This is a genomic window from uncultured Chitinophaga sp. (genome assembly GCF_902168175.1).
Lineage (GTDB): Bacteria > Bacteroidota > Bacteroidia > Chitinophagales > Chitinophagaceae > Chitinophaga.
Genome location: NZ_CABHOU010000103.1, coordinates 57,672 through 115,342, shown reverse-complemented (window position 1 = coordinate 115,342; position 57,671 = coordinate 57,672). Strand labels below are relative to the sequence as shown.

The 57,671-nt window shown below is 48.6% G+C and carries 49 protein-coding genes (2 of these 49 cut by a window edge); 26 read left to right on the top strand and 23 right to left on the bottom strand.

The window, feature by feature from the left end; translation table 11 throughout:
* The 5 genes from QZT80_RS25205 to QZT80_RS25185 all read left to right on the top strand — a co-directional run.
* A protein-coding gene (locus QZT80_RS25205) for a hypothetical protein (protein WP_295128933.1) crosses the window boundary here: on the top strand, positions 1 to 3,297 show its 3' portion. The gene continues 12 nt to the left of window position 1, outside the view; the window shows 3,297 of its 3,309 coding nt (coding positions 13-3,309); its start codon lies off the left edge, out of view; its stop codon occupies positions 3,295 to 3,297.
* Positions 3,298 to 3,551: 254 nt separating this feature from the next.
* Positions 3,552 to 4,502: an SPFH domain-containing protein gene (locus tag QZT80_RS25200; RefSeq protein WP_295128932.1), complete on the top strand. Its 951-nt coding sequence runs from the start codon at positions 3,552 to 3,554 to the stop codon at positions 4,500 to 4,502.
* A gap of 3 nt (positions 4,503 to 4,505) precedes the next feature.
* On the top strand, positions 4,506 to 4,748 hold the full coding sequence (locus QZT80_RS25195) for a hypothetical protein (protein ID WP_295128930.1): 243 nt from the start codon (positions 4,506 to 4,508) through the stop codon (positions 4,746 to 4,748).
* A gap of 2 nt (positions 4,749 to 4,750) precedes the next feature.
* Positions 4,751 to 5,692, top strand: a complete 942-nt coding sequence (locus QZT80_RS25190; RefSeq protein ID WP_295128929.1) for a hypothetical protein — start codon at positions 4,751 to 4,753, stop codon at positions 5,690 to 5,692.
* A gap of 16 nt (positions 5,693 to 5,708) precedes the next feature.
* Positions 5,709 to 6,281, top strand: coding sequence for a DUF6620 family protein (locus tag QZT80_RS25185; protein ID WP_295128928.1), 573 nt, complete (start codon positions 5,709 to 5,711; stop codon positions 6,279 to 6,281).
* Here the strand turns inward: QZT80_RS25185 and QZT80_RS25180 are convergent, their stop codons facing one another.
* Both QZT80_RS25180 and QZT80_RS25175 read right to left on the bottom strand, forming a co-directional pair.
* Positions 6,282 to 6,416 carry a hypothetical protein gene (locus QZT80_RS25180; RefSeq protein WP_295128926.1) on the bottom strand — a complete coding sequence of 45 codons (135 nt, stop codon included), beginning with the start codon at positions 6,414 to 6,416 and terminating at the stop codon, positions 6,282 to 6,284.
* Positions 6,417 to 6,542: 126 nt separating this feature from the next.
* Positions 6,543 to 7,049: a hypothetical protein gene (locus tag QZT80_RS25175; protein ID WP_295128925.1), complete on the bottom strand. Its 507-nt coding sequence runs from the start codon at positions 7,047 to 7,049 to the stop codon at positions 6,543 to 6,545.
* Between the two features lie 264 nt (positions 7,050 to 7,313).
* Between QZT80_RS25175 and QZT80_RS25170 the strand changes: the two genes are divergently transcribed.
* The 4 genes from QZT80_RS25170 (at position 7,314) to QZT80_RS25155 (ending at position 10,169) form a co-directional block, all read left to right on the top strand.
* Positions 7,314 to 7,712 (top strand): hypothetical protein, encoded by a 399-nt coding sequence (locus tag QZT80_RS25170; RefSeq protein WP_295128924.1) that lies wholly within the window; start codon positions 7,314 to 7,316, stop codon positions 7,710 to 7,712.
* An 86-nt stretch (positions 7,713 to 7,798) separates the two neighbouring features.
* Complete coding sequence (locus QZT80_RS25165; protein ID WP_295128923.1) at positions 7,799 to 8,833, top strand: Atu2307/SP_0267 family LLM class monooxygenase; 1,035 nt, start codon at positions 7,799 to 7,801, stop codon at positions 8,831 to 8,833.
* Between the two features lie 18 nt (positions 8,834 to 8,851).
* Positions 8,852 to 9,250: a hypothetical protein gene (locus QZT80_RS25160; protein WP_295128922.1), complete on the top strand. Its 399-nt coding sequence runs from the start codon at positions 8,852 to 8,854 to the stop codon at positions 9,248 to 9,250.
* Between the two features lie 34 nt (positions 9,251 to 9,284).
* Positions 9,285 to 10,169: a hypothetical protein gene (locus tag QZT80_RS25155; protein WP_295128920.1), complete on the top strand. Its 885-nt coding sequence runs from the start codon at positions 9,285 to 9,287 to the stop codon at positions 10,167 to 10,169.
* Between the two features lie 91 nt (positions 10,170 to 10,260).
* Here the strand turns inward: QZT80_RS25155 and QZT80_RS25150 are convergent, their stop codons facing one another.
* Both QZT80_RS25150 and QZT80_RS25145 read right to left on the bottom strand, forming a co-directional pair.
* Positions 10,261 to 10,695, bottom strand: coding sequence for a hypothetical protein (locus QZT80_RS25150; RefSeq protein ID WP_295128919.1), 435 nt, complete (start codon positions 10,693 to 10,695; stop codon positions 10,261 to 10,263).
* Positions 10,696 to 10,835: 140 nt separating this feature from the next.
* Positions 10,836 to 11,234 (bottom strand): hypothetical protein, encoded by a 399-nt coding sequence (locus QZT80_RS25145; RefSeq protein ID WP_295128918.1) that lies wholly within the window; start codon positions 11,232 to 11,234, stop codon positions 10,836 to 10,838.
* Between the two features lie 176 nt (positions 11,235 to 11,410).
* On the opposite strand from QZT80_RS25145, the gene QZT80_RS25140 reads away from it, so the two are divergent.
* Complete coding sequence (locus QZT80_RS25140) at positions 11,411 to 12,940, top strand: SulP family inorganic anion transporter (protein ID WP_295128917.1); 1,530 nt, start codon at positions 11,411 to 11,413, stop codon at positions 12,938 to 12,940.
* A gap of 36 nt (positions 12,941 to 12,976) precedes the next feature.
* Complete coding sequence (locus QZT80_RS25135) at positions 12,977 to 13,420, top strand: GNAT family N-acetyltransferase (RefSeq protein ID WP_295128916.1); 444 nt, start codon at positions 12,977 to 12,979, stop codon at positions 13,418 to 13,420.
* A gap of 124 nt (positions 13,421 to 13,544) precedes the next feature.
* Here the strand turns inward: QZT80_RS25135 and QZT80_RS25130 are convergent, their stop codons facing one another.
* From QZT80_RS25130 to QZT80_RS25105, 6 genes are all read right to left on the bottom strand, one after another.
* The gene (locus QZT80_RS25130; protein ID WP_295128914.1) at positions 13,545 to 15,941 is read right to left on the bottom strand and encodes an outer membrane beta-barrel protein; all 2,397 of its coding nucleotides are present in this window, start codon (positions 15,939 to 15,941) and stop codon (positions 13,545 to 13,547) included.
* A 6-nt stretch (positions 15,942 to 15,947) separates the two neighbouring features.
* Positions 15,948 to 18,755 carry a pitrilysin family protein gene (locus QZT80_RS25125; protein WP_295128913.1) on the bottom strand — a complete coding sequence of 936 codons (2,808 nt, stop codon included), beginning with the start codon at positions 18,753 to 18,755 and terminating at the stop codon, positions 15,948 to 15,950.
* Positions 18,756 to 18,787: 32 nt separating this feature from the next.
* Entirely contained in the window at positions 18,788 to 20,416 is a 1,629-nt protein-coding gene (locus QZT80_RS25120) for a SusD/RagB family nutrient-binding outer membrane lipoprotein (RefSeq protein WP_295128912.1), read from the bottom strand.
* 18 nt (positions 20,417 to 20,434) lie between these two features.
* On the bottom strand, positions 20,435 to 23,890 hold the full coding sequence (locus QZT80_RS25115) for a SusC/RagA family TonB-linked outer membrane protein (protein ID WP_295128911.1): 3,456 nt from the start codon (positions 23,888 to 23,890) through the stop codon (positions 20,435 to 20,437).
* Positions 23,891 to 24,105: 215 nt separating this feature from the next.
* The gene (locus QZT80_RS25110; RefSeq protein WP_295128909.1) at positions 24,106 to 25,242 is read right to left on the bottom strand and encodes a FecR family protein; all 1,137 of its coding nucleotides are present in this window, start codon (positions 25,240 to 25,242) and stop codon (positions 24,106 to 24,108) included.
* A 79-nt stretch (positions 25,243 to 25,321) separates the two neighbouring features.
* Entirely contained in the window at positions 25,322 to 25,918 is a 597-nt protein-coding gene (locus QZT80_RS25105; protein WP_295128908.1) for an RNA polymerase sigma factor, read from the bottom strand.
* Between the two features lie 214 nt (positions 25,919 to 26,132).
* Here QZT80_RS25105 and trxA point away from each other — a divergent pair, with 214 nt between their 5' ends.
* A complete protein-coding gene (trxA, locus tag QZT80_RS25100) occupies positions 26,133 to 26,429 on the top strand; it encodes a thioredoxin (protein ID WP_295128907.1) in 297 nt (98 codons plus the stop codon).
* 701 nt (positions 26,430 to 27,130) lie between these two features.
* Positions 27,131 to 27,868 carry a helix-turn-helix transcriptional regulator gene (locus tag QZT80_RS25095; RefSeq protein ID WP_295128906.1) on the top strand — a complete coding sequence of 246 codons (738 nt, stop codon included), beginning with the start codon at positions 27,131 to 27,133 and terminating at the stop codon, positions 27,866 to 27,868.
* Between the two features lie 2 nt (positions 27,869 to 27,870).
* On the opposite strand, the gene QZT80_RS25090 is transcribed toward QZT80_RS25095, so the two are convergent.
* The 7 genes from QZT80_RS25090 to QZT80_RS25060 form a co-directional block, all read right to left on the bottom strand.
* Complete coding sequence (locus QZT80_RS25090; protein WP_295128905.1) at positions 27,871 to 28,938, bottom strand: AAA family ATPase; 1,068 nt, start codon at positions 28,936 to 28,938, stop codon at positions 27,871 to 27,873.
* A gap of 309 nt (positions 28,939 to 29,247) precedes the next feature.
* The gene (locus QZT80_RS25085; protein ID WP_295128903.1) at positions 29,248 to 30,735 is read right to left on the bottom strand and encodes a succinate CoA transferase; all 1,488 of its coding nucleotides are present in this window, start codon (positions 30,733 to 30,735) and stop codon (positions 29,248 to 29,250) included.
* A 132-nt stretch (positions 30,736 to 30,867) separates the two neighbouring features.
* A complete protein-coding gene (locus QZT80_RS25080; protein WP_295128902.1) occupies positions 30,868 to 32,301 on the bottom strand; it encodes a hypothetical protein in 1,434 nt (477 codons plus the stop codon).
* A gap of 96 nt (positions 32,302 to 32,397) precedes the next feature.
* Entirely contained in the window at positions 32,398 to 33,120 is a 723-nt protein-coding gene (locus QZT80_RS25075) for a LytTR family DNA-binding domain-containing protein (RefSeq protein WP_295128901.1), read from the bottom strand.
* Positions 33,117 to 34,154: a sensor histidine kinase gene (locus tag QZT80_RS25070; protein ID WP_295128900.1), complete on the bottom strand. Its 1,038-nt coding sequence runs from the start codon at positions 34,152 to 34,154 to the stop codon at positions 33,117 to 33,119. Before QZT80_RS25070 ends, QZT80_RS25075 begins: the two co-directional genes overlap by 4 nt.
* A gap of 8 nt (positions 34,155 to 34,162) precedes the next feature.
* Positions 34,163 to 34,849: a hypothetical protein gene (locus tag QZT80_RS25065; RefSeq protein ID WP_295128898.1), complete on the bottom strand. Its 687-nt coding sequence runs from the start codon at positions 34,847 to 34,849 to the stop codon at positions 34,163 to 34,165.
* 19 nt (positions 34,850 to 34,868) lie between these two features.
* A complete protein-coding gene (locus tag QZT80_RS25060) occupies positions 34,869 to 35,492 on the bottom strand; it encodes a hypothetical protein (protein ID WP_295128897.1) in 624 nt (207 codons plus the stop codon).
* A gap of 192 nt (positions 35,493 to 35,684) precedes the next feature.
* On the opposite strand from QZT80_RS25060, the gene QZT80_RS25055 reads away from it, so the two are divergent.
* The 6 genes from QZT80_RS25055 (at position 35,685) to QZT80_RS25030 (ending at position 44,090) form a co-directional block, all read left to right on the top strand.
* Complete coding sequence (locus QZT80_RS25055) at positions 35,685 to 38,123, top strand: TonB-dependent receptor (RefSeq protein WP_295128896.1); 2,439 nt, start codon at positions 35,685 to 35,687, stop codon at positions 38,121 to 38,123.
* 805 nt (positions 38,124 to 38,928) lie between these two features.
* Complete coding sequence (gene leuC, locus QZT80_RS25050) at positions 38,929 to 40,338, top strand: 3-isopropylmalate dehydratase large subunit (protein ID WP_295128895.1); 1,410 nt, start codon at positions 38,929 to 38,931, stop codon at positions 40,336 to 40,338.
* A gap of 35 nt (positions 40,339 to 40,373) precedes the next feature.
* Positions 40,374 to 40,970, top strand: coding sequence for a 3-isopropylmalate dehydratase small subunit (leuD, locus tag QZT80_RS25045; protein WP_295128894.1), 597 nt, complete (start codon positions 40,374 to 40,376; stop codon positions 40,968 to 40,970).
* A gap of 12 nt (positions 40,971 to 40,982) precedes the next feature.
* Positions 40,983 to 42,506 (top strand): alpha-isopropylmalate synthase regulatory domain-containing protein, encoded by a 1,524-nt coding sequence (locus tag QZT80_RS25040; protein WP_295128892.1) that lies wholly within the window; start codon positions 40,983 to 40,985, stop codon positions 42,504 to 42,506.
* 20 nt (positions 42,507 to 42,526) lie between these two features.
* Positions 42,527 to 43,600: a 3-isopropylmalate dehydrogenase gene (gene leuB, locus QZT80_RS25035; RefSeq protein WP_295128891.1), complete on the top strand. Its 1,074-nt coding sequence runs from the start codon at positions 42,527 to 42,529 to the stop codon at positions 43,598 to 43,600.
* Positions 43,601 to 43,742: 142 nt separating this feature from the next.
* Positions 43,743 to 44,090: a DUF1801 domain-containing protein gene (locus QZT80_RS25030; protein WP_295128890.1), complete on the top strand. Its 348-nt coding sequence runs from the start codon at positions 43,743 to 43,745 to the stop codon at positions 44,088 to 44,090.
* Between the two features lie 42 nt (positions 44,091 to 44,132).
* Here the strand turns inward: QZT80_RS25030 and QZT80_RS25025 are convergent, their stop codons facing one another.
* Both QZT80_RS25025 and QZT80_RS25020 read right to left on the bottom strand, forming a co-directional pair.
* Entirely contained in the window at positions 44,133 to 44,588 is a 456-nt protein-coding gene (locus tag QZT80_RS25025; RefSeq protein WP_295128888.1) for a VOC family protein, read from the bottom strand.
* 197 nt (positions 44,589 to 44,785) lie between these two features.
* On the bottom strand, positions 44,786 to 45,586 hold the full coding sequence (locus tag QZT80_RS25020; protein WP_295128886.1) for a ThuA domain-containing protein: 801 nt from the start codon (positions 45,584 to 45,586) through the stop codon (positions 44,786 to 44,788).
* 91 nt (positions 45,587 to 45,677) lie between these two features.
* Between QZT80_RS25020 and QZT80_RS25015 the strand changes: the two genes are divergently transcribed.
* Positions 45,678 to 46,622 (top strand): alpha/beta fold hydrolase, encoded by a 945-nt coding sequence (locus QZT80_RS25015; protein WP_295128884.1) that lies wholly within the window; start codon positions 45,678 to 45,680, stop codon positions 46,620 to 46,622.
* 30 nt (positions 46,623 to 46,652) lie between these two features.
* Here QZT80_RS25015 and QZT80_RS25010 read toward each other — a convergent pair whose 3' ends face one another.
* Positions 46,653 to 49,262, bottom strand: a complete 2,610-nt coding sequence (locus QZT80_RS25010) for a glycoside hydrolase family 2 TIM barrel-domain containing protein (protein ID WP_295128881.1) — start codon at positions 49,260 to 49,262, stop codon at positions 46,653 to 46,655.
* A gap of 109 nt (positions 49,263 to 49,371) precedes the next feature.
* On the opposite strand from QZT80_RS25010, the gene QZT80_RS25005 reads away from it, so the two are divergent.
* The gene (locus QZT80_RS25005) at positions 49,372 to 49,584 is read left to right on the top strand and encodes a helix-hairpin-helix domain-containing protein (protein WP_295128879.1); all 213 of its coding nucleotides are present in this window, start codon (positions 49,372 to 49,374) and stop codon (positions 49,582 to 49,584) included.
* On the opposite strand, the gene QZT80_RS25000 is transcribed toward QZT80_RS25005, so the two are convergent.
* Complete coding sequence (locus QZT80_RS25000) at positions 49,579 to 49,803, bottom strand: hypothetical protein (protein WP_295128877.1); 225 nt, start codon at positions 49,801 to 49,803, stop codon at positions 49,579 to 49,581. The two genes, QZT80_RS25005 and QZT80_RS25000, sit on opposite strands and share 6 nt — an antisense overlap.
* Before the next feature lie 133 nt (positions 49,804 to 49,936).
* On the opposite strand from QZT80_RS25000, the gene QZT80_RS24995 reads away from it, so the two are divergent.
* Positions 49,937 to 50,326: a hypothetical protein gene (locus tag QZT80_RS24995; RefSeq protein WP_295128875.1), complete on the top strand. Its 390-nt coding sequence runs from the start codon at positions 49,937 to 49,939 to the stop codon at positions 50,324 to 50,326.
* On the opposite strand, the gene QZT80_RS24990 is transcribed toward QZT80_RS24995, so the two are convergent.
* Both QZT80_RS24990 and QZT80_RS24985 read right to left on the bottom strand, forming a co-directional pair.
* Positions 50,323 to 51,381, bottom strand: coding sequence for a response regulator (locus QZT80_RS24990; protein WP_295128873.1), 1,059 nt, complete (start codon positions 51,379 to 51,381; stop codon positions 50,323 to 50,325). The genes QZT80_RS24995 and QZT80_RS24990 overlap by 4 nt on opposite strands.
* A 34-nt stretch (positions 51,382 to 51,415) precedes the next feature.
* Positions 51,416 to 52,576, bottom strand: coding sequence for a HAMP domain-containing sensor histidine kinase (locus tag QZT80_RS24985; protein WP_295128871.1), 1,161 nt, complete (start codon positions 52,574 to 52,576; stop codon positions 51,416 to 51,418).
* Between the two features lie 606 nt (positions 52,577 to 53,182).
* Here QZT80_RS24985 and QZT80_RS24980 point away from each other — a divergent pair.
* From QZT80_RS24980 to QZT80_RS24965, 4 genes are all read left to right on the top strand, one after another.
* The gene (locus QZT80_RS24980; protein ID WP_295128869.1) at positions 53,183 to 53,668 is read left to right on the top strand and encodes a CAP domain-containing protein; all 486 of its coding nucleotides are present in this window, start codon (positions 53,183 to 53,185) and stop codon (positions 53,666 to 53,668) included.
* Positions 53,669 to 54,636: 968 nt separating this feature from the next.
* Positions 54,637 to 55,185, top strand: coding sequence for a sigma-70 family RNA polymerase sigma factor (locus QZT80_RS24975; RefSeq protein ID WP_295128867.1), 549 nt, complete (start codon positions 54,637 to 54,639; stop codon positions 55,183 to 55,185).
* Between the two features lie 35 nt (positions 55,186 to 55,220).
* Positions 55,221 to 56,342 carry a FecR family protein gene (locus tag QZT80_RS24970; RefSeq protein ID WP_295128866.1) on the top strand — a complete coding sequence of 374 codons (1,122 nt, stop codon included), beginning with the start codon at positions 55,221 to 55,223 and terminating at the stop codon, positions 56,340 to 56,342.
* Positions 56,343 to 56,491: 149 nt separating this feature from the next.
* On the top strand, positions 56,492 to 57,671 hold the beginning of the coding sequence (locus tag QZT80_RS24965) for a TonB-dependent receptor (protein WP_295128864.1). It continues 2,258 nt past the right edge of the window; the window shows 1,180 of its 3,438 coding nt (coding positions 1-1,180); its start codon is at positions 56,492 to 56,494; its stop codon lies off the right edge, out of view.

The window sequence follows — 57,671 nt, the reverse complement described above, 5'->3', positions numbered from 1 at the left end:
CTGCTTTGCGCCTTTACCGCCATTTCCCTTACAGGCATGGCCCAGAAAACTGTTCCGTACCTCGGCAAAATCGACTGGATCAGTGGATATGCAAATGAAGTGTCCGGCGAAAACATCCGTTACTTTTCAGCATTTCCGGATGATGCAACGACAGCCCTTCTTACCCGCACTACCGATGGAAAGAAAGAGATTACCTGGCAAACAGCGCCGGTACCGGTTAAGGTGAAAGGGCCTTATGTTTACTTCAGCTGGGTGGCCGGCCATTCTTCTGCCACCAGCAGTGGCGACCGGCACTTTGACCTCTATGTGAACGATAAAAAACTGCTTACGTTTACAACCATCCCGGGTAATAAAAACCCTGACTGGACATATGCCGCAGCCGACAGCAGCCGTATTGTGTTTACACAATTGAAACGCGATGGCGCTAACGATGCACATGGTCTCGCTTTTTTGCGGCTTCCTGCTTCGGCGGTAATACCCGGTAAACCGGTTACGCTGAAAGTTATTGGCCAGGCGCAACAGAGCAACGACTGGTACATGACCTTCAAGTTTAATTTCCAGGAAAAGATAGAGATGGCCGCGCAGCCTTTCCTGTTAAAAAACGGTCAGCAGCCTGTTACGCTTACTGCGCTGCACTTCGGGCCTGCCCGCACCTATCAAGTATTAGTGAACAACGCCAAACATCAATTTGTGGTGAATGACGGACTCACTTATTTCGATGTGCCGGTTGCCCCCGTTAGCACGCCTGACAGCGTCCGTATCAGCGTACTGGATGGTAAAAAGGTATTGCAGGATAAGTACGTGCAACTTAAGCCGGTAGTTCCGCGCGAGCTGCACCTTATCCACCACTCCCATACAGATATCGGTTACTCGCATCTCCAGCCCGAAGTTTTAAAAATACACCTCCGCAATATCGACGACGCGCTGGATATGATCGTTAAAACAAAAGATTACCCGGATGCCGCAAAGTTCAGGTGGAACATTGAGTCGCTGTGGGCGGTGGAGCAGTACCTGAAACAGGCATCGCCTGAACGCAAAGCTGCTTTTGTAAAGGCGGTGAAAGACGGTAACATCTGCCTGTCCGCATTATATGCCAATATCCTGACGGGGCTTAGTTTACCGGAGGAAATGTTTCACTACACCGATTATGCGCAACAACTTAAAAAGCAATATGGCTTTAGTATTCCCAGCGCTATGATTTCTGACGTACCGGGCTACACCTGGAACACTGTTACAGCACTGGCAAAAGGTGGTGTAAAGTATTTCTCCAGCGGCCCGAACTACCTCGGTGAGAATCACCCCTATTTAGGTGACCGCGTAGGACATTTTGTACGCACCTGGGGCGATAAACCGGTTTACTGGAAAAGTCCTTCGGGCGAAGAAAAGATCCTGTTCTGGACAGGCGGCAAAGGTTACTCATCCTGGCATGGTACCGCCCCCGGTGGCGTGTTCGACCGTGGCACAAAGAAGATCGCTGCCTACCTGGAAGAACTGACTGCTAACCACTACCCCTACACGATGGTGCAGTGGCGCTACAACGTGGTAGCAGATAACGGCCCTATCGATACCGCCATCAGCCGTTTCGTGAAACAATGGAACGAAAAATATGCATCTCCCAAACTAATTTTAAATAGCACCGACAGGCTTTTTGCCGCATTTGAAAAACAATACGGAAAAGACCTGCCCGTGGTGACTGGCGATATTACCCCTTACTGGGAAGACGGCGCCGCTTCTACCGCGCAGGAAGAAGGACAGAACCGCATTAACAGCCTACGCCTGCAACAATTGGAAAACGCGTACACTATACTGGCACCGAAGCGCTATCAATCGCAGCCGTTTTACGAAGCCTGGACTAACATCCTGATGTTCCACGAGCATACCTGGGGCGCGCACAACAGTATTTCGGAACCCGATGTTCCGTTTGTTACAGAGCAATGGCGGATAAAAAAACAGTTTATGCAGGATGGCGACCAGCAAACGAACGCCTTGAAGGCATCGCTGTTTTCGTCACTTACAGATGCGACGACACGCCGCGTGGCCGTAGTGAATACGCATTCCTGGGCCGCATCGGGGCCGGTGGAGATTACGGTGGCAGGCAAATCCGTTACAGACGCGAAGGGAAAGAAATTCCCGCTGCAACAATTGCGTTCCGGTGCTTACGTATTTATCGCGGAAAACATACCGCCATTCGGCACGGCCGTATTTAACGTTACAGATGCGCCCCTGCGTACCACGTCGCCGTTTAAACGCGGACAACAAACGCTTTCGAACGGGTACATCAGTCTGGGCTGGCACCCTGGTAATGGAAGCATCACACAATTGTCTGCCGGCGATGAACATAACTTTGCAGGCAGTTTCAAAGAGCAGGGGCTGAACAGCTACTGGTACGTGCCCGGCCTTGATCCTGCGGAGGCACAGTCGGCGCAGGCATTAACAGCAACGGTGGAAGAAGAAGGCCCTGTCGTAACCATTATATCCCTGAAAGGCGACGCCCCGGGCGCGGTTTCGCTGGAGAAACGTATTATTCTTTATGCCGGTTCCAAAGAGGCGATCATTGAGAACAGGATCGACAAAAAAAGTGTGCGCAGCAAGGAGGCCGTACATTTCGGTTTCCCTATCGGCGTGCCCGATGGCGCCACTACACTCGACGCGGGTTATGGCACCTTACGTTACCTAAAAGACCAGCTCCCCGGCTCTAACATGGACTTCCTGTACGGCCGCCGTTGGCTCGACGTATCGGATGCCTCACACGGCCTGCAATGGCTGTTGCTGGAAACACCGATGGTGGAACCAGACAGTATGATCGACGAGCGGCTCGTAGTGCCGCCCAGTCATAAAGAGTGGCGTAAAACAGGTGCGCCCACCACTACCTGGTTCGCCTACGTCATGAACAATTACTGGCATACTAACTATAAAGCCGATCAGCCGGGCAAAAGCAGTTATCGTTACGGCCTGCGGCCGCACCAGGTAGTTACTGGCGCCGATATGGAAAAGGCTGCTGCGATGTTCACGCAACCTTTCCTCAGCTTCCCGCTGAAAGCAGGTGTTGTATTGCCGGAAAGTCTTTTCAGCATGAGTAATCCTGCCATTATCGCCACCTCCATTACACCGGTAGAGGATGGGAGCATCACTGTACGCCTGTTTAACCCGGAAAAGACGGAGCAGGTGACGAAGTTTGTACCTGGATCGCTGAAGGTGTCGGCGATCAGGCAACTGCCAGATGGTAAGGTACAACCGGCCGATGTGGAGATAAGATTGCCTTCGATGGCGGTTCGGGAGTTGACACTGATACCATAAAAAATCTTCATAAAAATGAGCAGATAACGTGAGTTGTCTGCTCATTCTTGTTTGTAGAAGAAAGGAAAGTGAAGGCTGGCTGATAAAGCGTCTTATCCGTTTCTCTTTCAACTGCTGCATTCTATGCCGTTACCCTCATCCTCAAATATTAATTTTTTCCTAAAAAACATTCCCCAATCTCCGTGTAGCCGTCTGAGGCACGATTTTTCCTATATTTGGCCAGCTAAGAATACGGAACCCATAAAATATCCTGCATGAAGCTACCATTTATCGAGATCATCACCTGGCTCGAACATAACCCGGACTTACTGATGTGGAAGTTCCCCGACCAGGATGCGGAAATTAAGAACGGTGCAAAACTGGTGGTACGCGAGTCGGAACAGGCCCTGTTCCTGAGCGAAGGGAAGTTTGCTGATGTATTTTCAGCGGGCACACACACTTTAGCTACCGAAAACATACCACTGCTGTCCCGCCTCAAAGGTTGGCGTTACGGCTTTGAAAGCCCGTTTAAAGCTGATGTTTATTTCTTCTCCACCAAACAATTCGTGAACCTCAAATGGGGAACACCTGCGCCGGTGCTGATGCGCGACCCGCACTTCGGACAGGTACGCGTGAGAGCCTTCGGCACTTACAATGTGCGGATCAAAAATATAGAACAGTTCTTCAGAGAGTATGCGGGCACTTTCCCGGTACTGTCGGTGCATTCGCTGCAAACCCAGTTGCGTGATTACATTGCGCCTAAGTTCGGGGAAGTATTATCCCTGGCTAACCTGCCGGTAGTGGATGTTGCCGGTAATCTGAGTAAAGTAAACGAACAGATACGTCCACTCATCACCCCCTATTTCGATGCCTTTGGTATTGAAGTAACGGAGTTTGCAGTAAGCAGTGTAACACTGCCGGAAGACGTACTGGCGCATTACGATAAGGTGACCAGCATGAACATGATCAGCGACATGGATAAATATACGCAGTTCAATACCGCTAACGCCATTGGCGACAAGGGCACTGCAATGAATGATGCCGTGCAACAGGGTGCCGCCATGGCTGCCATGATGAAGATGGCAGGGCAACAGCAGGCGCCGGCCACTCCCCCTGCAGATGATATCACCGCCAAACTACAGAAGTTAAAAAGCCTCTTCGAGAACCAGCTGATCGACGAAGCGGAGTACAAAGCGAAGAAGAACGAGTTACTGGAAAAACTTTAATCTATGGATGAAGAAAAGAAACTCTCATTCGTAGAACGGATGAAGCAACGTACCGCCGCGCAGCAGAACTATGGAGGCGCTGCCAGTACATCGGCCGCGCAAACGGGCCAGGCCGCCTGCCCAAAATGCGGCGCCGGCAGAACAAAGGATGATGGTCTTACCCACTGCGCCTACTGCGGCCATACTTTTATTCATACCACACTCACCGACGGAAAGTACATTCGAAAAGAAGACAATTCTCAATAACCATGTTTTTTAAGAGCCATCGCGAACCGGATACAACCCAATTGCAGCAAACGCTTAATGATATAGAAGCTCGCCTCAGCACATTCCTGCAAAAGCTGGATGAGCGGGCTAACGAGCTATTAGAAGGCTTCCTGGCCGAAGCGCCTGGAATTATTGCAGCAGACAATCATTACGGACAGGGCTACTCCCGCTTCCTGGCTGCCACCCGCGGTCAGATCAGCACCCTGCGTAAAAAGGTGCAGGACGTAAGGGAGCAACAGGTTACCCAAACGATGTACCAGTACGACAATGCCTGGCCGGCAGGCAGTAGCGGCAACAAGCTGCTGTACGACTGGCAGAACCGCTGTTATGAGCGTATCAACAACTGGGAAGAAGCACTGTACGCAAAGGAAACCGCCGCCATAGAAAAAGCAGAATGGAAGGACTATGAGCCTTTGTTCAGGCAGCTGATAGATAACTACAATACTGAAAAGGAGAAAGTACATTGCAAACAATGCGGCGCAAAGCTGAACATCGATCACATGTACTATTACAGCACCTACGTAAGCTGTGACTTCTGCCAAACGCAAAACATATTCGACCCGGGCACCAACGCCCGCCTGCTGGAAGATACAGCCCGGAAACTGGCAGAGCAGCGCTGCAAGCCCATCCTGGACGCACACGTTCATCAGCAGCAACGCGAACGGGCCTTATACCACGAGGCACACGAGCTGCACTTAAGTATGGTCCATGAAAAGAGTGCATCGGTCCTTTCGCAGAAAAAGTCCACTATCGACCGGCTGGAAGCTGAGCGCCAGGAAGCCATCCGTAAGGCACCGGAGCTGCTGGAAAAATACTACCGTGATATGTTCGATGAAATGAGCATCCTGCTGCCCGATCTGAAGGAGCATAATGATCGCTTCTTCCAATCCATAAAAACAAGTTATCTCAATAGAAACCATTAACGCAAAAAATCTAATCATGTCAGAAAACAACCCGCTGTTAGCGCCGATCCACGGGATCAGCCTGTACGACTATTCCGCCGCCAATGCCAGGCTGGCTAACAATGTACCCGTAGACGCAGTTTGTAAAGCCCTGGGGATCGAAATTCCTGTTTGGGAAGATGCCAGTAATCAATGGGTACAACGGATGCAGGCAGATCCTGATTTTGTGATCGCCATGCAAATGGGCACCTACTTCTCACAGGCGGATCAACACCCGAAACTCGGCGCCCTGAAGCCCGAAGGTGGCGCCGCCGGCAACGAATATTTTACGCGCATTTCCTCCGACCGGTACTTCTACGAAGAACTCACAGCAGCCCGCGAAGCCGCTTACGAAGCTGGTCTCGATGGCGCGCAGTGGATGCTCGACGAATTCGGCATCGCACTCGGCGACTTCCAGCAGGTAGCTATGCAGTGGATGGAATCTTCACGCGGCGAAGATTATGAGATTACCCGCGATTACCTTGATTATCACCAGGAGAAGAAAGCGGAATATGCAGAGAGATTTGCCGGTGAGCAGGGCGGGAATATTGCGGATGATATTGACTTCTAATTACTTTTTAGCGAAAGCGCCCTGCATGGTTTGTGCAGGGCCATTTTCTCCGCGTACTTCACTGAAGTGAGAATACGTACTAACGGGGTCTGAAATGATGTAGTCAAATATATTCATCCTGATCGCTTCATCCAAATATTACCGCGGTTTTTCATTTGCAACACCAGCTCGTAGGGGCCCACACCACAACTCAGCCCATCACCAAAAAAAAATGACGGAATGCATGCATCCCGTCATTTAATAACAATATTTCCTGCTAACCTAATCTACATACAATCCCAGCGCATCAATTTTCCGCCAAAACTCTGTAGACATATCCCCGCAATAAAAGAACATATAAAAATCTTCCCCAAAGTGAATGTATTCCCGGGGATTAACATCGCACCGCAACTCGCACCAGAGATTCTCTCTCAGCGACATGCGTACCATTTTTATGATATCATCGCCCTTTATAAGGTCTCCTTCGGCTACGGAATAATAAAGCAGCAGCGAATCGCTGTCCACATCATCGCCCGAAAGCCTTAACAGCTGGTTAACAATAAGACCATTACAGCTGAGCGTTTGGCAGAATGCAAGCACCGCATCAACGTAATTTTGCTCTACCCGCAGATACTCTTCCCTGGTGAGTACGGTACCATTAAATTCGCTGCCAATGTCCAAATAAGAATGCCATTCCTGGTTGCGTTTTAAAAGATTTTCTTTCTCGTGGAGCTGAGGCGGGTACTTCGTAATACGCTTTGCGATTGTACCCTGATGTTTCATTGCCATTTTTTAAATTTTTCGGGTTCTTACTACTGTTTAATGTTTTGCCGGTTTGTTTCTTCCGGATGGGTAATTGTGAAAAACTAATGCTGGTGCTTTAGACGGTTAATTTGGGTTTATTGATGAAGATAAGGAAGGTTGATTAATTAGCAAATCTGATTGGCTTGTATCACGACTTAAATGCCCCCTTCTCCAAATCATCCCCCCTCCTGACGCAACTCATTTCTCCAATTCCCCCATTCTCCTAATTTGCCGCAAAACCAGAGCGCCATGACCATCTACATCAGTGAAGAGGATAAAATATGTAACATCCAACAGGCTTTTAACGACCAATTCCCTTACCTCAAGCTGGAATTCTACGAGCAACCACATGCCTGGGGCGCGCCCTGCCCGCCTTCCTGCAGTTTGTCGCCCGAAACACCGATCGAACAAATAAGGATGGTGCATACATTTGGATGGATCGATATTGGCAGCCTTCGTACGGCTGCTGAAGTGGACTATGATTTCCGCAAGATACTGGGACTAAGCATACAGATATATCAGCGCAAAACGGAGGAATGGCTCGAAACCACCATGACAGACGACTGTACGCTGGCGCAACTGAATGCGGAATGCCTGGATACCAGGCGGAAAGCCTTTACCTGGCAAAGGCAGGCCAACTGGCATTAACAGGTACACCGCTTTCCCAGAGGATACCGCTTACTATGCCTTAAATCGCCCAAACTTCCCGACCTTTGCACCACAAATTTATTACGATGGAACTGGGAATCAGCACATTTGGAGAGATAGTACCGGACGGGAAGGCAGGAAATGCTCAAAACGCTCACCGCCGCATCCAGGAGTTAATAGCAGAGGCTAAAATGGCTGATGCTGTCGGGCTCGACGTATACGCACTGGGCGAACACCACCGCCCCGATTATGTGATATCGGCCCCTGAAGTGGTACTCTCTGCGATTGCTGCCCTTACCAACCGCATCCGATTGTCCAGTTCCGTAACCGTTTTAAGTTCTGCCGATCCCGTACGCACTTTCCAGAACTTTGCCTCCCTCGACCTCGTATCTAATGGCCGGGCGGAGATTATGGCAGGCAGGGGCTCGTTCATCGAATCGTTCCCGCTGTTCGGGTACGACCTGAAGGATTATGATGAACTGTTCACCGAAAGCCTGGACCTGCTGCTGAAAATTAACGAGCAGATCATGGTATCGTGGAGAGGCAAACACCGCCCGCCCATCCAGGACCAGGGCGTGTACCCCAGGCCGTTACAGGAAAAACTTCCGGTGTGGCTGGCTATAGGCGGTACACCATCGTCGGCAGCCCGGGCGGGTAAACTCAATCTCCCGCTTACGCTCGCTATACTTGGCGGCGATCCTTCTCAATACGCGCCCCTCATCAACCTCTACCGTGAATCGGCCCGCAAGGAAGGTCACGATGTGGAGAAACTACAGATCGCCATCAATGCCCATATGTACATAGCCGATACATCGGAACAGGCCGCTGATGAGTTTTGGCCTACCTATGAAAAGATGATGAACAAGATCGGTAAGGAAAGAGGCTGGTCGCGCATTACCCGCCCGCAGTTCGAACATATGCGCTCGCCACAGGGGCCTTTGCTGGTAGGCAGCGTAAAAGAGGTGACAGAAAAGATCTTACGGATGCACAGCATCTTTAAAAATACCCGCTACCTGGCCCAGATCATTGCCGGCGACATATCACACGGGCAGATACTGCACTCCATCGAACTTTTCGGAACGAAAGTTGCTCCCGTTATCAGAGAAAAACTGGGTGCCTGACCCGCAAAACCTCATCGTATGGCAAATCATGTGGTCCATCTTAGTGTAAGTATCAATCGCAGTGTTGACGATACGTACAATTTCTTATCAGACCCCCGGAACTTCTCTAAGTGGGCGCCGGGCTTCTGCCTGTCTATCGAGGAAACGACCACCGACAATACCTGGAAAATACAAACCAGCAACGGAGAAGCGTATGCAACCTTCGTTGAAAAGAACAAGCTGGGCGTGGTGGACCATTATGTGACGATGGATAAGGTTACGGTGTATATTCCTCTGCGGGTATTGGCAAATGGTTCGGGCAGCGAGGTGGTGTTCTCTTTATTTAAACAACCCAACATGTCGGATGTTGATCTCGAAAAAGATAAAGCAGCAGTGGAGAAAGATCTGCAATCATTAAAAGCTTTATTGGAAAAATAGATTGTTTATCTTTCGGCTTCGAACGAAAACAACTATGAAGAAAATCTACCTGTTAGCCCTCGGCGTTATAACCATTGCCCTGGGCTGCGAGCCAGGCAAAACGGCCACCAGCAATAAGGACACAGCTATTGTTATTACCGGCGACTCCGTAGTCAGTACCCTGCCGGCCGACAGTATCCCGTCTGAAATATATGTGGCCGCGGTGCGCAGCAAAATGGACTCTTTGCATAAAATATTACCTTCTTTAACTCCGCAACAGGCCGTACTGGCCTACACAACTTTTAAAACCTTCATGGATTCGGTGGTGCTGCATCTTTCGGTAAATGAAGCCTGGTGGACCGATCATTACCTCAACACGTATTCGGAGGAAGCTAACGACTACCGTCCCGGCGGCGATACCTTAAAACGCGTAAAACTGCTCGCCACCGCCGGTATTGAGCCACAGTACATTGGTGAAGGTTATACGGAGCTGACGACGGAGCCGTATCTGTATCACAAATTATTTGGCCCCTACCTTCCCGCCGATTATAAATCCTACGTAGAAATTAACGCCCATGAAGACACGACGCTTTTCAGTGCCGATGCCGGAATTATTATCCCATGGCCGGAAGTGGGCATGCGCGTGCATCAGTGGGAAGTGTTCGTGAACACCTACCCTTCCAGCCCCCTATTTAGAGATGCGAAAGCGAAATATGACAACTACCTCGTTGAATTCCTGCTCGGCGAGGACAATACACGTACGATAGAAGATGGTGAGATGGTGCCTGAGATAAAAGCCGCGTTCGAAGCGTATGCGGCACAATATCCTGATACCCGCAGCGGTGCTATTGTAGCTGACTTCCTCAAGAAATCCGCGTCAGAAAAGGATCACGACAAGCTCGTAGAATGGGTCATTAAACGTACCGACGAGAAGAAATAAATTCTTTATTAAATCAGCTTTGGTAATACAAATCAGCCGCCGTTGTGTCACTCCCTTCAGCGGCTGTTTCTTTATTAGGCGAAAGAGGCATTTATTTCATGACGATACCCAGGCAGTCGTCGGCCGCTGCTCTTTTATACCTGGTATAACAACCCTCAACACACATGACGGTAAGGGGCGAAAGCGTGAGCGTGTCGTTAACGATCAGGTATGAATACTTAAAACGCTCACCGGTAGTGGTATTATAAAGCGTAAAGGTGAGACTGTCTTTGGAAAAATTGTGGTACTGAAGCGTTGAATCGTTGGAGGCGAACAGCGTTTCCCCGAAATAAATGTTCCTTGCTTTCAAAGGGTCTACCTGCTCATTTATAACAGGCCCGCCAATGCTGTAACCCACCGACGTCTGGATCCACCAGCCATTTAGTCCTGTGTTTAAGACCCTTTCTTCCTGCGGCACTTCTTTATCCTTTTCGCAGGCCACCAGGGTTAAAAGCGCCAGGCTGCAAATAATAGTCAGAAACTTCATAAAGGGGATTTTATTATTAAACGGAGATGCTGTTGAAAAGTTACAGTTTCTGTGCCAGGTTGAAACCCGCGCCCCACCCCCAAAAGAAAGCGGCCGCAGAGCCTATTGCTCCACGGCCGTTTTAAAAATGTTATTACTTTTTACCTACATGACTTGGTAATGGTCACACTGGAGAACTCCTTACCCACGCCATATTTTGCGAGGGTAAGTGTGGTGGTAGTAGCACCGCCTGTCAGGCTGGTTACCGTAAGCGGCGCTATAGTTTCATATTTGGAACCGTCGGTAGTAGTCACCACCATTTTCAGGTTCACCACCCTGGAGCCTGTAGCGATATCGTAATTATTGGCAGAAGTGTTCTTCACATCGAAGTCCAGGAACACCTGCCCACCAGCATTATCGGGTCTTCTGTCTGTTTCTGTAAGTTCGAAACTGTCTGCAAAACAGGCACCGCCACCTGATTTGTTATCATCTTTGCTGCAGGCAGAAAAAAGTACCGCCAGGGCGGCTACGGGTACAAAAAGCATTCTCTTCATGTTCATGTTGCTATGGTTAAATTAATGGTTCCGTTGGGTACAAACGCGCAATCTGTGTTTTGTCTAACGTATCCGGCTGCACGATCTATTACTGTTCCGCAATTATCAACAACTGTGCCATCCGCTAAGCACTAGCCGCATTTTTTATTAGCTTTGCGGAAAATCACCTAATTAACGCCGTCTTGAAAGCATACCTGAACTTGTTCGATTTTAGCCAGAAAGTAAATTATAAAAATGAGGTACTGGCAGGCCTTACAGTGGCCATGACCATGATCCCCGAGTCGCTCTCGTTCGCTATACTGGCAGGCTTCCCTCCACTTACCGGCTTGTATGCTGCCTTTATCATGGGTTTAATTACCGCCATTTTCGGCGGTCGCCCGGGCCTTATTTCCGGAGGTGCCGGCGCTACGGTGATCGTATTAATTGCTTTGATGAACTCGCACGGACTGGATTATGTATTTGCAGCAGTAGCGCTGGCAGGTGTTTTCCAAATCTTGGTGGGCTTATTCAAACTCGGAAAATTCATCAGGCTTGTTCCTCAGCCTGTGATGTACGGGTTTGTTAACGGGCTTGCTGTAGTGATATTCATGTCACAACTGGAACAGTTTAAAACCGGTGACGGCTGGTTAAGCGGTACGTCGCTGCTCATCATGGGGGGCTTAACGGCCCTGACCATCGCCATCGTGCTTATCTTTCCCAAAATTACCAAAGCTATCCCTCCTTCCCTGGCCGCGATCGTTGTCGTGTTTTTGCTGGTGGCCGGTTTTCATATCGATACTAAAACGGTGAAGGATATCGCGTCCGTAAGCGGTGGCTTCCCTCCACTCCATATTCCCCAGGTGCCGTTCACATTCGAAACGCTGAAGATCATTTTTCCCTACGGACTGATTATGGCAGCGGTTGGACTAACGGAAGGTTTGCTTACGCTCAACCTTGTAGATGAGATTACCGGTACCCGTGGCAACGGTAACCGCGAAGCACTGGCCCAGGGCGGTGCCAATATGCTGAATGGCTTTTTCACCGGCATGGGTGGCTGCCCGATGATCGCACAAACACTCGTGAACCTTTCTGCCGGTGCCAGGGCACGTTTATCGGGCATTATCGCATCGCTCACGATCCTGGTGATCATCCTCGTGGGCGCCCCGCTGATCGAACGCGTACCCATGGCTGCGTTAACGGGTGTAATGATCATGGTGGCGATAGGTACTTTCGAATGGAGCAGTTTCCGCATTATTAACAAAATGCCCCGGCAGGATATTTTCGTGGGCATACTCGTGGCTCTCATTACTATCGTGCTACATAACCTCGCGCTGGCGGTACTGATCGGCGTTATCATCTCAGCCCTTGTATTTGCCTGGGAAAGTGCCAAACGCATACGCGCCCGCAAGTATTGGGACGATAATGGCGTGAAGGTATATGAGATTTTTGGGCCATTGTTCTTTGGTTCGGTAGCCGGCTTTTTGGAGAAGTTTGATGTGGCGGGAGATCCCGAGGAAGTTATCATCGATTTTAAAGATAGCAGGGTGGCGGATATGTCGGGGATCGAAGCTTTAAATAAACTGACCGAACGGTATGCCAAAGCCGGTAAAAAGCTGCATCTCAAACACCTGAGTAACGATTGCGTAGCCCTGCTTAAAAATGCCGGCGGCGTCATCGACGTAAATATTATGGAAGATCCGGAATATAGGGTGGCGGCAGATGGCATCGGTTAAAAAAATCCGTATTTTTGGTTAGACCATACTTTGTTTATGAACATCATGCCTTATAAGCCCGTTTACCGGGACCAGTGCCTGGCCATATTCAACAGCAACCGGCCTAAGTATTTCGACATCTCGGAACTACCAACATTTATCAACTGGCTCGAACATTATGCGGACGAGAACTATTTCGTGCTGGAGCAGGACGGAGATATTATTGGCTGCGGGGGCATATTTTATGAGTCAGATAAAAATACCGGTGGGCTTTCCTGGGGGATGGTACATGCACAGGAGCAGGGCAAGGGATATGGAAAGATGTTTACCCAACACAGGATCGGGCTGTTCCGAACGCTTTACCCCGGCGCATCATTACAACTAAACACCTCGCAACACACTGTTACATTTTACGAAAAGATGGGGTTTCGGGTAATCTCCGTTAAACCTGATGGTTACTCCATTGGCCTCGACCGTTACGATATGGTGGCGGAAGGATAAAATTGGCAGGTAAATGAATATAAACCTGCTTGTATCATTAACCAAAATCTAATATTTTCAGGCTACTCCATCCTCGCCGCACTAAAACTCCGCGATACGCCGATTCTGGTCTCCACGCAGCCCTTCAGAAATTACATTTCAGCTTAACCATTCCAAAAAAACCAATCCCATTTACACGGGACACTTGATCGAAAAGAGACGCATATTGACGGTCTGCAAAATTATTTCCATTCAAAATATCGATTACATCTATACTTAAGGTCAATTGTTCCTTTTCCAGGAACCGGTACCCAAGGCTGCTATTCAGCAAACAGTTACTCTTTTTAAAGCCACCCGGCAGTTGCGGGTTATTACTGTAGTTACAGTCTATAACCAACTGCATGCGCTTAACCAGGTTTGCTTCCAGCGATCCGGAAACACTATTGGTATGGTAATGCAGCCCTCTTAACTCCGGCAGCGAATAAGTTGTACTATTTATAGAGTGTGTAAAATTTCCATTTAGGGTGAATATTTCTTTCCAAATAGCAGAAAAACCTGTCCGCCCGTCAACCCGCCATGTACCAGCCACGTTTTTACGCCCCTCGATGAACCCCGCCTCACGGGTATTCCCCCCATTGCCACCAAGATTTGCCTGCAACCGCACATCCCCTATCTTACGCGATTTAAAACCCGACATACTAAGGCTCCACCTGCCCGTGCCATTCACATTCCGGAAGGTAGCAAACTGCCGGCCCTGCTCATCGTACCGTAAATCGTTTACTACCTGGTTGCCCGTAATCATCGTCATAAACGTCAAATTCAGTCCCAGTCCCTGCCTTGGCTCAAACCACCTCGCCATCGACATCAGCATATGGGTAACGGCCGTTTTAAGAAACGGATTACCCTGCGTAATGTAAACCGGGTTGCTGTTATTTACCAGTGGCGACAACTGCTCGCCCGTAGGCGGAGCTGAAGAAATACTGTAATTGGTAACGAGGTTGCCGCCCTTAAAGTTATAGTTGAACTGCAGGCTTGGCGAAAACTGTCGCTGCCGTTGTTCTATCACGGTATCGGCCCATAACAGGCGATTTTGCTGGTACAGGTAACGCATCCCCATATTCAGCGCCACACTCAGCCGGTCGTTCTTATAACCCAATTGTAACGATGGCACCTGCGAGCGTTGCGTGTTTTTGTTCCAGGCCGACAAAATGCTATCCCGCTGCCCGCCCTTAATTTCATCAAATGTTTCCTTCTTCAGTTCTCCTCCCTGCTGGTCCAACTGATATTCAAACGCTACTACCCATCCTCCTGCAAGTTTACCAGACAAATTCAGATGAAGATAGTTGTTGCTGTTCTGCGAGCCCGAATTGCCCCGCTGCCGGAGCGAATCGAGGCTACCACCTGCGGTGTTTGTTTCGTCGTCCGTATTACGGCGTACGTTACTGCTCCAGTTCACGTCCAGGTTCACCCGGCGGTTGCGCGAACTTTTATTGAAACCTACATGAATGCCTGAACTCCAGGAATCTCCTGTACTCCGCCGGCCCGAACGGATTTGCTGCAAAGCGTTCCCGGAAGTTGTTTCGGTAACTGCGTTGTTTACAATATCCGCTTTACTACCGCCCCAGCCCACTGTCGGCCTCACGGTTAACACGGTGAGCGAATCGGCTTCGTAAGTGAAGTTTAATGACAGGTTGTGATTGGTGCTGTAGTTCACCGTCTGTTCTGTACTCCGGTAATTGAAACTACTGTCGGGTAAAAAGTTCCGGCGAAACGTCTCCTCTGTTTTTTCTATTTTGCTGTGAGAGAAACTATAATTCCCATCCAACAGCAGCTTTTTTGTTATTTGCGTGTTCAGGCTAAGTCCTGCCGACTGCGAAGCTGTTATGCCCTGGTTAGGCATCCGCATCCCCATGGCGCCATCTCCTACGTTACCTGCGGTAGTATAAAGACTCAGGCGCAAAGGGTCCGACAGGGTATTAAGGAAGGCATTTGCAATATACGTCTGGCGGGTGCCTGCACCTGCGGAAGCATTGCCCGTACGGCCAATCCTTTTGTCCTTTTTTAAAGTGAGATTAATCGTCACCTCGTTTGACGGCGGCTGCACGGCCAGGCTACGCTGTTGCGCCAGCGTTTTAGTGTCGGCCACCTGCACTTTGCTGATGATGTTGCCTGGCAGGTTACGGAGTGCCGCTTCAATATTGCCCTCAAAGAACTCCCGCCCGTCCAGCCTGATCTTATTCACTTTCCGGCCGTTAACAGTAATCACCCCGTCCTTATCTATCTCTACCCCGGGCAGTTTTTTCAAAAGGTCTTTCACCATCGCATTGGGCAATAACCGCACCGATGCGGCGTCGAATTCCAGCGTATCGTTGCGCAATACAAACGGTGGCTTTTCTGCGGTGATGGTTACTTCTTTCAGGTCTATTTTCTTAGGCAACGTATCGGCCTGTACCTCGTTAACCCGGCCTGCAGCGCCCTCCTGTGCTTTTAACACGGGGGCGGCTGCAAGCAGGGTAAACAGGATCATGAACAGTATTTTCACTGTATATTAGTTAAGCTCCGGCACCTGCACTATGCGGATATAGTTAGCATTGTTAAAATAGCGCACGGCCGACTGTTGCAGGCTGCTGCCTGTTACCGGTGCCAGCCGTTTTTTCATATCGGGCAACACTAAGGGTTCGCCATTGTTTACCATGCCATTGATATAGGTTAACCAGAACCCGTTTTCTTTAAAGGCTCTTTCCATAGTAGTACGTTCGCCCGCCTTGTATTTGCTGATATCTTCATCCAGGGCGCCCTCCATCTTTACTTTCATAATTTCGCTGTTAGCCGCCAGTATCAAAGGTTCTACGTTTCGCGGATCACAAATGAAATTCACGAATATCGCGTACTCTCCGGAAGGTAACTTACGTGTGCTGGCATTTACCCTTACACCATAAACACCACCCTCCTGTTCGCGCAGCCGCTCTGTGAGTTTGATGTTCATGACACCTGCCAGTGCTTTCACCTGTACGCTGTTTGCATCGCTGTAGTCAAATGGTCCGCTGAAAATGAGCATGACGGTTGCCTGGGGTTCTTTGCCTTTAACCACCTTGCGGGTAATACGTCCGTCGGGATAATCCAGTTTCAGGTTATTGGCCGCCTCGGTTTTGCCGGTGGCGGGTAAAGCACCCAGGTATTTTGCCAGCAGCGGCTTAATGGCTTCCACCTCAAAACTGCCCACAAACGTGAAGCTGAAGTCCGCGGCGTTGGCAAAACGTTCTTTGTACAACGCCAGCGCCTTATCGGCATCCAGCGTTTCAAGTTTTTCGGGCGGCATATTCATTCGCCGGAAGTGGTAACCGGCTAATACGGCCGACAGGGTATCGTTAAATATTCTTGCCGGCGACTGGTCTGGATTGTTAAAATCGATACGCGCTTTTTCGAGCATGTTGTTGAACGCTACGGCATCTTTACGGGGTTTGGTAAAGTACAGGTAGGTAAGTTGAAGGCTGAGTTCGAGATCTTCTGCCGTGGCACCGCCACTAACGCCTTCCGACAGTTCGCCTATCGAAGTTGACACCGATACATGTTTTCCGGTAAGCAGCTCGCGCAACTCCTGCAAGTCCATATCCGCAACACCAGATGCACCTACCATGCCGGCGGCCATCCTGGCATTGTAGAAGTCGGCGTCACTCACCAGCGAAAGGCCGCCAGGACTGTAACCTGTAAACATGATCTCGTCTTTTTTCAAGGTGGTGGGTTTCAGCAATACCTTCACGCCATTACTCAACACTAACTCCGTAATACCCAGTTCCGGCAGCTTACGTTCGCTGGTGATCGTACCAGGCGTTATCTGCTCGCGGAAAATGCTCGTTTTCTCCGACTTTTTATCAACATAAGCCGTTACTGCTCCCTGCTCAACCGACTGCATCCATTGTAATACGGTGGCTTCTGACGGCAGGCTGGCAGCTTCTTTCTCACTGGCAGTAATAATGATATCGCGGTCGGTGGTTTTGAGGTAAGGCAGCAGATAGTGCTGGATAGCGGCAGGCGTAACTGTATCGGTAAACCCTTTATATAATTCCGCTTCGTAAGCAATGCCCGGCGCGCCTACTTTCTTTGTAAAGTGGTTTACATATTCGCGCACATAACTGTCCGACTGGATTTTGTCGCGGTCTTTATTTGTTTGATTAATGCCGGACATGAAATTCAGTGCCGCCTTTTTCAACTCCTTTTCGGTAAATCCGTATCGTTTAATACGCTCCAGTTCCATCCACCAGGCTTTTATGCCTTTTTCGTAGGCACCCGGTTTAAATACCACCTTGCCATTAAAAGCATCCAGGTTGCCTAACATCGCACCTACACTGTAACCGGCGCTAAGAAAAGGAGCATCTGGCTGCTGCTGCAGTTCGTTAAAGCGATTGCCGATCATGAGCCCTATTAACGTTCGGGCAGTGGCTTCTTTAAACTGTTCGCGTGTTTCCATTCCCATAGCCGGGAATTTTACCGACAGTTCAAGCGTTGCTTTGTTTAATTCCGCATCGGTAACCGTCAGGAAGTTATTATTGCCTTTGAGAGATATAACAGCTTCTGTACGTGGTTTGGCGTTTTCGGGCGTACGCAGGTTGGAGAACATGTTTTTAATCAGCTTCTCCACTTCTTTCACATTCACATCCCCCACCACGATCAGTGCCTGCAAATCCGGGCGGTACCAGTCCTGGTAAAACTTACGGATCTCTTCGTGTTTGAAGTTCTTCAACACTTCTTCTGTGCCAATCGGCAAACGGTTGGCGTACACAGAATGATTGGTGATAACAGGCAGTACTTTGTCCTGCACCCGCTGCCCTGCACCGAGCCGCTGACGTTTTTCCTCCAGTATCACCCCTCTCTCTTTATCGATCTCTTCGCCCTCCAGTGTAATGTCTTGCGCCCAATCGCGCATGATCTGCATGGCGTTTCGGAACAGCGTTTTATCTTCCACCCCAACCGGCAACTGGTAAATAGTTTCGTCGAAAGATGTAGTGGCATTAAGGTCGGCCCCGAAACGTACGCCTGCTTTTTGCAGGTAGCTGATAAGCTCGTTTTTCGGGTAATGTTTGGTGCCATTGAATGCCATATGTTCGAGGAAGTGCGCCAGTCCACGTTGTTGTTCCGTTTCCAGCACAGAACCTACTTTATTCACCAGGTACAGCGTTGCCCGTTTTTCGGGGTAGTTGTTTTTCCGGATGTAATAGGTAAAACCATTCGGCAATTTGCCGGTAACTACCACCGCTTCCAACGGCACTGTTTCGCTCTGCTGAGCATGGGCCGGCATTACAGCCGGTATACACAAAAGGATAGCCGATGCGGCTATCCTGCCACAAAAATTCATCATGTTGACCACTTAAATGTTTATAAAAGATATGCTTACGGCATCCACCAGATTTTGCTGGTAAATGGATCGATAGTGCCCTGCGCTTCGAGGTTTTCTTTGTTAAGTAATGCTTCTGAATATGGGTAGGGTGCGCGGATCGGCATCCTGTCGGCAGTACGCGCATCATCATAAGAAAGCGGAAGGTTTGGATAACCATTACGGCGATAATCGACCCAGGTTTCGAATGGCTCGATGCCATTGAACGCCATATATTTCTGGAACATCAGCAACTTGTATTTGTCCGGCGCAGCGGTCCAGCTTACGCTTTGATTACCGGCAGCAGTTTCCTGTATATACCAGGTATTAAACTTATCGTCGCTCAGCGAAGGAACAGTACTGTTCCCCCCTACGTTCAGCCAGCGGAATGATTCTTTAATGGCATCTTTATACGCTGTTTCCGCATCTCCGGCCAGCCAGCCGCGTTGTACAGCCTCGGCTTGTAAAAACAGGCTTTCGATGCTGGTCATCATCCACACGGGCATATCATAACCTTTAATGATACCTGTTGATGTGGGCGACACGGCCATATTCTGCGCCCTGACGCCACCTACCTGGCTCAGGTACTCTGTTTGGTTGTACGGGAACTGCACTACGTTTATTTTCAGTCCGAACCTGGCACCACGGTACTCTCGCGGACCTGCCTGCGGGAAGGCCTCTGCGCCACCTGCCGGCATGGTAATCCTTGCCGGGCCGTAAAAGTAACCGAGGCGGGGATCGTTGTTCACTTTCAGCAAATTCATCGCATACTCATTGGCAGTGGCAAATTGCCAGTACGGCAAAAAGCTGCCCCCCAGGTTGCTCGACCAGCGTGGGTAGAGATCGTATTGCGACCACTGGCTGAAATATTGCGAAGGCTTTTGGTCGGTGTATCCCGGGTTCATGTCGGCATCTTCACCGCTGGCCAGGAACCCGCTGCCTTCGGCCGTAATTTTGTCTATTTCTGTTTTGATATACGCATGCCTGTCCGTACGGCTCGCCTGGTGCATCAGCAGGCGTAGTTTCAGCGTATTAGCAAATTTCACCCACATGGTACGGTCGCCATGAAACACAATGTCTGCCACGCCTATCCGCAAGGCTTTATCGGTAGTGGTGCCTTTTATCAGCGTAATGGCCTGATCCAGTTGTTTAATTAAATCTTCGTAAATCTCCTGCCCGTTATCGTACTTCGGCTTCCGGTATTCGGGCTTGCCTGCCTGCGTGTAAGGAATATTATTCACGCAGTCTACTGCCCTGCTCCAGGAAATGGCCTTCAGTATCTTCGCGATCCCCTCGTAAAAAGGCTGGTCATGGACCTTTGCGTTGGCCTCAAATCTCATTATACTCACGTCTGGCGTCATGCTGACAAACAACTGCTCGTCCACCGGAAAGTATGTGGTATGTTTAATGCCGGAAGGCAGATTGGCGCAGGCCCAGTACCCCATCCAGCTTTGCATGACCCACTGTTCAGAGGACGAGTGAGCCTCTATCAGCAGATTGGGAAGTATGATGTCTGGTGTGGCGTTGGTTTCTGTGATCTGCTGCGGATCGTAGTTAATATCGATCCAGCCTTTTTTGCAGCCTGCTAACGACAAGCCGGAGGCGAGGCTGGCGGCAAGAAATATATGTTTATATGATTTGTGCATTGGTTACTGGTTGATTAGTTAGAAAGTAAGCGTTGTAATGAATCCAAACTGGAGCACTCCCGGCACGGTGGATACGCCTGATGTAGCGCCTTCCAGGTTAGCGGGCAATGTTCGGTAACCGCGGCTGCCGGGGCCATTCACCAGGTCGGGGTCGCCGTAAATGTTGTCTTTCGCGTACCAGTTGTAAAGATTGCGGCCGTAGGCGCTAACCATCAGCTTTTTAAGTACGCTGTTCCTGAATCCGTATTCGTACGCCAATACGATCTCCCTTATTTTCAGGAAATTGGCGCTGGTAAGAAACAGCGTGCTGGTGTTTTCGTAATGACTGTACAACTCCCTGTTGGTATTGCTTACATATACTGTACTATTCTCCACGTATTTGCCACCGCCATCGTCGTACACAGAATTAGGTACAATGAAAGGCTTGCGGTCGTTGTAAGTTGTAATTACGCTCATGCCGGTGGTAAGGTCGTATTGCCCGTTACGGAAGTAGTGACTGGCACCTGCATTAAACTCTCCTAACACCGCCAGTGAAAATCCTTTCCAGTTAAGGTTGATGCTGGCCCCACCTGTGTACTTGGGCAACGTGCGACCGGTAAAGCTGCCTTTTGTGAGGTCTGTATCGGGCATGCCGGTGGTTTTGTTTACAATTACCCGTCCCTGAGGATCGCGCTTCCAGTCGAAGGTCTGGAATTCGAACGCAGTGCCGCCTTCACGGGCGAAGAGGCCATACATATCGCCCGGATTTGGCTTTTTCATTGGGAATTGGCCATCATAGATTTCGCTCACGGAAATCACTTTATTATCATTCTTCGCAAAGCGTAAATCTGCTGTTACAGTAAGGCCATTATCGAGCCTGAACAATGGGTTCAGTTTGATGTCCACTTCGTACCCGAAGTTGCGCAGTACGCCAAGGTTATCGAGCGTGGCACCACCGCTAAGCCATGGGATGGCGGTTTGCATAATCACGCCGTTGTTGCGCTGCGTATAGTAAGAAACATCCACCACTACCCTGTCTTTCCATAAACTGAACAATGCGCCGTACTCCTGGGATATAATGCGCTCGGGTTTCAGGAACGGATTGGGGTTATCGATCGTGTAATTGTAGCTAAGCACTCCTTCACCGGTAGTACCCGGGTATGGAAATCCGTTACTGTAGGCAAGAAACAGGGTGCGCTCGGCCTGGTACGGCAGGATGTTCATATTGGCAGTGCCATTCACTGCTGCCCTCAGCTGCAAACGCGATAACCATGGTAGTGATGAGAGTGATGGCACCAGTTCGTTCAGGATCACGGAGCTATTGGCCCCCAGGTAAAGATCTTTACCACGACCAACCTTCGCACGTTTCGAATCCCAGTCGTTACGGGCCGTAAGCTCTACGAACGCACGGTCTTTCCACCCAATGGTGCTGGTACCGAAGAAGGAGTAAAAGCGGGTAAGGAATGATTGTTCTGAACCATACGGCTGCTCTCTTGAAAAACTAAGATTGAACACTGGTATGATCGGGTTGCCGGAACCGGATACCTTTTTCAAAAAGCTTTCACGTACAGAACTACCTAAAGTGGTCCTAAAGGTGAAATATCCAGTACGATTAAGCGCGGTAATCAGGAAATCATTATTTAACGTCGTATTAGTTTCTGACCTTTCGGTGAGCTGCGTAAGCTGATCGCGCCAGCGGTTCCAACCACCGTTCAACTTGGCGAAATCGGAAAAGTTCACCGGTTTGTTAATTCCTTTTTCCATTTTGCCGGAGTATACAACGCTTGGCTTTTCGGTGATGGTAAGCCACGGCAATACTTTAGCGGTTAACACCAGGCCTGTCACCATGGCATTCTCCTTCACGTCCGATCGGTTGTTCTCGGCTGCCTGGTAAGGGCTCATTACATCTTCATCAGACCAATAATGGTTATTATCCGACCATTTATCGTTTTTCCAGTCTTTGTAACTCAATAACGGAATAAAAGTCGGGGTACTGAGTATATCTCTCATATCTGGCCCAAGGTCAGATGTGGTACAACTGTAACTGATGTTTACCTGGGCGCTGTATTTACCGAAGCGGCGGGCCGAGGTTAAAAAGAGACTTAAGTTTTTACGCTTGTCTGCCGGGATAAAGCCGTCCTGGGAACTGTGATTAAGTCCGAGGTAGAAATCAGATTTATCATCCGACTGGGAAACAGACAGATTGTTTTGAACCGTCATAGCGGGCGCAAAAAACCGCCGTGCATCTTGCCTGTCGGCATAAGTGACCATCTGATATTCGCCATTTTCATCGGGGCGGCCTATCTTCACTAATTCACCATTGTATTTGGGGCCCCAGCCATTGCGGTCGGTGGTGCTGTACAGGCCATTACCATCGGCATCTACTGTACCTAATCCAGTACCAAAACTGCGTTGTTTGGCTTTATCGTTACGGTAGTCCATGTGCTGGAAGCTGACGCTGTTCCTGAAGTTTACCACTGCACGGCCTTTCATCCCCTTTTTAGTGGTGATCAATATCACGCCGTTCACGCCTTCCGGTCCGTACAGGGCGGTCCCGTTAGCACCTTTCAAAACGGTAACATCCTGTATGTCGGCCGGGTTAATATTGTTGATAAAGTCCATCACCAATGCCGCCGCGTTATTGTCGGAACCAAAGGTGAGTGGCGTACCATTAAGAATAAACAACGGCTGGTTGTTGCTGGTACTGCCGAATGAGCGGATACCACGCAGTAACACCCTCATCTGCGGCGTCATGGATGCGTTTTGCGTCGTGATGTTCAAACCCGACACTTTGCCCTGCAAGCCGGCCAGCACGTTGCCGGAGTTAGCGCGGTTGATTTCCTCCCCACTTATTTTATCAACGCTGTAGCCGATTTCCTTCGAACTTTTTTCTATCCCGAAGGCCGTTACTACTGTTTCTGCCAGTTTCGCTACTTTTTCGGAGAGGCTGATCGTGAAATTGGTTTCACTGCGTTTGGTTTTATATTCTACGGTTTGATACCCCAGCGATGAGATGACGAGGATAGTGCCCGGCTCCACGTTTACATTAAATAAGCCCTTACTGTCGGTAATAGTACCGTTAGTGTGCCCCTTAATGGTTACCGTGGCGGCAACAACAGGCTCTTTGGTGGTACTGTTCAATACCTGGCCATTATATAACACCAGTGGTTGCAGGGTTTCGATAATCACTTCCGGTGGCGCAGGTTTGCGGGAAAAGGTGATCATCTTGTCTGTAATCCTGTAATTCAATGGCTGACTGCTGAGTGTTGTGGACAGGAATTCAGCCAGCGGCATATTATGCGCATCAACCGTTATCGGTTTTACATCGTTCAGTAAATCACGATTATAAAACACCACATACCCCGTTTGCTTTTCAATGGCCGATATCACGCGTTTAATCGGGAGATCTTTGCCGGAAAGCGATACGGACTGTGAGCGCCCGGAAGCGTGTACCCCTAAAATGGCCACGGTAAGTAAGAGAAAAGTTAGCTTCATCACTAACAAGATTTTGGTCACGTAACGGCGCTCCCACCAATGCCGGTGGGTGCAGCAAACATTTTTTTGCATAAATTGCATTTGGTTTGGTTGATAATAAAATTCTCTTTGCTGAAATTTTAGGTTGACTTAACTATCCGCCGGAAGTGGGTCCAAGCACTTCCGGCTTCTTTTTTAAAAGGCGTTTATGTATTTGTTGATTCCAAAGCTGACGACTATTTTCTTTCGCTGATCACCAGTTTGCGGCCAGCTTCCAAACGGAAAGGCACTTCTGCATCTTCCAGTACTTTTAACAACTGCGATAAATTAATGTTACGGAGCATTTTACCACCGAAAGTGATATCCGGCACATTCCCTTCGTATTCCACTTCTATATCGTACCAGCGCGCTAACTGGCGCATTACTTCACGCAGTGGCAGTCCTTCGAAGTCGAACAGGCCGTTACGCCAGGCCATTACCGACTGCAGGTCGGCATCGTTTGTTACCTTCACATCGTTTGCAGCATATTGTGCCTGCTGGCCGGGTTGCAGCAATGCTTCTCCCACTTTAATACGACCTTCCAGCAGCGTTGTTTTAGCCACCGGCTCATCCGGGTAAGCGTTTACATTAAAATGGGTACCCAGTACTTCCACATCTGCCTTCCCTTTTATTTTTACCCTGAATGGCTGCCCCGCATTCTTCGCCACTTCGAGATACACTTCCCCGCTGACTTCCACTACCCTTTCTTTCCCATTAAAGGAAGTAGGATAACGGATAGAGGAAGCTGCATTCAGCCAGACCTCTGTACCGTCGGGCAGTACCAGGTCGAACTGTCCGCCACGCGGCGTGGTAAGTGTATTGAACACCGCTGTTTCTTCTGTGCCTTTAGCGGCGTACTTCAATTTGCCGCCGGACTGCTGTACGGCCGTACTACCCTGCTGTAGTTCCCGGTGACTGGCACTATCAAGCGCTACCACCGATCCGTCGGCCAGGGTAAGGAGTGCTTTGTCGGACCCCGGCGCCACATCGTAGGCCAGGGTGTTTTGCACCGGCGTTTTATCCTGCGTCCACATAAACAATGCAATACCGCCTGCCAGCAGTACAACTGCAGCAGCCGCCCACCATTTCCGGCGATAAAGTGATACTACTTTACCCGTTTTGGTTTGCGCCATAATATGACGGAACATCTGGTCAACCGGTGCTTCGGCACCATAGGCCGACTGATCTTCAGCAGCCAGCGCTGCCAGCATATTGTCCAGTTTCTCCTGGTTCCCTTCTTCTTCCAGCATTTCCTTCCACTGCCGGAATTCTTCCGGCGTCATGGTTTCATCCAGGTACTTTGAAAATAATTGTGTAAAATCCATTTCAGACATTGGCAGGTGATTATACGACCCCTTGCTTATATATGGACGAAATTAAATGCAGGGGTAATGCATGGTTTTGAAAAAAAACTTAAATAAACAGGGGTGTAAGAAACAAACAAGCCACCATGGCCACGTCCGGGTAGTGTTCCGCCAGGTATTTACGGATAATGGCCAGGGCCCGAACGAGGTGACTTTTAGATGTAGTAGGCGTAATATTCATTTGTGCCGCAATTTCCTGGTGTGTTAGTCCCTGGAAGCGGCTCAGCATGAAGGCCGTTTTAAGTTGCGGAGAAAGCTGGTTTACCGCCTCATTTACTGCTGTTTGCAACTGTTTAAGGGCGATGCGCTCTTCCGCCGTTGGTGTTTCATCCGCAAAAAAATCAACCAGGTACGTTTCGTTTTCCGGTGCCAGCACCTTTTTACGAAGATAATCGCGGGCTGCATTTTTGGTAATCGTATTCAGCCAGGGCCGGAATTGCAGTACGCCGGCCAGTTGTTCCCGCTTCAGCCATATTTTCACAAAGATTTCCTGCGTGAGGTCTTGCGCCATTTCGGGCGATTTCACCACACGAAGGGACAAGCCATACACATGCCTGGCATATAAATGATATAGTTCGCTGAAGGCCTGCTGCTCGCCCGCCGCCGCTCGTTGCAGCAGTTCATGCTCTGTATCCGGATGTTGCATTCCTGGTTGGGCGCTTATAGCGCTTGTTTGGTTGATTGGTATGGGTTAAAAGTAGCGAAAAAGATGATAGGTAGGTTGTGGGGATAATTCGCAGCGGCCGGCCTGATCACCATCACAACGCCCGCGTTCATGAGTCCTGTAAAGTGTTTGAACCCGGAATAGCCTACCTTTACCTTTCAGGCATTATTCTTGGAAAGATTTATAAAAGTCAATTATGGCAACGTTCTCAGAGATTATCCATAGCAATAAACCCGTACTGGTCGATTTTTTCGCTACCTGGTGCGGGCCGTGTAAAACCATGTCGCCTATCCTGGAAGAACTGAAGAAGGGTGTGGGCGACGATGCTACGATCATTAAAATAGATGTGGATAAAAACCCTGGGGTGGCACAGGCTTACCAGGTACAGGGTGTACCAACGCTTATCCTGTTTAAACAGGGCAGGATACTCTGGCGTCAGTCGGGTGTAATACCGGCGCACCAATTGGAACAGCTGATCCGCCAGCACGCCTGACTTTACGGCGTCACAAACTTTCTGCCACCCATTCAAACCCCTCCCCGTTTTGCCGCACGGGTTTACAACACTCAATTAAAAAACCGATTCCGGTTTACAGTGCTATCATAAAAAACGGGACAATCCATGTGGACTGTCCCGCCCAGTGAGTAAATACCACTGGCCTTCTTTTTTGGGGCTAAAAGGGCTTACAGATGAATTGGTGGCCCTTTTTTCATATAACCGACTGTAACTAAAGCTAAATACGCCGGATACTGCGAACATTGGAGAAAGGCCGAATACATTTCTGCCAACTTCTATCAAAAACAACTGACATGGCTATTATAACACTCCGTCCGGGGTGCTGTAAGCGAACATGGCCTGCCGCTCACAGCAACACCAAAACGGGCATAAGGAATAAACAGCAGGTGTTAGACGGCGGTCCAGGAAAGCGTAAAAGATTTTTTTGGGGTTACGCTTAAGCAAATGGAATCCGAAACATTCAAGAATTATAAGTTACGTTACCGGGATGTAAACACTGCCTCAATACCACACCGTACGGCTATCCCATCACATATAGTTCGTTTTTTTGTCTTTTGCTAAATTGACGGCTCAAGCATAAACCGTTTCATTTCGGCAACAAAAATAACACATCAAACAAGGCGTGTCAACTGCGTAATTCCGCAGGTTGGATATTTTTTTTAGCTTTATGAAAAAAAAGGATGTGCCCCGAACCAACTTATGGTAGTTATTCCAAATCTCTGATCACTGATATCCCTGCCGACCTCGAAAGCGAACAGGCACAACACTTCCGTGAAACCATCCCAAGGTTCCCGGACGAAGCAGTGTACATCTACTCCTTTAAAGAGAACAGGATGATCTATGCCGATGGCTGGGAAGAGGTACTGGGCTATAAGGATTCGGAGGTGAACATGATGACGATCGTGAGTACTACCTCTCCGGAATACGCCCCCTTCTCCCACGAACTGAACGACAAGGCATTGATGTTTATCCAGCAAAAGCGGGAAGAACTGGAGAAGTATAGTTTTACGATCGAATTAAAGAAAATCCATAAAAATGGCACCCACATCCCGCTGATCGTGAAGGTGGGCGTGTTTAGCGCTGAAAATGGGCATATGACGGCTATTATCGGCCGCTCGCAGATTAACCGCAGCCTGAAACTGGGCAGCATCATGCGTTACGAGGCTTACGGGCCCGACAAATCGATGTTCGAGGAGGAGTTGAATAAACAGTTGTTCAGCTACCATGCCATCTCCGGCAAAGAAAAGGAAGCGCTCGAAATGCTGTCAAAAGGTTATTCTTTTAAAGAGATAGGCGCTATCCTGAACGTGTCGCAGTCGGCCATCGAGAAACGCATCTTTCCACTATATAAACGCTTCGACCTGAAAAGTCTGACGCACCTGATCAGCTTCGCGTACGATAACCATATTTTACCTTAACATTAAGCCGAGAGGTTAACGGAAAGGATGTGTTCTTTTTGAACGCCTATCTTTTCCAGCATATTTTCCCAACGTTCCTCATCCTTTTCTTTGGGTACGCTATTGCCCAATACCCATATCACCTTGCGCGACTTCAGCGCCTGGCGGTTTGTTTCGTTATGGGCAAAAGTGTCCACCATATGCAAAAAAGTTTTTGGACTGATGATGTCGGGCTCTATGGGGCTGCCGGGATTAATATCGTCGATAACCAGCACGGAAGCGTTACGCCAGTTCCATATTTCATCGAGATTGCCAGCAGGGCCGTCGAAGAACATACAATATAACTTCATGGCGGTAAGATATACGGCTGCGTGGCGTTTTATCGACATCTCTGTAGCAATACCCACGCTCAGCGTTGTTTTACCGGTTCCCTTAGCGCCAAATACCAGCAGGTGTTTACATGGGCCGCTATTATCCATAAAATCTCTCACCACCTGCCTATTCTCCTCGGTAATACCCATTTCCCACTGGCTTAAGCGGAACTGGAAAGGATACTGAGGCAACTGCAGGTACATTTTGGTCATGTACCAATAACTGGCGGGGTATATCAATAATGCGAGCAACAGCATCAGCACGATCATCGCACTTTGTGTATAAACGCAACACAGGCTGGCGGCAAATGCACCAAAACTGAAGAAGATAACGTCGGTAATGGTATCGAACGCAATGTTGCCCCAGGCAGGTGCAAAGGTATATTTGCTGCCTTTGGGCAGGAACATCCGCTTACTGGACGATGGCTTCTTCATCAGCAATGGCCCGAGGAAATTATAGGCTTCGAACAACACCCATACGGACGCAATAATGCCGGCCGACCATAAAGCCGCCCGCTCTTTTGCCATTTCCCTCGAAAGAAAGATGAACAGTATAATAACAGGAATAAACCCCAGCGACAGGTGTCCCATCTGGTTGGCAAGCCAGGCGTAGGTTAGCGTAATGCCACGGTGTGAATCTTTACCGATAAGATCAGCCTTTAACTGTTTTAACACAGCTTTACGGGGTATGGCCACAGGGGCAACAGTTGTTGTTTCCATTGGGAACAAGCGGATATTGAGGTTATGAAATACAGTTACAGCATAGGCAATGCCGGGTTAAATATAGAAATATTTTGATAAAGTCCCCTGCCGGTCTCTAAGCATAAAACCAAACCCAATGGCACTCGTTGGCGAAAACGATATTGGGTATTCAGTAATGCTTAGGGCCTTATTACACTCTGCCAGCCGTCGCCATAACGCACGAATATGTTCATTATGCCAAAGCACGGGGAGTTTTATGGCGCCGGACAGACTCCGGCAACCATATGAGGCTATTGTTAGCAAAAACAATACGGCGTAGGATAATGCCTACCCCTTCATTGTTCCCTTCTCCCTTAACCCCACATGCCAGCTGAACGCCTCTTCCAATATATGCGGCGTTTGCCCGCCACGTTGCGCGCAGGCCCTGTCGAAGTAATCCTGCAGTGCGGGCCGGTAGTCGGGGTGAACGCAGTTACTGATGATGGTTTGCGCGCGCTCGCGTGGTGCCATGCCTCTTAAATCGGCGAGCCCGTAGTCGGTAACAAGGATATCTACATCGTGTTCGTTATGGTCAACGTGTGAGACCATGGGGAGTACGTGTGAAATAACATCGTTTTTGGATGCGGCCTGTGTCACGAAGATACTTAGGTACGCGTTACGGGCGAAGTCGCCTGAACCACCAATACCGTTCATGATATGGGTGCCGCCAATGTGCGTAGAGTTCACGTTGCCGTAAATATCAAACTCGATGGCGGTGTTGATGGCGATGATGCCAAGCCGCCTGATCACGCCGGGGGCATTACTGATGTTCTGCGGGCGTAATACCATTTTATCACGGTATTTATCCAGGTTACCGATCACGCGGTCGTAACACGCGGCGGATACGGTAATGGAAGAACCAGATGCGAAGTTGAGTTTACCGGCGTCTATTAAGTCGAAAGTGCTATCCTGTAGTACTTCTGAGTACATGGTAAGGTCGTGAAAGCCGCCATGCTGCAGGCCTGTCAGCACCGCATTAGCCACTTTGCCAATCCCTGCCTGTATAGGCAGCAACGATGGGGTAAGACGGCCAGATGTTACTTCGCTTTCAAAAAAGCCTACGAGGTGGCCGGCGATGGCCATTGTTTTGGCATCGGGGGCTACAATGTCCGCAGGACTATCCTGTACTGCCGTGTATACGATCGCGGCGATCTTATCCGGGTTTAGGGGGATCGTAGTGCGTCCTATACGGGCATCGGGCGTATTAACAGGAATACTGTTACGGTGCGGATAGTCGGCTGGCAGGAAGATATCATGTATGCCCTGGATATCTTCGGGCACCAGGGTATTTATCTCGATAATTACTTTTTCGGCCATGGCAGCAAAGGACACAGAGTTACCGACCGAGGTGGTGGGAACAATGCTACCATCTTCGGTAATGAGAGCGGCCTCAATTACTGCAATATCCAGTTTAGGAATATAGTGGCTGTGTAACAGCTCTACTGATTCACTTAGGTGCTGATCAATAAAAAGCACCTCTCCGCTGTTGATATGTTTGCGTAATACAGGGTCCGACTGGAAAGGCATACGTTTAGACAGGGCGCCTGCGGAGGCCAGTTTTGCATCGGTGTCCTGCCCAAGGGAAGCACCGGTAATCAGCGTGATCTTAATACCATCTACGGCCGCCCGTTCGGCCAGTGCGGGTAATACGGCTTTACTGTCGCCGGACTTTGTAAAGCCACTGGTACCAACTACCATTCCGTTCTTAAACAACAAAGCCGCGTCTTTTGCATCCATCACCTTCTGCTGTAGCTGTTCCGCTTTAATCCTGTTCATATTGTGTATTTTATTCCTTTGCAAAATTACCACCGTGCCACTTACCCGGGAATGAGCAAAGTCATGTTCTGTGTACGGTCAACTTACCACATCACCTGACGAAACTCATGTTCTCCCCGAAAACCGCGGTCATCAAAGATTGTGTACGTAACATAACAGGAAACCGGCCGTAATATGCCTGGCCTGTGCTACGTTTTGCACATCGCCCAGTAACTGGTTCGATTCACTGGGGTTGCTGAAGTTAATATCCTGACGGAAATTGTTCTTTTGTCCGTACGTCAACACAAGGCCTGCTTTAATATTCGCGCGGCGGGTGCGTTTGTTGGCCCCCAGCTGGAAGTGGAAATTATTCCAGGTGGCGGTGTAGGGAACAACCCCACTATCGTCGCGGTAGAGGCTTTCGTCGAAGAAAGAGAAGTCGGTGCGGCCGCTTATGTAGCCGGTCAGGTCCTTACGTACGTTGAAACTTACGCCCAGGGCGACGTTCGTCACGCTTTTGCGCACATCCTTCAGGCGCAATATGCCACTGGTAAAAGTGTTAAGGCCGGCGGTATCGGGACGGATAAAGTACTCGTTACGGGGAGTAATAATATTATACTCCTTTATACGGCCGTAATGCTCGGCAGCGATATACAGCTTTCCCTTCGGGAGATCGTATATGTAACCGGCGGCTATACTGAGCGGCGTTCTCCATTTTACCTTCAGTTTTTCCTGCCTCGTATTGGCCAGCAGGCTGAACGGCTCATCCGGCGTAGTTAATACCAGTTCCTGTATAAGATTATCGCTCACCAGGATGGCAGATCCGCCTACGTGAATCATGGGCATACCGGCAGTAAGTCCAAGGTGATGACGACCGTTGTCGTAGGCGAGGCCCGGCCGGATCTTGAGGCCTATATGGTGATAGTCGACCGTATAGATAGCATCTGTACTGGCGAGTTTAAAGTCCACCACGCCTGGGTTTACAATGGCCCGGGCGGAGTAGTTCTGGCTATAACGCTGGCTGTACACATTTCCTTCGAGCAGCAGTCCGGCCGACCAATATTTGCCGAGTTTTAATCCCCAGGCAATCTGCGCGCGCGTTTCGCCTGCCCTGTTCTCTAACTGGTATTGGCCAACGTAATACTCGTTGCCCGGACTGTAACTGTCATTGAGTACCTGGAACTGATCATCGCGGCGCTGAGAAGTTTCTAAACGAATACCGGGGGTATGGATCAGCGCATAAGCTACGGAAACCCTTGTGCCTGGTATAGCCTGGCCGCCGGCTAACATATTAGGCACCGAAGCGTTACTGGCCGACTTCAGATCAAACCCTTTACCCGCACCGTTTTTGATACGGATAGCCTGATGCTGGTACAACACCGTATTCATCGAAATGGCAGCTATTTTAGAGCCGCCGAGCAGTGCAGGGTTATAAAAATATACGCCACTATCGCCATTGGCAGCTATTACAGCACCGGGTACAAAGAAGCCTCCGGCACCGTACTGGCTGTTCCAGTAATGGGTATCCTGAGATTTAACAACATTAAAAACACAAACTGACACGAGGAGTAAACAATATCTGATCATACGTAACTGCTTAACCAAATTTACTGATTAAACATCAGCACAAGATATTTGTTCAGTGAGAATATCTTAAGTGAAACTGACAATTTCTCACATTAATTATTTTTTCTTCCTGTGCTGATCGGTCCCGATAAGCCCTTGTACGGCATCGCGGTAAGATGCACCGATCGGCACGTCCTTGTCTCCCACCCTTACATAATTGCCTTCAATAAATACGATACGTTCTTTGGCGATGATGTAACTCTTATGGATACGCAGGAAGTGCGTATCGGGCAACTGTTCGCTCAGACTTTTAAGTGTGTCGTTCACGAGATACTGCGCCTGGCCGGTCATCACTTTAGCATAATCGTCGAGCGCTTCGATGTAGAGGATGTCTTCAATATTAAGGCGGTACACTTTTTTGTCGGAACGGATAAAGATCGCTGGCGGCACGTCATTACTGGGGCGGGCCTGGCGATTGTCCAGGCGGGCGATGGCTTTGTTAACAGCTTTCAGGAAACGTTCGAAGGAGAAGGGTTTTAACAGATAATCGGCGGCATCCAGTTCAAAGCCCTCTACGGCGTATTCGGCGTAGGCGGTGGTGAATACGATACAGGGCGGTTGCACCAGCCCCTTCAGGAAACTGATGCCCGACAGTCGCGGCAGGTTAATATCCAGGAACACCAGCGCCACGGGTTGCTGCAACAACACGCGCTGGGCCTCCAGTGCATCATTACAAACAGCCACCAGTTCGAGACAGGGATGGCCATCGATGTACTTTTCCAGCACCTGGCGGGCCAGGGGTTCATCTTCCACGATCATACATTTATACATCGTACTCATAAATCAAGTTCCAGTATTACAGTAAAGGTATTGTGTTTCTCCTCCATCGTCAATTTATGCCTGCCCGGGTACAATAAAGCCAGGCGACGGCGCACGTTTTCGAGTCCCAGCCCCTTATAGTTTTCGGGTTCTACCTCATCTACCCTGCCTGCGGTGTTAGACAAGCGGAACAGCAGTCGATGAGAGAATAGTTCCAGGTTCAGCGTGATACCTGCAGTACCGGTATTACCCTTAGCCCCATGTTTAAAAGCGTTCTCCAGGAAGGTGATCAGCAACATGGGCGGCAACTGCTGCTCTCCTATCTCCCCATCAACCGTTACATTTACCTTTAACTCATTGCCCGAACGCATTTGCTGCAGGGCAATATAATCCTTCACCATCTCCCACTCCTTTACCAGTGATACAAACTCCTCGCGGGTGTCGTACAGGAAATAACGCATCAGGTGTGATAAACGTAACACCGTATCGGGCAGCCGGTCATCTTTTTCGAGCGACATGGCATAAATACCGTTCAGTGTATTAAAAAAGAAGTGCGGGTTGATCTGTGCTTTTAAGGCTTTCAGTTCTACCTGCACCTTCTCCTTTTCCGCTTCCAGCAGTTTACGTTCCAGATCATTTACCGTAAACCAGGATTTTGAGAGCTTCAGCAGCGAGCTGAGGCCGGTGTATACACCGAAAAAGGCGGCGATCTCCCACAAACTGAAATAGGATATAAAAAAATAGTCAGGGAAGATACTGGCCGACCAGTCCTGGAAGAAGCGATCGTTTACCCAACTGCATACGGCTATGAGGGCCACCAGCAGGAGGATGTACAACCACCATTTACGCTGGTTGCCGAACTCCGGCAGCAGCCATAACAGGTTACAATATACCGCGGGCAACAGGGTTAGATGGAAAAGGCCGGCATATATATAATCGATCTTCGTGGCGGGCGAAGACGATTTAAAGACCTGTACGAACACGAAGTACGTACAGGCCCAGAAAATCAGGTGTTGAATCAGGCGGAAGAAGGGATGTGTGAGAATCGTCCTCATATCTTTGTTTAACCTTTCTTGTTTAAGGTAATGGCATTTTTACTGCCAAACAAACGTTCGTCGTTCCCATATTTGGCCACGAACTGTTGTAAGTCGGCCGAAGAGGCGGTAACTACAAAGGTGCCAAACAAGGCATCGTGTTCATATTTCAATTTCATATTACCGGCCAGCAGCTGCTTTTTAATAAAATCGCCATCAGCAAACTTTACAGACAGTTGCCCATTATCCAGCACATCTATCTTAGCAATTGTATAACCTGGCATGTATTCACTTTCCGCGATATTCATGCCGCCCTCCACTTTATCTTTCCCGATTTCACCCGCAAATAAAGGCACCAGGTTGCCATACAGGGCGCCATTAATCTTCATCATCTGCATCAGCATATAGTGTTTCACACCATTCCTGGTAAATGAAAGCTCGAAGGTATGTTCCGCGCGTTTCTTATCGGCCGGGCTTATTTTATTATCGAGAATGGGCTTTCCATTGCTAAAAACGGGCTCATCGCCGATAGACTTACGGGTTTCGCTGAGCATAAAAGGTGTAATACGCAGCTCTCCATCTTCAGTATTCCAGTCGCCGCATACCCGGTTATCGACAACCACTTTATCCTGCGTAACCAAAGGTTGCATGGTGGTAAGGCAGGAGCTTAATCCGCATGCAAGTAATATTATAACAGATAAACAGATCTTTCTCATTTTGTAAGGTTTTAGCGGGTTAATTCAATTTTTTATAGGTACCGGGATCTTCATACGCGCCTGGCACATCGCCATACTTCTTTACATAATCCTGTAGTTCGGCGGTAGATGCAGTAATAAGGATTCCCCCATCAGCATTCCTTTCGTGGCGGATGCGCACCTGCTTATTATTAATCAGTTCGGACATATAACCACTATCAAACTGTTTAATTTCAAACGTCTGCGGGTTATCCATTTTAAACTTGTACAGGCTATGCAGGCGTACAAAATGTGCGACGTAGAAGGGGCTGTAAGTTTGTATTTCAGGCGTTGCAGCAGGGTAATAGTCCATGTACAGGTTGCCGTCGATGCGAAACAGGAAAGCATAGTACCGCTGCCTTATCTCCCCCTCGTTATCCCTCGAGGTTACCAGGTAAGCTTTGCCGGCCAGGAATTGCAGGCCCGCAGGCAGCTCCGAAAACAACTGCTGGCTGCCGCGTTCGAAGGTGACTACATCTCCACTAGAGCCTGTACCCCAGTTACCAAGCAGGCGGTCGTCGAAAGTAAGGTCTTCGGGTTTAAATAGCGGGTACAAGGTGGTGAGGCAGCTACTGAAACTTAGTAGCATCACGGTAATAGTTGTTAGAATGAGCGTTCTTTTCATAATAAAAGATTTATAGCCCAAAACTACCCGCAGCAGAGGGGCGATAGAAATTAATTCGGTAAACATAGTGTTTTGTCCGGTGAAACCTGAATGCGAAAATTCCGCATTGCGTAAAATTATTTCCCAAATCGATTGCCGGTTACCGCGAGGTTGAATTTTCTTTGCGCATCAATCTATAAACGTACCCTTATCATGCGATTACTCCTACTGGCCATATTAGCCTTCTGCATTAGCAGTGTGCAGGCACAAACCTCCATTAAAGGAACGGTGAAAGACCCGGACAACAACCTGGTACCTGGTGCCAGCGTATCCATCAACAAATCGAAAGTGACCGTTACCAATGAAAAAGGAGCATACACTTTCACTGACCTGACTGCAGGTAAACATACGCTTACTATTTCCTTTATGGGATTTGAAACCACTACCCGCAGCATTACCCTCAAAGATGGGGAAACGCGCGTGGTGAATATCGGCCTTACTTCGTCTGCCGAGCAATTACAGCACGTGGAGATCACCGGCCGTAAAGAATCTGGTTATAAAAATACCAACTCCTTTGTAGGTACCAAAACCGCTACGCCCTTAAAAGACGTACCGCAATCCATCAGTTACGTTACCAAAGAACTCATGCAGGACCAACAGGCACTGCGTGTGGGAGAAGTGGTAAAGTACATGAGCGGCGTTACGCAGCACACCACTTACGACGACCTTAACATACGCGGTTTCCGTACCCAGAACAACAGTCAGGTACAGATGGTAAACGGCCTCCGTACCATTACCGGTTTCTGGAAACAACCACTTACTAACTACCTCGAACGCGTAGAAGTGATTAAGGGCCCGGCCTCGGCGTTGTTCGGCAACTCCTCTCCCGGGGGTGTGATCAACAGGGTTACCAAAAAGCCGCTGGCCGAAAGGAAACAGAGTGTAAGCTTCAGCAATGGCAGCTTCAATACCTTCCGCGCATTCACCGACTTTACCGGTCCGATGAACGAGAGCAAAACACTGTTGTACCGCCTGAACCTGGGTTACGAAAACGCCCAGAGCTTCCGCGATCTGCAGTTTGACAAAAACTTCGTGGTAGCGCCCTCTATCTCCTTTTTACCAACAGAAAAAACAAGGTTAAACTTCGATGTGGTGTACAACCGCAGCATGAGCCGGCTGGACCGCGGGCAGGCTGTGTACGGTAATAATGACCTCTACTCTGTGCCCACTTCCAAAAGTCTCAACGCATCGAACGACTTCCTGAATGAAGACAACCTGCTGATCACCACTTCATTTAACCACCAGTTTTCTAAAAAACTGCAACTGAATGTGGCTTACCTGAAAAGCATGTGGGATGAAGATCTGCTTGAACACCGTACCGCCAACGGTTATGCGAAAGACAGCGCCGGTGGTTCCATTCCCACCCTCGTAGAAATGCAGGTACTGATCCGCAAGCGTAAAGTGTTTACCGATAACGTATCCGCTTATTTCTCTTACGATGCTAATACGGGGTCGCTCAGCCATAAACTGTTATTCGGCTACGATTACGCGCAGTACAAAATGCCATGGGGCGCTGCACAGCAGCAGGCAAACGGTTACCGCAACGCGACTAACACCGGTGCTTCTGCGTACAATGCTGCCCGTCCGGCTAACTTCCAGTACACGGTCGTGAATGGTCAGAAAAGCCCGGTGCCAAACGTGCCGCACTTCGACCTCACTTCTACCAGTCCGTACCAGATGTACGACATGAGCAAGTACTTCTATGTTAAAACGAACTACGATGCGTCGTTCACCAACGCGCAGGGCATATACATCCAGGACCAGATCACGTTTGGAAGATTACAGGCCTTACTGGGCTTACGTTACGATCGCTTCAACAGCAAGGTAAACTACGACAAACCATTTGAGCGCGACGATATCCAGGATGCCATCATTCCAAGAGTGGGCCTCGTTTACACTGTGAACAAACACATTAACGTTTACGCTACTTACACCGAAGGTTACAATGTCCAGGACACTACCAAGATGGGCCCCAATGCTGGCGGACCATTCGACCCGCTGATCAGCAACCTGATGGAAGTGGGCGGTAAAAGCGACTGGTTTAACGAGAAATTATCCGTAACCCTGGCGGCTTACCGCATCCAGATGAAGAACGTACTGTATAATGCAGGCGATGCCACCAACCCCGATCTGCTACGTCCTGTAGGCCTGGTTGAATCTAAAGGTGTGGAACTGGACGTAAAAGGACAGATCACCCCGAACTGGTCGTTGATCGCTACTTACTCGTTTAACGAATCAGGTATTAAAGAAAGTACCAACAAAGCAGAAATCGGCCGTCAGCCTGCAGGCGCACCAAAACACCAGGGCAGCCTCTGGACAAAATACAACCTCAGCACAGGTTTGCTGAAAGGGTTAGGTATTGGCGTGGGCGGCAACTTCGTAACAGAACGTAACACCGACAATGTGACCCAAACCCTGCCTGGTTATGAATTGCTGAACGCGGCGCTGTTCTATAAAATTGATAAGTTCCAGTTACAGTTGAACATGAACAACCTGCTCGACAAAACCTATTGGATCGGCGGTTACGATTACATCCGCCTGTTCCCCGGCGCACCACGTAACTGGATGACCACCGTATCATACGTATTCTAATGTTGAAAGAAGATAGGCCCTGATTTTCCTGTTCCTGGTACTTTCGGTCATTATACCCTGGTGGCCTGAGCAGAAAAAGAAACCCGTTGAATGCCTGGTGATGTTTCGCCAGGCATTTTTCGTTGCTAACGAACAGGATTTGCCATCTGGCGGAGCGGAATTGCCTTCTGACGAACAGGATTTGACATCTGGCGGAGCGGAATTACTTTCTGACAAACAGGATTTGACATCTGTCGGAGCAGAATTGCCTTCTGACGAACAGGATTTAACATCTGGCTGAGCGTAATTACCTTCTGGCGAACAGGATTTGACATCTGTCGGAGCAGAATTGCCTTCTGACGAACAGGATTTAACATCTGGCTGAGCGTAATTACCTTCTGGCGAACAGGAATTAATAGCTCACCGACCGAATTGGCCTTTTGACGAACAGGATTAACATCTGACAGAAAGGAATTGACACTGGCCAACCAGCATTAACACCTGTCTGTGTGAATTACTATTTCACCAAGGCAAATTCGCAACTTATGACACAATCCAGCTGGCAAACGAACCATTTTGTCAGCCAAATGTCACAAATTCCCCCATTTAATTGTAGTTTTCTACTATAACCCGAAACGACATCTACTCAACACTTAAATTAATGATTTACAATTAGATATGCCAACCACCGGCACACTCAAACGCAGACAATCCTCATCAATTTATCCCCCTAACTGCACCATATCATTAGAAAATCTTCTGAAAAAGTCAGAACTTGTGCGAAGATTCCAAACGATTCTAAGGTTATACTATAAAATTTTCAAAAATGAGCAGCAGTACACCCACTACGTTATTTGACAAAGTATGGGATTCACACGTAGTGAGAAAGATTGAGGACGGACCAGATGTATTTTTTATCGACCGCCATTTCATTCACGAAGTGACCAGCCCGGTAGCGTTCCTGGGACTGGAAAACAGGGGACTGGGTGTTATTTTCCCGGACAAAACATTTGCCACGGCAGATCATAACACGCCTACTATCAACCAGCACCTGCCCGTGCAGGACCCGCTTTCTGCCAACCAGCTTAAAGCGCTGGAAACCAACTCCGCCAAATATGGTATTTCACATTGGGGACTCGGTAATCCCAAGAACGGTATTGTACACGTAGTTGGACCAGAAAATGGTATTACCCTTCCGGGTATGACCATCGTATGTGGCGACTCACACACCTCTACACACGGTGCATTCGGAGCAATTGCCTTCGGTATCGGTACCTCTGAAGTAGAAATGGTGTTATCGTCGCAGTGTATTATGCAGCCGAAGCCAAAGAAAATGCGCGTGACCATCAACGGTAAGCTGGGCAAAGGCGTAACACCGAAAGATGCTGTTCTATATATTATCTCCCAGCTCACAGCAGCCGGCGCTACCGGTTACTTCCTGGAATATGCGGGCGAGGTGTTCGAAAACATGAGCATGGAAGGTCGTATGACCGTGTGTAACATGAGCATTGAAATGGGTGCCCGCGGTGGTATCATCGCTCCGGACGAGACTACCTTTGCTTATATTAAAGGCCGTGAGAAAGCGCCAAAAGGCGAAGCATGGGATAAAGCGGTAGAAGTATGGAAAACACTGAAAACTGACGAAGGTGCCACCTTCGACCAGGAGTATACGTATAACGCTGCCGATATCGAACCCATGATCACCTACGGTACCAACCCGGGTATGGGCATGGGCATTACCCAACATATACCTTCAGCAGCCGATCAGGGCGGCAGTAAATCGACCTACGAGAAATCGCTTGACTATATGGGCTTCCATGAAGAAGAAGCGATGCTGGGCAAAAAAGTGGATTACGTTTTCATTGGCAGCTGTACCAACGGCCGCATCGAAGACTTCCGCGATTTCGCCTCTATTATCAAAGGAAGAAAAAAAGCCGACCATGTTACCGCGTGGATCGTACCCGGTTCTCATATTGTTGAACAACAGATCAAAGACGAAGGCATTCTCGACATCCTTACCGATGCAGGGTTTCAACTGCGCCAGCCTGGTTGTTCCGCCTGCCTGGCCATGAACGACGATAAAATTCCGGCCGGCAAGTATGCAGTAAGCACCAGCAACCGCAACTTCGAAGGAAGACAAGGCCCCGGTTCACGCACACTGTTGGCCAGTCCGCTGGTAGCAGCGGCTGCGGCAGTAACCGGTGTAGTTACCGACCCAAGAGAACTGATGGCTTAATATCTTAACGATCACAACACGATACTTACATTATAATGGCTTACGATAAATTTACCGTACTTACCAGCTCCGCCGTTCCTATGCCAATCGAGAACGTGGACACCGACCAGATCATCCCTGCACGCTTTCTGAAAGCAACCGAACGTAAAGGTTTTGGCGATAATCTTTTCCGCGACTGGCGCTACAACAACGACGATTCCCCTAAACAGGATTTCGTATTGAACAACCCGATCTATTCCGGTAAAATACTGGTAGCCGGTAAAAACTTCGGCAGTGGCAGCAGCCGCGAACACGCAGCCTGGGCTATCTACGATTACGGATTCCGTTGCGTGGTATCCAGCTTCTTCGCCGACATCTTCAAAAACAACTCGCTTAACATCGGCATACTGCCCGTACAGGTGAGTCCCGAGTTCCTGGATAAAATATTCACCGCGATAGAGGCCGATCCGAATGCACAGGTAGAAGTAAATCTGCCAGCGCAAACCATCACCATCCTGGCCACCGGCGAAAGCGAATCGTTCGCTATTAACACCTACAAAAAACACAACCTGACCAACGGCTTCGACGACATCGATTACCTGCAGGCCATGAAAGACGAAATACAATCATTTGCTGCGAAAAGCATGTATTAATAGTTTACAATTATGCCAACGGCGCCACGTTACATAGAAATAATGGACACTACCCTGCGCGACGGGGAGCAGACCAGCGGGGTGAGCTTTTCACCTTCTGAGAAGCTGACCATCGCCCAGTTATTGCTAACGGAAGTGAAGGTAGACAGGATCGAGATTGCCTCCGCGCGCGTGTCTGAAGGCGAGTTTGCGGCCGTAAAAGGCATTACCAAATGGGCGAAAGCCAATGGTTACCTCGACCGGGTAGAAGTACTCACTTTCGTAGACGGCGACGTGTCTGTACAATGGATGTTAAAAGCCGGGGCAAAGGTAATGAACCTGCTCACGAAAGGCTCGCTCAACCACCTCACCCATCAGCTTAAAAAGAAACCAGCACAACACTTTGCCGAAGTAGCCGCCGTTATTGCACTGGCCCGTAAAAAGGGATTGGAATGTAACGTGTACCTCGAAGACTGGAGTAATGGTATGCGCCATTCGCCGGAATATGTGTATGAATACCTCGACTTCCTGCAAAGCCAGCCCGTTAAGCGCGTAATGCTGCCAGATACGCTGGGTGTGCTTATTCCTTCTGAAGTAACCACGTTCATTACCGAAATCGTGGCCCGCTATCCAAAGCTGCACTTCGATTTCCACGCGCATAACGATTACGATTTAGGTACGGCCAACGTGCTTGAAGGCATTAAAGCCGGCGCACATGGCCTACACCTGACTATTAATGGGATGGGCGAACGTGCTGGTAATGCGCCTTTGGCGAGCGCCATTGCGGTGTTACACGACTTTATGCCCGGGGTAAAAACTGCCGTGGCGGAGAAGTCGCTGTACAGCGTAAGTAAACTGGTGGAAACCTTTTCCGGCTTCCGCATACCGGCCAACAAACCGGTGGTGGGCGAAAATGTGTTTACGCAAACCGCGGGCATACATGCAGATGGTGATAAGAAGAACAAACTGTACTTCTCCGACCTGATGCCCGAACGTTTTGGCCGCCAGCGCAAATACGCCCTGGGTAAAACCAGCGGCAAAGCGAATATTGAAAACAACCTGCATCAACTGGGCATACAATTGTCGGACGCCGACCTTAAAAAAGTAACGGCACGCATTATTGAACTGGGCGATAAAAAAGAGGTGGTAACACAGGCCGATCTGCCATACATCATTTCCGACGTTCTCGATAGTAATACCATCGAGGAAAAGGTGAAGATAGAAGACTACGTACTCACCCACTCCAAGAACCTGAAACCTTCGGCCACACTGCGTATCCTGATAAACGGCGAAGTGTTTGAGGAACATGCACAGGGCGATGGACAGTACGATGCCTTTATGAACGCGCTGAAACGCATCTACAAAAAGAAAAAGCAGGAACTGCCCGGCCTTAGCGATTATGCTGTACGCATACCGCCCGGTGGTAAAAGCGATGCGCTTTGCGAAACCATCATTACCTGGCACCATAACGAACGCGAATTTAAAACCCGCGGGCTCGACAGCGACCAGACGGTATCTGCAATAAAGGCCACCCAGAAAATGCTCAACCTGATTTAAACCTCACATCATATCACCACATGGCAAGCAAGCATATATTAATCGTTCCCGGCGATGGAATTGGCCAGGAAGTAACGGCAGTTGGCAAAAAGGTACTGGATAAGATAGCCGCTAAACACGGTCATACTTTTACTTACGATGAAGCCCTGATTGGTCACGTAGCCATTGAAGCTACCGGCAATCCTTTACCAGACGAGTCGCTGGAAAAGATGCGCAACTCCGATGCTGTATTGTTCGGCGCGGTAGGCCATCCTAAATACGACAACGATCCTACTGCCAAAGTAAGGCCGGAACAAGGTTTGCTGAAGATGCGCAAAGAACTGGGCCTCTACGCCAACCTCCGTCCTATTAAATTATTCGATGAGCTGCTGGGCGCTTCCAGCATCAAACCCGAGATCTTAAAAGGAGCCGATATTCTTTTCTTCCGCGAACTGACCGGCGATATTTACTTCGGTGAAAAAGGCCGTAAAAACAATGGCGATACCGCTTACGACATTGCAGAATACAGCCGTTATGAAGTAGAACGTATTGCCCGCAAAGCGTTTGACGCCGCGCGTACCAGGAAAAAGAAACTTTGCTCCGTAGATAAAGCCAACGTAATCGAAACATCGCGTTTGTGGAGAGAAGTTATTCAAAAAGTAGCGCTCGAATACCCCGATGTGGAAGTAGAACACCAGTTTGTAGACGCCACCGCTATGCTGCTGATCAAAGATCCACGCCGCTTCGATGTGGTTGTTACCGCTAACCTGTTTGGCGATATCCTTACCGACGAAGCTTCGCAGATCGCTGGTTCCATGGGCATGCTGGCTTCTGCCTCTATTGGTGATGGAACGGGTGTGTACGAGCCTATTCACGGTTCGGCACACGACATTACCGGCAAAGGAATTGCCAATCCGCTGGCCTCCATCCTTTCCGCCGCACTGCTGCTCGACATCAGTTTTGGTATGAAGGAAGAATCCGAAACAGTGATCAGCGCAGTAGATAAGGTGCTGAAAGCCGGTTTCCGCACACGTGATATCGCCGATGCCTCTACCCCGGCCGACAAAATCCTTGGTACAGAAGCGATTGGCGAAGAAGTATTGAAATTTATCTAGTTTATAGCTTTATAATACAGGCGCGCATCCTTTACGGGTGCGCGTTTTTTATTTGTGCAAAAATCGCCTTAATTATGTCGCAACAATACCCCCTGTAAACCAATGTTGCGTCGTATGTTTGCATCATCAAAAAACGGAACCCATGAACAAGGAAGTAACACAGTACATTGCAAAGTTGCCCGAGTGGCAGGTGAGCGTTTGCGAGGAGTTGAGGAGAACGATACATACGGCAGTGCCCGACGTGGAAGAACGCATCCAATACGGTAAACCACACTACCTGAAAAACGGCCACTATGCAGCCGTTATCAGTGCATCAAAAGAAAAAGTGGTTTTTAATATTTTTAATGCAGAAGGGTTGGATGAAATAGACGGATATTTCGTCAATACCACCACCCCGCAGCGTAAAGCCGCGATGATAAAGCAGGGACAGCTGGTAAACTACGAACAGCTGGGCGACTTTTTAAAAGAAACGGCTAAAACACTTAAATAGAAAAAGGAACCATACGGTTCCTTTTTTTTATGTTTCACGTTACTACTCTTTATCGTACGCATCCTGTATTCCCTTAAAATCAAGCTTCACCATCTTCATCATAGCCTGTGCTACATTGCCTGCCTTTACCGGGTTTTTATCGACCATATACTTCATCAAAATATCCGGCACTACCTGCCAGGCCACGCCAAACTTGTCGGTAAGCCAGCCGCACTGTATGGGACTTCCACCGTCGGTGAGGCTGTTCCAGTAATGATCTAACTCCTCCTGGTTTTTACAGTTAATAAAAAATGAAATAGCCGGCGTGGGCTTTTCGTTCACTCCCATATTGAGGATATAAAACGGCTGTCCTTCTATTTCGATGGTGTACGCCATCACGGTGTTGTTGGGGCCGGGCATGGTACTGGTAATTTTACCATCTTTAAAGATACCTGTGTAGAAATTAGCGGCCTCCGTGGCTCTGCCAGCTAATGTCAGAAAGGGTGTGATCTTTTGCATACTCATTTATTTTTTTGAGGGATCAATGTTCGTTGTACTATGCAAACATACACCCTTACCCTAACTGCGATGCGGTGCAAAAATGACAATTTGAAGGGTGGATAACGACAGGGATTTACGTCGCGTTACCACCTGTAGAAACTATGCCGAAGGATTACAGCCAGGTAGCCACGACAGCTGGCGACGGCAGTAAGCGGCTATTCCAGGTTTGGTGCCCCAGGCATTTTTAGCGGGATATACGGGCCGGCCGCCCAGAAAATAGCGTTGCGGAAGAGGGTTTTATAATCTTCGTTGTCAAACAGGTCGGGCGAGTGGCCCATGAATATGTATACATTCCGCGCTTTATAATCGCGGTTGGTCCATATTACCGGGTGATCGCCCATCTTTTTACCGGAAGCCGGACTGTAAGAATTCTCATCTACGTTCGCCAGCACATGTACATGGGAACGCGGATTTTTATCGTACACATACCATTCTTCGGTTTTAATGGAAAAAGCCTTTGGAACGTTCTTTAATACAGGATGCAGCGTATCTTCCGCCCGCACTGTACCTGAAGCAAAACTGCCGATATAATCTTTGAAACGGATCTGTCCCATAAATTTGTAAAACCAGGGCCAGATACCGAATCCGTCGAACTCGCCGAGCAATGTGGCATGGTGGAAGCCGATCCATCCACCTTTCCCTTCATTAATATAAGATTCAAAAGCCTTAGCAGCTTTATCTTTCCAGCCATAAGGCGGATAATCGAGCTGGATAAAAAGCTGGTACTGTTGCAGGAAATCCACATCAATCTTATCTGTATTGTTGATATAGTCGATCACAAAACTGCTGTCGGCAGCCAGTTGATCAAGCCATACTTTGGCCGCTCTGGAATACGCTATATGATGACCACCGCTCTCAGACAAAACAAGGGCGCGGAAACGCGGGGCAGGCTTAAAGGACATTAACGTTAAAAAGATCAGCGCACCGATGGTGGACAGGGAGGCCAGTCGTTTCATAAATTCATGACGTGTTCATGGTAAGATAAGGAGAATATGACCGTGGTGCAAGCTGAACATTTTGTATATTGATAGCATAACCCTCAAACATATGATCAAGCATCTTTTCCTGATTTCCACGTTACTGCTGGTACAACTGCTAGTAAAGGCACAACAGACGGCCGAGAAATTTGTGGTAGAAACAAAGTACCTGTTATCGCTGCCCGATGGCTACAAGGACGATACAACCAAACGCTGGCCACTGGTAATATTCCTGCACGGCTCCGGCGAAAGCGGCACCGATCTTAATAAAGTAAAAGCGCATGGCCTGCCCAAACTGGTGGAAGCCGGTAAAAAGTTCCCCTTTATCGTGGTATCGCCCCAATCATCCGGCTTTGGCTGGCAGCCCGACATACTTTACCAGATGTTGCGCGATATTAAAAAGAAATACCTGGTAGACGATGACCGTATTTACCTGACAGGCCTGAGTATGGGCGGTTACGGCACCTGGGCGCTGGCGCAGAAACACCCGGAAGAATTTGCGGCCATTATACCAATATGCGGCGGCGGCGACACCACCGATCTTTGGAGGCTTCGCTACATGCCTACCTGGAATTTCCATGGTGCTAAAGACAATGTAGTATCTATCAAACAAAGCGAAACCATGGTAAACACACTGAAGCAGTATAATAAAAACGTAAAGTTCACCATTTACCCCGAAGCTACGCACGACAGCTGGACGCAGACCTACAACAACGACAGCCTGTACACCTGGATGCTGGCGCAAAGCAAACATCGTTTTAAAACCGTGGAAGTACCTGCCAAAGTGCTGAACAGTTATGCGGGCACTTATGTAAATAAAAGTAAAGACACTGTACAGGTAACCAGCACCGGCACGCAACTGAAAGTGGCAGCTTCCCGGAACAACCTGGTGTTGAACCCTGCCTCTCCCACGGTGTTTTACTGGATGCCGAATGTACCCATAGACGTGGAGTTCGTAAAAGACGGATTTATACTAAGGGTCGATCGCCGCGATAAATACACGAAAATAAAATAACAAAGGCCGGAGCAGGAACTCCGGCTTTTCTTATCTTATTTCGATGTACTGTTCTTCCACATTCCATCCGAATACTTCAACCAGCGCATCTTCTTTCCATTTACCGCTGATTATTACTTCGCGCTTTTCGCCGGGTAATACGGATACATAGTTGTCGCTGTAAAACACGGGCAGTATTCGCTTCCTGTGCTGTTTATCTACCAGTGATACCCGGTTAAAGAAAGCAACCGGGCTATTCGCCGTATTTGATATGGTAACCGTAATACTATCCCCGGTTTGCCTGGCCGTAATTTGTGGTTTGGCGGCAGGCATTTGCTGCAAACCGGTATGATTGCCATCCGCAGCTGGCAGCCAGTAAAGGTTTTCATCTACCACTTCGCGGTTTGTATTGATCAGTTTTAAGGAGAAAAATACACCTTCCTTCTCCCTCAGTTTATCAAGCCGTTTCTTTTCTGAAAGATACTTCTGGATGGTAGCAGGCGGCGCTTCTACGAACACCTGTGTAAGCAGGCTGTCGCGGCCCTGCATATCATATACCTTCAACTCCAGCATCAGGTGGCGGGCATAATCAAATGTATTGTTGGCGGCCATTACCATTCCATCGGTAGGGTCGTACATAATGTGCAGCGGTGTGCCGCCTTTACGCAGGCCGTACAGGCAGGCATTGGGATCGAGATAATAATCATACATCTGACCGCGCATGGCCGTCCATGGGTTTTGTGTTTTCCAGATGATAACGCCCGTATACCAGTCCCACATATGCGAGCTGAAACCTTCCATCAGTGCCCTGTATTGGTCGTAGTTCACGAGTTGTGCTTTATTGGCCCAGTCTTTCAGGTTTTCCACCTTTCCATAAGGCTGCAGGTGATGATCGTAACCTATGTATTTGTGGTATTGCCATACCGAATCTACCTTGCCTACCGGCGGTACGCGGTTTACTTCCGGCAGAAAACGTTCGAGCGAAGCGTAGTCGCCAACACCAACCGAACCCACTTCGGAGTTATACGGGAAGGTACGCTGGTTCCAGAATGTAGCGATTTGCTGTATACCATAAGGCCCGTCGCCGTTGCCGCCGATGGTATTGTACGACATACTGTCGGTGTTAGAATAATCATAGAAATAGCGTGTGCCATCAAGTAATGGTAAGATGCTATCCTTCATGGCATTAAGGATGTCCTGTGGCGGTGTAATTTCATTACCGCCGCACCAGAAAGCCAGGGATGGGTAATTGCGCAGCATTTTCACCTGGTCGGCCACCGATTCAAGAAACAGGTTGTGATCGTCCGGGTAAGCCCTGCGCGTCCATTGGTCCTCCTTCTTTGCAGGATCCAGCCAGCGGCCGTTGCAATCGCCCGACATCCAGAAGTCCTGGAACACCAGCAGGCCGTATTTATCGCATGCTTCGTAAAACTCTGGCCGTTCGGTGAGGCTGCCGCCCCATATGCGGATCAGGTTAAGGTGCATATCGCGGTGAAAACGTACCTCCGCATCATAACGATCCTTCGTAAACCGGAACATCGCATCAGAAGCGATCCAGTTGCCTCCTTTAATAAATATCTTTTGTCCGTTAACAGCAGTTTCGCGGCTGCGGGTATGTGTGTTCCAGTAGGTTTGTATCTCCCTCACCCCTACCTGCAATTCTTCCACATCGCTTACTTTACCATTTATGAGGAACTGTAGCTCCATCGGGTACAGGTATTGCCCGCCGTAACCGGCAGGCCACCAGAGTTTCGGCTGTTGTAAGGTAAGGTCAGGCAGTTGTACCGTTAACGACTTATTGGCGCCGATAGTAACCGCTTTACTTATCACCTTCCCTGCGAGCGTATATTTTAATATGCCTGCAATGCTTTTAGCAGTGCTGTTCTGTAATTCTGTACCTACCTGTATCAGTGCAGGCGCCTGTTGTTCATCAGCCGGCTTCCTGGTGCCAGCTACCCTGGTAACGATATGCGGGTGCAGGATACGGACGGCCCCGGTTCTTTCCACCGTCACCTTGTCCCAAATGCCTGTATTACGATCGCGCATAGGTTGTATCCAGTCCCAGCCAGCTGTGTACTGCGGACCAACGTTCTTCGCAATAGTACCATCGCCACCCTGACCACCATTAGGATTACCGGGCACTGCCGGCGGGTATACGATGACGGCGAGCCGGTTGTTCCCGTTCCTGTCCAGCCAGGCTGTTATATTATAGGAATGGCGCAGGTAAGCGCCGTAGTGGCGTGCATTATTCAACTTGTACCCGTTCAGGAATATATCGCAGCCATCGTTCACACCCCGGAAGTGCAGCCAAACCTGTCCGTCTGCTGTAGGTTTTGGCTCCTTAAAGTCGTTCACGAACCAATAAGTATAATGATCGTTACCCGTATGGTACACATCCGGGATAAGCTGATTGTTCATGCCATAAAAAGGATCGGGCACCTTCCTGTTATTCAGCAGCGTAGTTAATACGGTACCCGGAACTGTGGCGGGTAACCAGCCATCCAGGGCGTAATTGCGTTGCGATAAGGTTTCGCCGCTGGTACTTACTTTGCCAATGTTGTTACACGACCAGCCGGTATTAAGCTCGTACTGGGTTTGGGCGTATGTACCCGTAAAAAAAGTAAGTAGCAGAAATAGTAGTCTGAAGGTCTTTAGCATCATCGCACGGTTTTTAGGGAACGGCTTAGCGTCCTGGTTCACTGTTGTAGTAAATATAGAAAAGGAGACACTGGTATCAAAACCGTATGTCCCTAAAAAGCTCTATTTTGTTATGATGAAACAATCTTCACCTGCAGGAAATATTCCCAAACTGGCACAGCCGGCGGTTAGGGCTTTGAATGATGCAGGCATCCATACGCTGGAGGCCCTGGGTAAAATGACTGAAAAAGAATTGGCTGCACTGCATGGCATCGGACCGGATGCGCTTAAGCGGCTAAAAAAGGCCATGCAGGAAAAAGGACTTTCTTTTAAGAAGGGATTATAAATACCGCATCACCTGTTCACGGTAACGGTCAAAGTCTGTTTCATTCGTAATCGTGTCAAACACATCCTGCCCGCCATCGGCCTTTTTCCGGACCAGTATAACGTTATTGCCACCAATGATGGTGCGCCGGGCACGCTCCAGGATGGCCTCTATACCCTGAACGTCCTTAATGGTTTGTAACTCCTCTATTTTATTGACAGCGATAGTATAATCTTCCATAAATCGCTAAGATATTTCAATTTGAGAATATAATGTATCAGCCACACTAACCACATTCAGTAAAAAGACTGATGACGGTCAGTATCCGGGGTGATGATAGCGGTTATATTGCAACCATAAAATCTGCATGCTGGTGATACAGGAAAGAAAAATAGATGTGTTGATCGCTGAAACGACCACCTGGAAACAATTGATCCAGGAGTTGGAGAACGAGAACATCTTTTTCAAAACGCGTTTGGCGACGGTGCTTAGCACTGGCCGACACGGCTTGCCGATAGAACAGTTCGAACACTTCCAGAACCGCTTCCTGAAAATGGACAGTCAGCTCACCGTACTGCGGCACGAGGTGCGCGAGCAGTTAAAGCAACTGGAGAGCGCAGCCCAATCCCACGAAACCGCGGAGGTCTTATCTGTTTTGTTGCAGGAACAGCTCGGCAAACGTATGACCGTTCTTGAAAGCAGCTTTGAAATCCTGCTGCACGACTTTTCCATGTACCTATCCGAAAACTTCCCCGGCAGCTAGTACAGCAGCCCTGCCAGTTTCTGCTGGTTCATTATTACAATCGCTCCTTCCTGAATATCAATCAGTTTCTCTTCCCTGAAATCGCCCAACGTGCGAATCAGCGACTCCGTAGCCGTGCCCGCAATGGTAGCCAGGTTATCGCGACTGATATCGATCGTAAACGGCTCGTCTCTGGAAGCATTGTACTTTCGCACCAGGCTCATAAGCGCTTCGGCCACTTTTTTACGGAGAGAATTGTAGGCAAGTCCCAATAATTGCTGCTCCTTAGTGCTTACGTTGCGGGCCAGCATTTTTACAAACTGAACAGCTACATCGTTATTACTGTTTAGCAAACCTTCAAAGTCCTCCAGCGGAATAACGGCCAGTTCTGTTTCTTCCATCGCCTCTGCTGTATCCTTGTATAAACCGCCTTCCAGCAATGCAATATGCCCCAGAAAGTCACCTATGTTATAAAGTTCCACCACCAGCTCTTTACCATCATCGTTTCTTTTATAGGTTTTCACCTTTCCTTTTTGCACATAATAAAGGCGCTGGGGGCGATTCCCCTCAGAATAAATCACCTGTTTCTTTTTATACTTCTCCGTATTGCGGCCCTCGGGCAGGTTTTGCAGGGCCGATTTACCCCCAGCTACGTCCATGAGTTTGTTCAAACCCTGTATATCCGGCGTGAAGTTTTCCTTTCTGACCTCCGCCTTTTTCAGCCTGCTTTCTACCGCATTCAGCAAATCGGTGCCGCTAAACGGTTTGGTGATGTAATCGTCCGCCCCGAGATCCATGCCTTTGCGAAAGTCACCTCTTTCAGACTTGGCACTGAGGAAAATAAAAGGTGTACCCTTTAGCTCATCGTTACGCTGCATCATATGTAATACGCCATAGCCGTCTAATACAGGCATCATAATATCGCAGATGACCAGGTCGGGATGATTTTTAATCGCCAGTTCCACGCCTTTTTTGCCGTCGGGGGCTGTCAATACTTTGTAACCCGCCAGTTCCAGAATTTCTTCTGTATTTTCTCTTATTTCTGCGTTGTCTTCAATCAGTAGCAGCGTTTTCATCTATTTTCAGTTAAAAGTTTCAAAATAACATGGATTAACATTCGGTAACGGGGGGAAAGATGATGGTAAAAGTCGTGCCAACGTCCAATTCGCTTTGACAGGTAATAATGCCCTTCATTAACTCGGTGTACTTGCTTACGATGTGTAATCCCAGGCCCGTACCCTGGATATTGCCGGCGTTGCCGCCCCGGAAGAAGCGTTCAAACAGGTGAGCCTGGTCTTCAGGGCTCATACCAATACCATTATCCCGCACCTTAAGCGTAAGGCCATAGGAGTCGGTGTGCGACAATACCTGTATTTGCGCGTTTTCCCTGGTACTGAACTTCACTGCATTACCGATGAGGTTAAGTATAATATGCCGTAACAGCGACGGATCGAGCATTACATCAGGCCAGCCCTCATGTTTATAGCTGATTTCCTGGTTAGGTTTTACAATTCCCTGGGCCTCCTGTATCATTTTATTAATACTCTCCCGTACATCGAACAGCACTGGCCGTACCACCACTTTGCCTTCTTCAATTTTACCCAGCGAGAGGAAGTCGTTCAGGATATCCGTCAGGAAGTTCACTGAGGCAACAATCCGGTCGATATGTTTATTTCTTTTATGCTGATCTTCTTCGGCATTGTACTGTTTGGCCAGGTAGGCGGAGGAAAGAATAGTGCTGAGCGGTGTGCGGAACTCGTGGGAAGCCATGGACACGAAGCGGGATTTCAGTTCACCCAGGTCCTTTTCCTTATCCAGCTTCACATTCAGCTCGTCCCGGGCCGATTGCATCGCCTCCAGTGCATGCTGCAGCCTGTCCGTACGCTGTTGCACCATTTGCTCGATGTCTTTGTTTACATGGTCGGCCAGCGGGGCAGAGAGGCGTATCAACAGGTAATCTTTATTATTGAATGTAAGCGGCGCCTGCTCGTAATGGCTATAGAAGAATTCGCCGCTGGCACTCTCCCATTTCCGCAGGCTGCCGGACGTTGGTACAAAAGCGTCGGTGGCCCCCATCTCGTTTTTTGCCAATAGCGCTTCCGCCTCTTCCGGACCGGATACGCCCAACATGGCGGCCCCTTTATCGTTCAGGAACACAAGCGTGCCCTCCGGAAATTCGCGGATAGCCACCAGTGCCGGAAGTTTTTCTATAGCAGTCTGAAAAACAGACAAGTGGAAATCAGTGCCAGGATCAATCTTCGAATAATACATACAACAGCCGAAAATATGGTAAAACAGGTTTGGGTCCGGTATTGCGACAGTGAGGGAGTACGATGTTTTCGGGAAAACTCCCCTCCTGCCATAGTAAGTACTTAGAGCAACCGTTAATCCGCCGGAGTGAGGCAATAAGGCACAAACACATCGGGGTTTGGTTAGCGCGAATCTTCCTGGATGAGGTTACAGGTTAAAATCACCTAAAAATGATCACCGGTTGCCATTAAATGATATTGAAAGATAAGTAAATTATCTTCTTCATCAATTACTCGCTGATTTAACCCCATAAAGGCAACTCTTTTTTTCTAACCAAAATCAGGTACTGACGGCCGTCAGCTTCCCAAACCCTTACCCACACTACATTTCTATGTAAATACACCGAACGTGTGAAGATGACACTCATCATTTTTGGTGATGGCCATCATTCTTTACGGCCTGCGGCGGGTATACCTTTGTTTCAGATTGATGGATAAGCGGGGTGAATGAAAAACTGAAGTAACCTGGAAAGTGCCCGCAACATCATCTACCCAAAACGAGGCTTTGACCATATCCAAATAAAAAATGAAATTCCGCCTGACGTTCTTAATTCCGATAATCTGCCTGATGGCTTCGTGTTCAAAAGAGCCGCTGACAGAAATAACCGTAGAAAACGCTTCGGCCCTCGGTAAAGATTCTGTTTTTTCCTATACCAATACATTAAACAGAGATGTGATGTTGGCGCTGATCAATGATGCTCGAAGCAAAGGCTGCAACTGCGGAAGCGAAACAATGCCTGCTGTAACACCGGTAAAATGGAGCCAGCGGTTAGAGAAAGCAGCCTGGTTACACAGTAAAGAGATGAGCGACAGCAACTACATCAGCCACACCGGCAAAAATGGTAGCGATGCGGGTGCCAGGATCAAAGCCCTGGGTTACAACTGGAAAACATACTACGAAAACATTGCGGCCGGCAATATTACTGAACAGGAGGTGATTGCTGGCTGGCTGAAAAGCCCCACGCACTGCAAAGCACTAATGAACGCAAAGGTTACTGAAACAGGCATAGGCCGCTACAGTTACTTCTGGACGCAGGAACTGGCAACACGATAAAAAGAAATTATTATATGCATAAGTCTGATTGGGAAACAGTGAAACGAATATTTGTCCATATCCTTCGAAGAACCTACAGCTGTTATGAGAGAAGAAAACCTTCAACAGTCATAAGACAAATGAAGCATGAGCAAACAGATAGGCTATTTATCCCTTGCCGCTGATTTGAATGTACGAGAAACATGGTGGTGTACATAAACGGGCAGGAACAGTGAAAACAGGAGATGTCGAAGAGAAAAGTTCCGCCCGTTTATTTTAAAACAAACGAGTCATTTTACAAATACAATGCCCGGGGCACATTAAAACGAGCGCAAACGATCAAGCTATTTATTACGTCCTGTGACGATCCTATTTTAACTTTTTAACACCTATTGGAAATAACTTTTTAAAAACTGATTAAAAAACTAAACATGGAACGTTACTTTTTCGCTGCCTATGATACCGTTTTCAGGATTAAGCCGAATTACATTTTCTGCAAGTTTAAACCGGTTGTATATCCCGTGCCGGTGGTATACAATTAATAAACAAGCCTGCCATATTCTATGCTTTTAAGAGTTGCTATTTATTCTATACCTGTGAACGATATTCCATTTTATCATCTGTTCTTTTTTTGAGAGGGCTATTTATCTCTTACCTGTGAACGAATTTTTTTGGGGTTTAATGTTTGATGTGTTATCAGCCAAAATCTAAAACACTTAATAGAGAAATGTACGCGTCAATTTAGATTTTTCAGCGTGCAAATTTTGACCATATCTTTTTGAAAACCTGCCTGTACCTATAGAAATTATTATAATGTACCTTCTCATAATCTATGCTTTTTTGGGTTAAAGAAGAGAGGCCGCCTGTAACTGGCGGTCTTTTTTATTTCAAACAATATTCTCTATCTTGAAACCGGATGTTCGAAGAAGGTACTATTCCACCAATCAACCAGTAATCAACCGCCCACAAAGACGGTATTAATTGTATAAATGCATCAATACGAGGACACGGACCTGATCCAGCGGCTCAAAACCGGCGACCTTACGGCGTATGATGCGCTATTCCTGAAATATTACAAACTATTGTGCCTCAATGCCTTTTGGTTCCTGCAGAACGAAGAGGAAGCGCAGGACCTGGTGCAGTCTTTTTTTATAGATATATGGGACAAGCAGCTGTATTTCCAGTTTAACGGGGAGATAAAAGGTTATTTACACATGGCTGTGAAAAACCGCTGCCTTAACCACCTCAAAAAGCAAAAACTGCTGCTGGACAAGGAGGCTGCCTGGTCGCAAACCCAGGAAACCGAGCAAGCCGCTGCTACCGGCGAAGCCGATCCTGATTACTATGGTCAGATAAGGCACACGCTTAACGATATGGCCGGACAGAAAAAGATGGCGGTGCAGATGGTATATGTACAGGGTAAACGCTACAAGGAGGCGGCGGACGAGATGGGTATCAGCGTTAATTCTTTTAAGACGCACCTCAAGCGGGGCCTGAAATTGCTCCGGCAAAACATGAAAAATAACCGGCAACATTAACCCGATCACTACAAAAAGTTGTAGTATAGTTACAAATGGAACCACTGAACGACGACATATTTCAATTATTTATAGAAAAGCTTGGCGGGCAGTTGTCTGCCAGCGAAGAGGCCCATATAGAAAAGAAGCTGGCTACCGACCTGGCATTTAAAGCTGCCTGGGAAAAACTGGAACAGGACGCACTGGCGATGAAGGCCGGCACGTTTGCCGCCAACATCGATACTGGTGAGGCGCTGGCTAAAGTAAGAGCCCAACTGCAGCCCGCACCTAAAAAGACATTCACCCTTAAACGCGCACTGCCGGCCGCTGCTGTATTACTGCTTCTGGCCTCTGGCGCGTATTTCCTGCTGAAACCAGCACCTAAAAATGCGGGTACACTTGCCGGTATCAGGGTAACTAAACAGCCGGTAGAACTGAAACTGGCGAACGGACAAACGATCACACTGAACGATAGTGCGGCCATCCCCCTGAATAATGCTACTTTAAATACAGGAAATAATACCCTGGCCTACACCTCTGAAGACACCACTGTTAATACCTTACAGGTACCGGCAGGCGAAAACTATCACCTGGTGCTGAGCGATGGCACCGAGGTATGGCTCAACGCCGCCTCCACCCTCTCTTTCCCTTTCCATTTTGGCAAAGGGAACAGGCAGGTAACCGTATCTGGAGAAGCCTTTTTCAAAGTGGCGCAAAATGCCTCGCAGCCTTTTATAGTCCGTACCCCGCTTACTGAAGTACAGGTATTGGGCACCTCCTTTAACATTAATACCTACGAAAGCGGCACTGTTAATACGGCGCTGATAAATGGCAGTGTAATAACGAAAAATGCGGGCGGCCAGCAACTAAAGCTGACGCCCGGTATGCAAGCTGGCTTTACGGCAGCAAAAGGGTTTAGCTCCACCGCCTTCGATGAAGATGAAGTACTGTCATGGATGAAAGGTATCTATTATTATCACCGTATGTCGCTGCCTGAACTGGCAGATGTTGCAGGGCGGTTTTATGGAGCCAGCTTTCATGTAGACAAAGCTAAATTTTCGCACATTACAGTAACGGGACTCATGGAGCGCGACAAACTAAAAGAGTTTTTAGCCGATCTGAAAACCACGGCCAGCATTTCTTACCGCTTCGAAAACAACGAGATATATCTCCAGTAACTGATCTTCATCCATACTTTTTTATTGGGTAAAATATTTTTTTTAATACCCGTCACCCATTCCATTTCTTGCGTTGTAGTTATGTTGAAAGGCATTATCAACCAACAAATGCTGCTGTTATCGTAAAAAGTCTTAAATAATATTCCATCATGCGAAAATGTGTACGCCATTGCCAGCCGGCTATGCGAAGGGCGCTTTATGTCCTGCTGATCGGCTGCCTGCTACCGATGCTCTTCCAATCGGCCCAGGCACAAGTAAATACGCCAACCTTGCAGCTACCCGTTTCCATCTCGGGCAAAAACATTTCTCTCCTGGAAGTTTTCCAGGCCATTAAAAAACAAACAGGGCTTACCCTGGTGTACAGTAACCAACTGTTAAACGATGCCGAAAAAGTAGACGTCAACTTTAAGAAAGCCAAACTTGAAGAGGTGCTTACTTTCGTATTAAAAGGCAAAGACCTCCGTTTTGACGTAAAAAGCAACCGCATTGTACTCGACAAAAAAGACGCGGCACCAACACAGTCTGCCCCACCCCAACAGCCAGCAACAGTTACACAAAGCCGTGCTGTAAAGGGTCAGGTGATGGACACCAAAGGTGCGCCATTACCCGGCGTTACCATTTCGATTCCCGGTACATCCCGTGGCACCGTAACCGATGAATTGGGTGTATTCTCGCTGGATGCCGACAAAGGTGAAATCCTCAACTTTAATATGATGGGGATGAACCCGGAGCAGGTAGCCGTAACCGACCGCAAAACGCTCAAAATCGCGTTAACTGAAAAGGTTGACAAACTGGATGAGATCGTGGTAGTAGGTTTTGGTGCCCAAAAGAAAGTAACCGTTACAGGCGCCGTATCCACCGTAAATATGGCCGATATGCAAACACCGGTACGTTCGCTCACAAATGCACTGGCCGGTAAAGTGGCCGGTGTGATTTCGGTGCAGAGCGGCGGTGGTGAGCCTGGATATGATAACCCGGAATTTACGATCCGTGGTGTAGGCACATTTACCGGTAACCGCAGTCCGTTGATCATTGTAGATGGTGTACAGCGTGAGGATGTGAACAGCACTTACGGGGGCGCGTTTAACAACATTGATGCGGAAGATATCCAGAGCATTTCCTTACTGAAAGATGCCTCTGCTACTGCCATATTCGGTGCCAAAGGCGCTAACGGCGTATTGATCATCACCACAAAAAAGGGGATTGCCGGCAAAGCCAAAGTATCTGCTAAGGTGGAATCGGGCGTAACCGGCCTTACAAAATTACCGAAAATGCTGGATGGCGTAAGTTACATGCAGCTCTTAAACGAAGCGCGCACGAATAATGGTG

Coding starts and splice junctions, on each gene's coding strand:
- QZT80_RS24985 (WP_295128871.1), bottom strand. CDS start 52,576: ATGTATTATTCGAAGATTGATCCTGGCACTGATTTCCACTTGTCTGTT.
- QZT80_RS25165 (WP_295128923.1), top strand. CDS start 7,799: ATGGAACTGGGAATCAGCACATTTGGAGAGATAGTACCGGACGGGAAG.
- QZT80_RS25195 (WP_295128930.1), top strand. CDS start 4,506: ATGGATGAAGAAAAGAAACTCTCATTCGTAGAACGGATGAAGCAACGT.
- QZT80_RS25080 (WP_295128902.1), bottom strand. CDS start 32,301: ATGATCAGATATTGTTTACTCCTCGTGTCAGTTTGTGTTTTTAATGTT.
- QZT80_RS25040 (WP_295128892.1), top strand. CDS start 40,983: ATGCCAACGGCGCCACGTTACATAGAAATAATGGACACTACCCTGCGC.
- leuD (WP_295128894.1), top strand. CDS start 40,374: ATGGCTTACGATAAATTTACCGTACTTACCAGCTCCGCCGTTCCTATG.
- QZT80_RS25015 (WP_295128884.1), top strand. CDS start 45,678: ATGATCAAGCATCTTTTCCTGATTTCCACGTTACTGCTGGTACAACTG.
- QZT80_RS25010 (WP_295128881.1), bottom strand. CDS start 49,262: ATGATGCTAAAGACCTTCAGACTACTATTTCTGCTACTTACTTTTTTT.
- QZT80_RS25125 (WP_295128913.1), bottom strand. CDS start 18,755: ATGATGAATTTTTGTGGCAGGATAGCCGCATCGGCTATCCTTTTGTGT.
- QZT80_RS25110 (WP_295128909.1), bottom strand. CDS start 25,242: ATGTCTGAAATGGATTTTACACAATTATTTTCAAAGTACCTGGATGAA.
- QZT80_RS25175 (WP_295128925.1), bottom strand. CDS start 7,049: ATGGCAATGAAACATCAGGGTACAATCGCAAAGCGTATTACGAAGTAC.
- QZT80_RS25145 (WP_295128918.1), bottom strand. CDS start 11,234: ATGAACATGAAGAGAATGCTTTTTGTACCCGTAGCCGCCCTGGCGGTA.
- QZT80_RS25025 (WP_295128888.1), bottom strand. CDS start 44,588: ATGCAAAAGATCACACCCTTTCTGACATTAGCTGGCAGAGCCACGGAG.
- QZT80_RS25135 (WP_295128916.1), top strand. CDS start 12,977: ATGAACATCATGCCTTATAAGCCCGTTTACCGGGACCAGTGCCTGGCC.
- leuB (WP_295128891.1), top strand. CDS start 42,527: ATGGCAAGCAAGCATATATTAATCGTTCCCGGCGATGGAATTGGCCAG.
- trxA (WP_295128907.1), top strand. CDS start 26,133: ATGGCAACGTTCTCAGAGATTATCCATAGCAATAAACCCGTACTGGTC.
- QZT80_RS25095 (WP_295128906.1), top strand. CDS start 27,131: ATGTGCCCCGAACCAACTTATGGTAGTTATTCCAAATCTCTGATCACT.
- QZT80_RS25115 (WP_295128911.1), bottom strand. CDS start 23,890: ATGAAGCTAACTTTTCTCTTACTTACCGTGGCCATTTTAGGGGTACAC.
- QZT80_RS25120 (WP_295128912.1), bottom strand. CDS start 20,416: ATGCACAAATCATATAAACATATATTTCTTGCCGCCAGCCTCGCCTCC.
- QZT80_RS25065 (WP_295128898.1), bottom strand. CDS start 34,849: ATGAGAAAGATCTGTTTATCTGTTATAATATTACTTGCATGCGGATTA.
- QZT80_RS25060 (WP_295128897.1), bottom strand. CDS start 35,492: ATGAAAAGAACGCTCATTCTAACAACTATTACCGTGATGCTACTAAGT.
- leuC (WP_295128895.1), top strand. CDS start 38,929: ATGAGCAGCAGTACACCCACTACGTTATTTGACAAAGTATGGGATTCA.
- QZT80_RS25105 (WP_295128908.1), bottom strand. CDS start 25,918: ATGCAACATCCGGATACAGAGCATGAACTGCTGCAACGAGCGGCGGCG.
- QZT80_RS25075 (WP_295128901.1), bottom strand. CDS start 33,120: ATGAGTACGATGTATAAATGTATGATCGTGGAAGATGAACCCCTGGCC.
- QZT80_RS24970 (WP_295128866.1), top strand. CDS start 55,221: ATGGAACCACTGAACGACGACATATTTCAATTATTTATAGAAAAGCTT.
- QZT80_RS25055 (WP_295128896.1), top strand. CDS start 35,685: ATGCGATTACTCCTACTGGCCATATTAGCCTTCTGCATTAGCAGTGTG.
- QZT80_RS25090 (WP_295128905.1), bottom strand. CDS start 28,938: ATGGAAACAACAACTGTTGCCCCTGTGGCCATACCCCGTAAAGCTGTG.
- QZT80_RS25020 (WP_295128886.1), bottom strand. CDS start 45,586: ATGAAACGACTGGCCTCCCTGTCCACCATCGGTGCGCTGATCTTTTTA.
- QZT80_RS25185 (WP_295128928.1), top strand. CDS start 5,709: ATGTCAGAAAACAACCCGCTGTTAGCGCCGATCCACGGGATCAGCCTG.
- QZT80_RS25000 (WP_295128877.1), bottom strand. CDS start 49,803: ATGGAAGATTATACTATCGCTGTCAATAAAATAGAGGAGTTACAAACC.
- QZT80_RS25200 (WP_295128932.1), top strand. CDS start 3,552: ATGAAGCTACCATTTATCGAGATCATCACCTGGCTCGAACATAACCCG.
- QZT80_RS25070 (WP_295128900.1), bottom strand. CDS start 34,154: ATGAGGACGATTCTCACACATCCCTTCTTCCGCCTGATTCAACACCTG.
- QZT80_RS25170 (WP_295128924.1), top strand. CDS start 7,314: ATGACCATCTACATCAGTGAAGAGGATAAAATATGTAACATCCAACAG.
- QZT80_RS25005 (WP_295128879.1), top strand. CDS start 49,372: ATGATGAAACAATCTTCACCTGCAGGAAATATTCCCAAACTGGCACAG.
- QZT80_RS25085 (WP_295128903.1), bottom strand. CDS start 30,735: ATGAACAGGATTAAAGCGGAACAGCTACAGCAGAAGGTGATGGATGCA.
- QZT80_RS24980 (WP_295128869.1), top strand. CDS start 53,183: ATGGCTTCGTGTTCAAAAGAGCCGCTGACAGAAATAACCGTAGAAAAC.
- QZT80_RS24975 (WP_295128867.1), top strand. CDS start 54,637: ATGCATCAATACGAGGACACGGACCTGATCCAGCGGCTCAAAACCGGC.
- QZT80_RS25190 (WP_295128929.1), top strand. CDS start 4,751: ATGTTTTTTAAGAGCCATCGCGAACCGGATACAACCCAATTGCAGCAA.
- QZT80_RS25160 (WP_295128922.1), top strand. CDS start 8,852: ATGGCAAATCATGTGGTCCATCTTAGTGTAAGTATCAATCGCAGTGTT.
- QZT80_RS25150 (WP_295128919.1), bottom strand. CDS start 10,695: ATGAAGTTTCTGACTATTATTTGCAGCCTGGCGCTTTTAACCCTGGTG.
- QZT80_RS25155 (WP_295128920.1), top strand. CDS start 9,285: ATGAAGAAAATCTACCTGTTAGCCCTCGGCGTTATAACCATTGCCCTG.
- QZT80_RS24990 (WP_295128873.1), bottom strand. CDS start 51,381: ATGAAAACGCTGCTACTGATTGAAGACAACGCAGAAATAAGAGAAAAT.
- QZT80_RS25030 (WP_295128890.1), top strand. CDS start 43,743: ATGAACAAGGAAGTAACACAGTACATTGCAAAGTTGCCCGAGTGGCAG.